A 55,057-nucleotide genomic window follows, 5' to 3' on the forward strand; every position below is an offset into this window, starting at 1 on the left:
CGCCCCCGCCGCATCGGTGCGCAGCACCCGCTGCAACAACTCGTTCACCGTGCGGCAGCCATATCGCCCGCAGAACGCCGGCTCACCCGACCCCGCCGGACGCTCATCGACCGACGCGACCGTCTCCACGACCACCGCCCCCACCCGCCGCTGCACCTCACCCGCGACCCGCAAAACCTGCATCTTCTCGTCGTCACCGAGCCCCGCGATCACGTCCGAGCGCAGCACCGCATCCAGGTCAGCGACGACCTGGCCGAGCAGTTCCGCGGGGTTGTTCATACCCCCCAGTCAACCCAGGGCCACCGACATTCGAACCCCGATAACCCCAGATCAGAGCAGTATTCTGGAACACGCGAAACGTCGACAATCCCTCCACAAAAACGACGTCAGGGCCCTTGTCCACACTCGCGGCGGCACGGTGCGCCGCGACGCTCACGGATACCCCGCACCAGGGCTGAGTGTGAGTATCCACGTCGACATCACACCTACCGATGTCGACGGAGACCGAGCATCCGTCGACGAAACGGAGCCGAGCATCCGCTCTTCGATTTGACGCTCACAGGTTCGCCAACTAAATTACAGATCGGTAACGGTGGCATCCGGGGGGATCGACCGCCGCGTACATCTGCCCTCCGGAAGGACTCCGTCACGAATTCCCTGCCACCCGAGCGCGCTCACGACGCCCCGGACACCCCCGAAGAAGCGCCTGCCGCACCCCGCCCACTGCTGCGGCGCGATCGGCGGAACTCCGCCCCCACGACTCCTGAAGCTCCCCGTACGGCGGACGCACCTTCAGACGCACAGCCTCCCCGCACAGCCGACGCATCCACCGAGACGCAGTCCCCCGTCGCCGCGAGCACCCCCACAGACGCGCAGCCTCCCGTCGCCGCGAACACCGCCGCCACGGACGCCCCCCGCCCGTCGCACTCGAAGGCCACCGGCAAGCCCCGCCGCGCCCGGAACCCGCGAGGGCGTCTCGCGCGAAAGCCCGCAGCATCTCCGGTCCGTCCCCGCCGCGCGAAGCGTCCGTGGGCGAAGGCCAAGGCGCTCGGTGCCACGTTCGCAATCGGCGTGATGGTCACCGGCGCCGCACTGCCCGCGCTCGCCACCGGCAGCGAAGGGGCCGTCGCCGGCGCCACCACCAGCCTCACCACGGCGGCCGCAGCCGACGCCGCGCAGTCCTACACACCCACGTCGGCATCCTCCTCCTCAGACGAGATCCGTGCCGAGATCGCTCCGCGCGGGACGTTCTCGGCGACGACGCCCGAAGAGATCGAAGAGACGCGCTCGCGTGCCGTCGCGGCCGCACTCGCTGCCGGCATGCCGCTCGGAAGCGCGGTCGACATCCCCATCGCCGATCGCATCGTCATGCCGATGGCTGACGGCACCTACTCGTTCACCGATGGCTTCGGCGCTTCCCGCCCGGGCCGGTCGCACCTCGGCCAGGACTTCGCTGCCGGCGTCGGCACGCCGATCAACGCCGCCATGAAGGGCTGCGTCTCGCGCTCCACCGAGAGCTACCAGGGCTACGGCGTGACGATCCAGATCGAGAGCATCGTCGACGGACAGGCCGTCAGCACGGTCTACTCGCACATGAACTACGGAACCCGTGCGGTCGAGGTCGGCGACTGCGTCGACGAGGGGCAGTACATCGGCGACGTCGGATCGACCGGCTACGTGTTCGGCTCCTGCCTGCACTTCGAGGTCCACATCAACACGGTCGCCGTCGACCCGATGCCCTGGCTCCAGACGCACGTGAGCTGACCCGGTCCACGCGACTCGGCAGCGGCCACTCAGTCGAGCGCGCTCATCACGTGCTTGATGCGGGTGTAGTCCTCGAACCCGTACTGCGAGAGGTCCTTGCCGTACCCGGAGTGCTTGAACCCGCCGTGGGGCATGTCCGACACGAACGGGATGTGCGTGTTGATCCACACGCAGCCGAAGTCGAGGTCGCGCGAGAAGCGCATCGCCCGCGTGTGATCGGTCGTCCACACCGAGGCCGCGAGCGCATAGGGCACGTCGTTCGCCCACTGGAGCGCCTCGTCGTCGCCGGAGAACGCCTGCACGGTGAGCACCGGGCCGAAGATCTCACCCTGTACGACCTCGTCGTCCTGCCGCACACTCGACACGATCGTGGCCTCCCAGAAGTAGCCCCGGTCTCCCTGGCGGCGTCCGCCGGTCTCGATGGTCGCGTGTGCAGGAAGCCGGTCGATGAAACCCTGCACCTGAGCGAGCTGTGCCGCGCTGCTCAGCGGCCCGTACAGCACCCCCTCCTCGTGCGGTCCTCCGGTGCGCGCGTGCGTCTTCGCCCTCGCCACCAGCGCGGCGACGAGCTCATCGTGCCGCGACTCGTGCACGAGCACGCGTGTGGCCGCCGTGCAGTCCTGTCCGCCGTTGAAGAAGGCCCCGGTGATGATCCCGTCGACCGCCTTCTCGAGCACGGCATCCGCGAACACGATCGCGGGTGCCTTGCCACCGAGTTCCAGGTGCACGCGCTTCACGTCGTTCGCCGCCGAGCGCGCCACCGCCATGCCCGCCCGTACCGAACCGGTGATCGCCACCATCTGCGGGGTCGGATGCTCGACGAGCGCGACCCCCGTGTCGCGATCGCCGAGCACGACATTCAGAGTGCCGGCAGGGGTGTGCAGCGCGACGATCTCGGCGAGCAGAAGCGTGGTCAACGGCGTCGACTCCGCGGGCTTGAGCACGACCGTGTTCCCGGCGGCGAGCGCAGGCGCGATCTTCCAGACGGCCATGTTCAGCGGATAGTTCCACGGCGTCACCTGACCGATCACGCCGACCGGCTCCCGGCGCACGAACGACGTGTGCCCGGCGAGGTACTCCCCCGCCGCCCGACCTTCGAGACTGCGGGCAGCGCCCGCGAAGAATCGCAGCTGATCGACCGACTGCATGATCTCGTCGGCGACGAGGCTCGCACGCGGCTTGCCGGTGTCCTGCGATTCCAGGTCGGCGAACTCCTCGGCCCGCGACTCCATCTCATCGGCGATGCGGAACAGCGCCAGCTGTCGATCGGCGGGCGTCGTGTCACGCCAGAACGGGAAGGCCGCGGATGCCGCGGCATAGGCGTCGTCGACGTCGGCACCGTCGGAGATCGGCAGTTCACCGTAGGCGGCTTCGGTGACAGGATCGAGGAGCGGCATCCGTTCCGTCCCGGACGCGGGCACGTAGCGACCGCCGATGAAGTTCTGCAACGGCGCGGAGTTCTTCAGAAGGCTGCGGGACATGCCGTCATGGTAGCGCGCGACCTGCGGAATCGGAAGATATCGGCCGCACGCAGCGACTGAATCAGTTGCAGGATCGAGCCATGACTGTCAATATCGACAGATGAGCCCCAAGCCTGCCCAGCCTGCACTGGACGACATCTCGAAGCGCATCGTCGAACTCCTGCAGGAGGACGGCCGCCGCCCCTACGCCGAGATCGCGCGCGAGGTCGGGCTCAGCGAAGCCGCCGCCCGTCAGCGTGTGCAGCGGATGACCGAGGCCGGCATCATCCAGATCGTCGCGGTCACCGATCCGATGCAGCTCGGCTTCCACCGCATGTCGATGATCGGCATCCGCGTCTCCGGCGACCCCCGCGCGATCGCTGAAGAGCTCACCACGATCCCCGAGCTGGCCTACGTCGTCGTCACTCTCGGGACGTTCGACATCCTCGTCGAGGCCGTGTGCGAGGACGACGAGCACCTGATCACCCTCATCGCCACCCGCATCCGCACCATCCCGGGCATCGTCCACACCGAGAGCCTGCTCTACGCGGGCCTCTACAAAGACCTCTACAACTGGGGTACGCGCTGAGGCGCACCCCCGACGCATCGGAGTGATCATGGGAACCACCGTCTTCGAACGCCGGCAGCCGCCGCAGGGGGTCGTCGACGCCTCCCTGCGCGACACCGCTCTGCGCGTCTTCTGGCTCGACGATGTCGATCGACCGACGCATCCGCGCCTGAACGGCACGGTCCGCGCCGACCTCGCCATCGTCGGCGGCGGCTACGCCGGGCTGTGGACCGCCGTGCGCGCCAAGGAGCGCGACCCCGAGCGCCGCATCGTCCTCGTGGAGGCATCGCGGATCGCGTGGGCGGCATCCGGTCGCAACGGCGGCTTCTGCGAGTCGAGCCTCACCCACGGTCATGAGAACGGCGTGACCCGGTGGCCCGAGGAGATCGACCGGCTCGAGGAGCTGGGCCACGAGAACCTCGACGGCATCGAGCAGACCGTCGCGCGCTACGGCATGGACACGGAGTTCGAGCGCACCGGTCAGCTGGCCGTCGCGGTCGAGCCGCACCAGGTCGAGTGGCTCCGCGACGAACCGGGCTTCCTCGACCGCGAAGCCGTGCAGGCGGAGGTGCACTCCGAGACGTTCCTCGCCGGAGCCTGGGACCGCGAGGGCTCGGCGATGGTGAATCCGGCCAAGTTGGGCGTCGAGCTGGCACGCGTGGCCGCAGACCTCGGCGTCGAGATCTACGAGCACAGCATCGTGCGCGCCATCGAGGGCGATGGCTCGGGCCCGATCGCGCTGGTCACGCCGAACGGCCGGGTGGTCGCGGATGCCGTGGCCCTCGGCACGAACGTGTTCCCCTCGCTCCTCAAACGCAACCGCCTGATGACCGTGCCGGTCTACGACTACGTGCTGATGACCGAGCCGCTCTCCGCCGAACAGCTCGCGTCGATCGGCTGGTCGAACCGGCAGGGCCTCGCCGACAGCGCGAACCAGTTCCACTACTACCGGCTCACGGGTGACAACCGCATCCTGTTCGGCGGCTACGACGCGGTCTATCACTACGGTGGCAAGGTGCGCCCCGAGTACGAGGACCGCATCGAGAGTCACCGTAAGCTCGCCTCGCACTTCTTCACGACCTTCCCGCAGCTGGAGGGTGTGCGCTTCACCCACCGCTGGGCCGGAGCGATCGACTCGTCGAGCCGCTTCTGCGCGTTCTTCGGCACCGCCCGCAAGGGCCGCGTCACCTATGCGACCGGCTTCACCGGACTGGGTGTGGGGGCTGCCCGCTTCGCCGCCGACGTCATGCTCGACAAGCTGTCGGAGGATTCGACCGAACGCACCGAGCTGCGGATGGTGCGCGAGAAGCCGATTCCGTTCCCGCCGGAGCCCGCCGCCTCGATCGGCGTGAACCTGGTGCGCGCAGCCATGAACCGGGCTGACCACAACGAGGGCAAGCGCAACCTGTTCCTCAAGACGCTCGACGCCGTCGGCATGGGCTTCGACTCGTGAATGCTCTCGCGGCGGGGAGCGGGGTGGATGCCCGTGGTCTCGCACTCGCGCACGAGCCGTTGCCCGCGGGCGAGGTGCTCGCCGGCGCCCCGACGACCGCCGTGCACGAGTTGGCGAGTCTCGGCGGGGTCGAGGTCGGCGTGTGGGAGATGACCCCTGGCACTGCGACCGACACCGAGGCCGACGAGGTGTTCGTCGTGCTGAGCGGCCGCGCCACGATCTCGTTCGGCTCGTCGGGGCTGCCCGACCTCGAGATCGGCCCCGGCTCGGTCGTGCGCCTCGCTGAGGGCATGCGCACGACCTGGACCGTGACCGAGACGCTCCGCAAGGTGTACGTGGCCTGACGGCAGGTCGGCTCAGATCGTCAGGACGACTCGCCCAGCAGCGGGCGCACGGAGGCGTAGGCATCGCGGACGTCGCGGGTGGGAGTGTCGTAGACCCGGACGATGCCCGCACTCCCCTGATGACGCGGCCAGCCGGGGTCGCCGTCGACGAGGAACGCGACCGCCGCCCCGTGCACCTCATCGGCCAGCTGCTGCGGCGGGTTCGGGCCGGCGAGCGGCTCGATCGCGGGCCCGTCGAGGCAGTCGAAGAAGAACGGCACGTCGAGGCAGTGCTCCGCAAAACCGAAGCGCCCCGACGGCCACGAGAACCGGTACACCCAGGTCGGCGCGGCCCCGCGATCGGCGACGACCTTCAGCAGCGCTGAGCGGAACATCCGGTCGGTCAGCAGCCGTCCGGCGATGCGGGCATTGCCGAGGCCCGTGATGTCGGCGTTGGCGGCGAGGTACTCGCGGCGCGCGGCCTTCGGCAGCCCGAGCTTTCCCAGCAGGAGCGACCGGGGCACCCAACGGAGCTTCTTCGCCGCATCCGAGAACACCATGGTGAACTCGTCGTCGGTCGCGCCGAGCACGAGCGGCTTGTCGGCGCCGATGCCCGCGGCGAGCGCCTCGCGCGTCGACCGCGGCAGCAGATCGCCGTCGATGCTCGGCCCGAGCGGCAGCCCCTCCTCGATCATGCTGCCGACCGACGACGGCCCGAGCTCGGTCGCCTTCTTCTGCAGCTCGAGCACACGCTCCTCGTCCAGCGACGAGAACCCGGCGACGGTCGGCTCGACCCCGCAGGCGGCAGCGAGTCCGCGGCCGAACGTCTCGGCGCGGGCGGAGGAGACATCGGCGAGCGCACCCGAGATCGAGTAGACACCGTGGAACAGGTGCTGCGCCAGCTCCATGCCGAGCAGGGTCAGCACGGCACCGCCACCCGCGGACTGACCGGCGATCGTCACGCGCGACGGGTCTCCGCCGAACGCGGCGATGTTCTGCTGCACCCATTCCAGCGCGAGCAGCCAGTCGCGCACGCCACGGTTCGACGGAGCATCCTCGATCCAGCCGAAACCGTCGAAGCCGAGGCGGTACGAGATCGACACGGTCACGACGCCGTCGCGGTTGAAGTTGCGGCCGTCGTACCAGACGCTCGCGGGCGAGCCGGCGAAGTACCCGCCCCCGTGGATCCAGACGAGCACCGGCATCCCGGTTCCCTGCTCGGCGCGGGTCGGACTCGACGTGAACACGTTGACGTTGAGTGTCGACTCGCCCTCGACGCTCGGCTCGGGGATGAGCGTGACGCCGGGATCGCCGCGCTGCGCGGTGGCGGCGAACTCGAGCGCGTCGCGCACACCCTCCCACGGTGCCTTCGGCACGGGCGCCTGGAAGCGCAGCTCGCCGATCGGAGCCTCCGCGAAGGGGATGCCCAGGAATGCCGCCGACCGCGGATTACCGCGCCCCCCGGTGGTCGGACGCCAGCGGCCGCGCACCCGTCCTGCGGCGGTCGTCACCTCGACGAACTCGGGGGTCGTCTCGAAGTCGGTATCGGTCATCACAGCATTCTCCTGGTCGCAGGCGGCGAGCGGCGGCACCGCGAACGCCCTCAGCCGAGGATCGATGTGACCTCAGCGTGCGGCATCCGCGTCGTCATGACCCCGATCGCCTCGGGGTTGTCATCGACCAGCACGGCGTCACGACCGAGCGCCGAGGCCACGGCCCCGGTCGTGCCGCTGCCGGCGAAGAGGTCGAGCACCCGGTCGCCGGGGCGACTCGAGGCGGTCACGATGCGGCGGAGGATCCCCTCCGGCTTCTGCGTGGGATAGCCGGTCTTCTCGCGTCCGGTCGTCGGGACGATCGTGTGCCACCAGACGTCGGTCGGCAGCTTGCCGCGCGCGGCCTTCTCGGCGGTGACCAGTCCCGGCGCCATATACGGCTCGCGGTCGACCTCTTCGGAGTTGAAGACGTACTCCCGCGGATTCTTCACGTAGACGAGGATCGTGTCGTGCTTGGTGGGCCAGCGGCTGCGCGACTTCGCCCCGTAGTCGTACGCCCAGATGAGCTCGTTGAGGAAGCAGTCCCGACCGAACACGGCGTCCAGCATGACCTTGGCGTAGTGCGCCTCGCGGTAGTCGAGGTGCAGGTACAGCGTGCCGTCGTCGGCGAGCAGCCGCCAGGCCTCCTCGAGCCGGGGCATCAGGAAGGAGCCGTAGTCGTCGAAGCGGTCGTCATAGGCGCGCAGCATCCCGCGCACCCGCTCGTAGGCATGCCCGTGGAACCCGTGCCGCACCTCGAGCGCCGGCTCGGTCTCGGTCGCCGACGGTTCAGAACTCAGGAAGACCGGTGCCGCATCGCTCGATTCGACGGGCTCCGCGCCCGAATCTGCGGATTCTTCCTGAGTTGTGAACGTCCGGCGCGCGGTGACCACCTGTCGCCCCTGCGTCCTGCCGGTGTTGAACGGCGGGTCGAGGTACACGAGCGTGAAGGAACCCGACGGCAGGGTCGCCGCGACGGCGAGGTTGTCGCCCTCGATGATGGTGACCGCGCCCGCGGTCACGGCACCCGATGCAGCCACGCCTCGGTGGCGAACTTCGACTCGACGAGAGCCTCCGCGTCGGCATACTCGTCGGCCGTGATCGACCCCGTCTCGGCGTCGGTCAGCGAGCGGAAGGTGTCCTTGAAACGCTCGATGATCTCGGCGCGCTCGAGTCCGGTCTGGCTACGCAGCGGGTCGACGCGCTTGGCGGCGGACGTGGTGCCCTTGTCGCTGAGCTTCTCGCGGCCGATGCGCAGCACCTCGGTCATGACCTGGCCGTCGATGTCGTACGACAGGGTCGCGTGGTGCAGCACTCCCCCGTTCGCGAGGCGCTTCTGCGCGGCACCGCCGATCTTGCCGGTCGGGCTCGCGATATCGTTGAGCGGCTGGTAGACCGCGTCGATGCCGAGCGACCGCAGCGCCTGCAGCACCCAGTCGTCGAGGAAGGCGTAGGAGTCGGCGAAGGTCATGCCCGCGACGAGCGATGCCGGCACATACAGCGAGTACGTGATGATCTGCCCCGCGGCCATGAGCATCGCCCCACCGCCGGAGATGCGGCGGACCACGTCGAACCCGTGCCGTGCGGCGCCTTCGGGGTCGACCTCGTTGCGGTACGACTGGAACGACCCGATCACGACGGCCGACTCGTTCCACTCCCAGATGCGCAGGGTGGGACGCCGGCGCCCCTCGCCCACCCGGGCGGTGAGCACCTCGTCGAGGGCGAGGTTCATGCGCGGCGAGACCGCCTGGTCGTGCACGATCTCCCAGTCGAAGTCGCGCCACCCCGGGGCCGTCACGAGCGCACGGCGCACGGCGGTCCCGACGGCTTCGGGCGAGAAGCCGAGCAGCTGAGCGCCATCCGGAAGGGCACTGCGGACGGCCGCGGCGATCGCCGTCGAGTCCGTCTCGGCGGGCAGCCCGTTGACCGCGGCGTTGATGTCGTCCAGCGCCGAGTCCGGCTCGAGGAAGAAGTCGCCGGCGAGGCGGAAGCGGGCGATCCGGTCGTCCTCGATCTCGAGGTCGACGACGACGAGCTTTCCACCTGGGACCTTGTATTCACCGTGCACGGTTCCAGCTTAAGGCGCGAGAGCCCCGATCCGGCGGCTCAGCCGTGGCGGAGCAACCACCGGATGGATCAGCCCCCGAGCACCACCACGCGCTCCCCGGCGCGGATCGGCGTCGAGTACCGGTTGCCGGCGGGCGGCAGCGGGCAGACGTACTGGTCCGAGAACGCGCACGGCGGCAGGTAGGCGCGGTTGAAGTCGATCACGGCCGTGCCGTCGGCGGCGGGCTCGTCGACCGGCAGGAACCGGAAGCGGTACGTCTCCAGACCGTTGGTGCCGTCGGCGAAGACCGCGCTCAACGCCCCCTGTCCGTTCCTGGTGACGGTCAGCGTCTGGGCTGCCCCCGCCAGCTCGAACCGCAACCGCCCGGCGACCGGCGTCTCCCGGGCCTCACCGTCGACCGACGTGATCAGGATCTGCTCGTCGGGCGTCGCCTCGAACACCGCGGGGAGTCGCCAACGCTCGTCGGGCGCGTAGGCGTCGATCGCGGTGAACCACTCGCGCTGCGGTCGCGCCGGATTCAGCACCCGCAGCGCCAGCGCACCGTGGCGATCGAACACCCGTAGCTCACGCCGGCCGAGGCGGACGCTCTCCGAACCGCGCAGCACCACGGTCGATCCCGTCTGACCCAGCTCGCTCCCCCGGATGCCGCCGTCGCCGGTCAGCGCCCAGAGCCCGGGGATGCCGTCGACCGCCGCCGCCTCCGTGATGAGCCAGTTCGTCGACTCGAGCGCCGACGGACCGTACTCCGACCCTGCGTAGCGCTCGCGCGACGCGTGCCAGTCCTGCCAGTCCTTCACGAAGCTCATCGGTGCGGTCCCTCCCGTGCGAGGGCACCGCACAGCGGCGCGCTCCTCGCTCCTGCGCGGAATACTGACCCGAATCTACGGTCGTCACCGAGCCCGGAGAACGGGTCCGTCACACGCCTTCACCGGGCGTAACGCCGCGTCACACCGCGCGGAAGCGGGAATGCGATGGACGGTTCTCAGCGCGCGGGGATGTGCGCGTCGAGCCAGGCGAGCACGTCGGCGCGCACCTCTTCCTGCTGCAGCTCGGCGAAGATCTCGTGCCGCGCATCCGGGTACACCAGGGTCGTGATGTCGGTGAGCCCGGAACGGCTGCGGTACTCGTCGGCGAGCTTGTGCACGCTGCGGGGTCCGCCCACCGGGTCGTCGCGACCGACGAGGAGCAGCATCGGGATGTCGCGGCCCAGGTCCTTGGCCGGACGCCCGTAGAGCCGCGCGGCCTCGATCGGACCGAAGAGCTTGAGCAGCGGGACGTCGGTCGTGAGCGGATCGTCGGCGAACGCGGCCCATACGGCGGGATCGCGGCTGAGCCATTCGAGCCCGGTGGCGTCTTCGTCCTTCGCCCACCGCGCGTTCAGGGGTGCCGCGTTGAGGAACCCGGGCGTGCGCAGCGCGGAGCCCGAGAGGATCACCGCATCCCACGCCTCCGGGTGGTGGTTCACGAGCATCTGCGCCAGGAACGAACCCCACGAGTGGCCCAGCAGAACCAGCGGCAGGTCGGGGTTCTCGTCGCGGATGATCCCGGTCAGCTGCCAGACGGCATCCTCGGCCGCGCGGAGTCCGCCGATGCCGAGTCGCCCCAGCTTCTCGGGTCCGCCGTGTTGACGGATGCCGGTGCGGCCATGGCCCCGGTGATCGTCGGCGTAGACGTGGAAACCGGCCCCCGTGAGGGCGCCGATCAGGGCGCCGTATCGTCCGGCATGCTCGCCGACGCCGTGCAGGAGCTGCACGACTCCGCGCGGAGTACCCGCAGCCGGATGCACGTCGTAGACGATGGCCACGCCATGGGCGTCGGTGAACTCACGCGTATCCGTCACGCTGCGAGCCTAGCGACCGCGGGCCGAGAGCGCCTACCGTGCGACGGCATCCCGGATCGCGAAAGCGATGTCGCGGTCGGTGACCTCGTAGCCGCCGACGCCGTCGGAGGCGGACCCCATCCGCACGCCGCCCTCCTCGATCACCGAGCGCTTCGCGGAGAAGTGGATCGCGTCCACCCCCGCCGCGGCGAGCACCGGCGCACTGGCGACGTCGACGCCGCTGCCGGCCATGATCTCGATCTCGCCCTCGGCCGCGGCGACGAGTGCGCGCAGGGTGTCGATGCCGTCGATCGCGGCGGACGCGCCACCCGAGGTCAGCACGCGGCGCAGACCGAGCTCGCGGGCGCTGCGCAGCGTCGCCACGGGGTCGGCCGTCACGTCGATGGCGCGGTGCAGGGTGACGGGTGCTCCGCCCGCGGCATCGCGCAGCCGCGCCATGGCGAACAGGTCGAGGCGACCCTCCGCGTCGAGCGCGCCGATGACGACGCCGGTGGCACCCGCAGCGATCGCTCGGCGCACGTCGCGCTCGGTGATCGCCAGCTCGTCGTCGGTGTAGTGGAAGCCGCCGCCGCGCGGCCGGACGAGCACGTGCACCTCCGGTCCGTCCGCTCCGGCGGCCTCGACCGCCAGCTCGAGCGTCGCGGGAGACGGGGTCAGTCCACCGAGGGCGAGGGCCGTGGCGAGCTCGACGCGGTCGGCGCCGATCTCGGCGGCGATGCGCACTCCGGCGGGGTCCTGCACGGCGATTTCCAAGGCGAGTGTTCGGGTCACTCCTCCATTGTGCCCGGCGCCGCGACAGTGTCAGAAAAATTAGATAGGCTATCTAAGTAATGTCTGCGTCCGATGAATCCCTCGCCCTCACCGCCACAGACCTGCGCATGGCCACGTTCCGCCTGGCCCGTCGCCTCCGCTGCGCCCGGGCCGCCGACTCGATGAGCGATGCTCAGCTGGCGGTGCTCGCCGACCTGCGCATGAACGGCCGCCGCACGATCTCGACCCTCGCCGTGCGCGAGCGCGTGACCGCACCGTCGATGACCAGCACCATCAACGGTCTCGAGGAGCAGGGCTTCGTGGTGCGCACTCCCGATGAAGAAGACCGCCGCCGCGTGCAGGTCGACATCACCGACGCCGGCGTCGAGCTCGTCGTCGAGACGATCCGCCGCCGCGACGAGCTGCTGGCCGACATGCTGCGCGAGGTCGAGTACACCGAGGCCGAGCTCACCACGCTCCGAGAAGCCAGTGCGCTGATGCGACGGGTGGTGGAGCGATGAGCGCCATGTTCCGTTCCTTCGCGAACATCAACTACCGCATCTGGTTCGCCGGCGCCCTGGTCTCGAACGTCGGCGGCTGGATGCAGGCCACCGCCCAGGACTGGGTCGTGCTCACCGAGCTGACCGACAACGACGCCACCGCGATGGGCGTCACCATGGCGCTGCAGTTCGGTCCGCCGCTCGTGCTGGTGAGCCTCACCGGATGGGTGGCCGACCGCTTCGATCGACGGCACATCCTGTTCGCCACCCAGTCGGCACTGCTGGGGTTGGCCATCGCGGTCGGCGTGCTGCTGCTCAACGATGTGATGACCCTGCCGATGATGTTCGCCTTCGCCCTCGGTTTCGGTGTCGTGAACGCGTTCGACGCTCCGGCCCGGCAGGCGTTCGTCTCCGACATGGTGTCGACGGGCGACACCTCGAACGCGGTCGCCCTGAACTCGGCATCCTTCAACCTCGCCCGCATGGTCGGCCCGGCGGTCGGCGGTCTGCTGATCGTGGCGATCGGCTCCGGCTGGGTCTTCATCGTGAACGCCGCGACCTTCCTCGCGATGATCCTCGCGCTGTCGATGCTGCGCACCGGCCTGCTCGCGCCACGGCTGAAGAACCGCAACCGCGGCGGACTCGCGGCCGGGTTCCGCTACGTGTGGGGGCGCAGCGATCTGCGGGTCGTGTTCGTCACGGTGTTCCTGATCGGCGCGTTCGGCATGAACTTCCCGATCTTCGCCTCGACCATGGCGCTGGAGTTCGGCGCGGGCGCCGACGGCTACGGCGTGCTCAGCTCGGTGCTCGCGATCGGCTCGCTGATCGGCGCGCTGCTCGCGGCTCGCCGTGATCGCGCGCGGGTGCGCGTGGTGATCCTCGCCGCCGGTGGATTCGGCATCGCCGCGTTCGTGTCATCCGCCATGCCGACGTATGCCTCGTATGCCGTCACCCTGACCTTCACCGGCTTCATGATCGTGACGCTGCTCACCACCGCCAACGGCTACGTGCAGATCACGACCGAGCCGGCGCTGCGCGGGCGCGTGCTCGCCCTGTACATGGCCGTCATCATGGGCTCGACCCCCGTGGGTGCTCCCATCGCCGGGTGGGTCGCCGACTCCTTCGGTCCGCGCGCGGCCATCATGCTCGGCGGTACGGCCGGATTCGTCGCCTGCGCGATCGGGGTGATCTGGGTGGCGACCTCGGGCCGCCTGCGCCGCGCCGAGAACCGCCGCTTCCTGCTCACCCTCGACGAGACCCGCCCGCTGAGTGTGGTCGAGCGGCCCGACCCGATCGAGTTCAGCGACGAAGCAGCCGTCACCACGCCCATCCGCACGGCGAAGAGGAACGACCTCGAGGGCTGAGCCTCTTTCCTCGGTTTGTCAACGCCCTCTACGGAGTGCACCTGGCGTACGTACCGTCGGTACATGGACGACAACACGGAACGCACACCCCACCCGCAGGACCCGGCCGAGGGCGCTCCCGGCGTCGGCGTCCCCGATGAGGATGCCGGTCAGGGCGACGGCACCGGCGGCGCGATCCAGGGCGACAGCTCGCGCGGCGAATCGACCGGCGGCGCCATCCAGGGCGATGCCGGCCAGGGCCACCGCTCTGCCCTCGGGGGCGACGAGGGGACCGAAGACCAACTCGACGCCGACAACGCCGCCGAGGAAGACACGTTGAAGACGCTCGACCCGGATTCCCCACCGGCCTGAGCGCTCCGAGAGGGCAGCGTCACCGCAGCCGTCTCCCCCAGAGACGGCCTCCCCCCTGCGGTGGCGCTGCCCGTCACACCGGCCTGACGCCGAGTACTACGCGCCGAGGACGAGCTTGAGCTGCTCCACCGCCCAGTCGAGCTCGGTCGCGCGGATCACGAGCGGCGGCGCGATGCGCACCGTCTGACCGTGCGTGTCCTTGACGAGCACACCCCGATCGAGCAGCTTCTCGGCGATCTCGCGGCCGGTTCCCCTGGCGGGATCGATGTCGACGCCCGCCCAGAGTCCCGCGATGCGCACCGCGGTCACGCCGTGTCCGATCAGCGGCTGCAGCGCCTGCCCCAGGTGCGCACCGAGTGCCCGCGCGCGCTCCTGGAACTCACCGGTCTGCAGCATCTCGACCACGCGCAGACCCACGGCCGCGGCCAGCGGGTTGCCACCGAAGGTCGAACCGTGCTCGCCCGGACGGATCACACCGAGCACATCGGTGTTCCCGACCACGGCTGAGACGGGGAGGATGCCGCCGCCGAGAGCCTTGCCCAGCAGATACAGGTCCGGCACGACGCCCTCGCGGTCGCAGGCGAACGTCTCGCCCACACGGCCGAGCCCGGCCTGGATCTCGTCGGCGATGAACAGCACGTTCTTCTCGTCGCAGATCTCGCGGATGCGGCGCAGGTATCCCTCCGGCGGGATCACGACGCCGGCCTCACCCTGGATGGGCTCGACGAGCACGGCGGCCGTGTCGTCGGTGATGGCTGCGGCGATGGCCTCCGCATCGCCGTAGGGGACGACGTCGAAGCCGGGCGTGTACGGACCGAAGTCATCACGAGCCTGCTCGTCGTCACTGAAGCTGACGATCGTGGTCGTGCGACCGTGGAAGTTGCCGGCCGCGACGATGATGCGCGCCTTGCCCGCAGCGATCCCCTTGACCCGGTAGCCCCAGGCGCGGGCGACCTTGATGCCGGTCTCGACCGCCTCGGCGCCGGTGTTCATCGGCAGCACCAGGTCTTTGCCGGCAAGCTCTGCGAGCGCCGCAGCGAACGGCTCGAGCCGGTCGCTCTGGAACGCGCGGCTGACGAGCGTGACCCGGCCGAGCTGCTCGGTGAGCGCGGCCACGAGCGCCGGATGCCGGTGCCCGAAGTTCACGGCCGAGTACGCGGCGAGCAGGTCGAGGTAGCGCTTGCCCTCGACATCCGTCACCCAGGCGCCCTCACCGCGGGCGATGTTCACCGGCAGCGGGTGGTAGTTGTGCGCGACGTGCGGCTCGGCGACGACCTCGGTGGCCTCGCCCTCGTTCGCGATGTCGACCGCGGTCACTTGGCACCCCGCAGCTCGAGCGTGCAGCACTTGATGCCGCCGCCGCCGAGCAGCAGCTCGGAGAGGTCGACGGTGATCGGGTTGTAGCCGCGCTCGCGCAGCTGCTTCTCGAAGCCCTTGGCGCGCGGCGAGATGATCACGTTGTAGCCGTCGCTCGCCGAGTTGAGGCCGAACACCGAACCGTCTTCGTCCGACACGAGGATCGCGTCGGGGAAGCGCCTCTCCAGCTCGGCGCGGCTGGCGTCGTCGAAAGCACCGGGAAGGTAGGCGATGTTCGCGCGCTCGGGGCCGCCGTTCTCGGCGCCCTGCACCGGGTCGAGCACGGCGATGGCGGTGTCGAGGTGGTAGAAACGCGGGTCGACGAGGTTCAGCGAGACGACCTCGCGGCCGAAGACCTCGCCGACCTCGCGGTGGCTGTCTCCGGTGGAGCGGAAGCCGGTGCCGGCCAGGATCACGTCGCCGACGAGCAGGAAGTCACCCTCGCCCTCGTTGACCTCCTTCGGCATCACGGTGTCGTAGCCTGCGGCGCGGAACCAGTCGGCGAAGGCCGGGGACTCGCCCTGGCGCTCGACGAAACGGAACTCGGGCACGTACGCGCGACCGTCGATCAGGAATCCGCCGTTGGCCGTGTAGACCATGTCGGGGTAGCCGGCGAGCGGTTCGATGAGCTCGACGGTGTGGCCGAGCTCGAGGTACAGGTCGTGCAGCTTCTGCCACTGCGCCACGGCGTTGGCGGTGTCGGTGGGCCGCGACGGCTCCATCCACGGGTTGATGGAGTAGTTCACGGTGAAGTGCTCCGGCTTGCACATCAGGTAGTGACGGCGGTGCGCGGTGCGGGCGGGTGCTGTGGTGACGGCGGCTTCAGGCGTCGACATGGATGCTCCTCGAATGGACGGGCGCGGCGGACGCTGTCCTGGGGCCCGACGGTCCTTCGACCCGCTGCTCGTTCAGAGCCGGCGACGGGGAAGATGCGACTCGGGCACGCCGGAGTCCATTGTGTCACCCGCCCCCTGTGCGCCGCCAGAGCAGCGCTCCATTCGAGAGGCTCAGACCCCCGAGCCGCGGACGACGACCTTCCCCACGGTGTGCCCGGCCTCGAGGTGGGCGAGGGCGGCGGATGCTTCCGCGAACGGATACTCGCGCTCGATCACGGGCACGATGCGGCCGTCGGCGACGAGTTCGAGGAGCTTGGCCAGGACCTCGGGTCGCGGCGTCGCGGCGAGGGGACGGATGCTCCGCGAGCCGATTGACAGGACCGCGGCGCGCAGCATCCGCGAGATGGGACCCAGCACGTGGCCGCCATCGCCCGTGACCAGCACGATCCGGCCGCCGTGCCCGACGAGGCGCTGCAGCTCGCGCAGCGGCATCCCTCCGGCGATGTCGACGATCGCGTCGAAGCGGCCCGCCGGGATCTCGCTCAGCGGCGACACGCGATGGTCGAACGTGCGCACGGCGCCGAGGCGCTCGACCAGCGGTGCATTGCGGGCGCTGCACGTGGCCCAGACTTCGGCGCCACGGAGGGCGGCGAGCTGCACCGCGAACGTGCCGACGCCACCGGATGCGCCGATGATCAGCACCCGAGGCGCCTCACCCCCGCGCAAGCCGACGCCCGCCAGGTCCAGGGCCTGCCACGCGGTGCCGCCGGCGATGGGGAGGGAGGATGCGGCCTCGGGCGTGATGTCGGGCGGGATCGGCACGAGTCGGGAGGCGGGAACGCGCACGTACTCGGCGAGTCCTCCGCCTCCGACCAGCTCGCCCACGACCTCCTCGCCGATCTCGGCGCTCACCACGTCGGGCCCGACCGCGACGACGGTGCCGGCGACTTCCATCCCGCGCACCGGATGCTTCGGACGGGTGAGGCCGAAGACCGGGCGCACGAGGAGTGGATCGCCCAGCAGCAGCCGCACGTCACCCGCGTTCAGGGAAGTGGCCCGGACCTTAAGGAGCACTTCGCCGCGGTGCGGCGCCGGCACCGGGATCTGCTCGAGGTTCACCCCGGATGACGGGCCGTAGGTCTCGCGTCGCCAGGCGTTCATCGTCTCGGTCATGATGATGCTCCTCCGGATGCGGGTGGGGCGGGGTAGGCGAACAGGTCGTCGATCCCGACCCCGAACGCCCGCGCGATCTGGAACGCCAGCTCCAGCGTGGGCGAGTACTTCTGCTGCTCGATGGCGATGAGCGTCTGCCGCGTCACGCCGACGGTGCGGGCGAGTTCGGCCTGGGTGAGCCCGGCCTGCTCGCGATGCGCGCGGATGCTGTTGGAGACGAGGGTCGGCTTCACCATCAGACGAGCCCCCGCCGGTAGGCGATCACGCGGGCGATGCCCCCGACGAGCGCGGACACCGCGAAGCCGAGGTACATGGTGTTCGCGATCCAGAACACATCGGCGCCGACCGCGCACAGTGCGATGACCCCGAGCCCGGCGATCACGACGAAGGCCTGCTCGACCCGGCCGCCCATGCGGCCGATGTCACGGTCGCGGATGTCGGAGCGGCCGGCGCCATCCGGGTCCCTCATCCCGGCGAGGATGCCCCAGACGATGCTGATCACGATCGTCGCGACGATGCCTCCGCCGATCGTCCACAGCATGAGCGGGAACCAGTCGACGGCGGTGAGTGGCCCTCCCCCGGCTTGCTGCAGCACCAGCACGACGTAGACGACCAGCGCGATCGGGCTGACGATGAGTCCCGCCCAGGCGTTGCGTTCCTCGTAGACCATGATGCCTCCGATGTAAAAGATTCTTGACACTCACGCTACGCCGCCGATGCGGCCGTGTCAAGAATTCTTTACACACCCATCTCGCCCCGTCGTCCGGTCGCGCATCGCGAGGCCGATCCGATGACGCATGATGATCGGGTGAGGAAATCGATCGCACTGCTGTGGCTTCTCGCGGGCATCGTGGCGAGCGGAACACTCGCCGCTTCCGTGGCTGTCACGATTGCGACTGTCAATATGCCCGGCCATTCGCCGAGCCTCAAGGACGCAGCCAACGTCACAGCCCTCGTCTTCTGCCTCGTCTCGCTCTGCGGCGGCGCCATTGCAACGCTGTCCGCGCGCTCCAGCCGAACGAAACGACGCGTAACGAGCTGGGCGACGTTCGGCACGGCCCTCGTCGGAGCGCTGGTCACAGCAGCACTACTGATCCTCGCCACCACCTGAGGCGCATTCCGACCGCACGGCCACGCGGTCGCATCCCGCCTCGGAGCGAATCGGGCTGACGCCGCCCTGAGCGCCGCCCGAAAGGGCGATGGTCCGATACATCGGAATGCGATCTCATTGGGCCATCCCAAGCGAGTAGTCCGTCGATAAGGTCGCCCTAAATGCCATACAGACCGGAGGAAGAATGCGTAATTCAATGAAGCCGCTGCTTGCAACTGTGCTGCTAGTTTGCGCGTCTATCGGAGGTGCGTCGAGCGCATATGCCACGGAAGAGCCAGGTCCAGGTTCGCTCACACCGGATGAGCTCCGCAGTCACTACACCGATGAGGAGCTGTTCTATACCCCTGAGATCACCGGTCAGCCAGCGGAGACGGGAAGCGGTGCCACTGAGTCGATCACTCTACGAGGAGCTTCTTATCTCGTCGCATGCACGGTGAAAGCAAACGCGCCTCACATATCTGTGGGCGCCGGTGGAGTCATCTACAAGACTCGCGTGAACTGCACGGGCGAGGGCGCGTACCCGTCAACTGTCTACATCCAGGTAAAAGCTGCGCTCTATCACATCCCCGCGGACAGCCCAACCGACACCGATGACGTCAACTGGCAGTCGAGATTCGAGTCCGCCGAGGGGCGGAGCATGGTGGTCAACGGCGCCACGGAGACGTTCTATGTGCCCTGGGAGGGCCTTGGCGGTAAACAGGGCAAGGGATTCTGGCAGGGCACCTCAATCGTGGACATCACAGACCCCGTGGGATTCAAGTCAGGGAACGACACCTCCGCGGTCTATTTCCTCGACACCACCGCGGGTTGACGACTGGGGCCAGCCGCTCGATCGGCTGGCCCCAGCGATCAATCCTCAGCATCCGCGATCAGCCACACCAGCCCCAAGCGTCCCTGATCGTCTACCGCCCGCATCGCGATAGAGATGGCAGACGTGCGGTCAGCACGAGACGCGGCCCACTGCTCTGCAGCATCCAGAGTCGTTTCATCAAGGTCAAAGGTCTCTCGGCGCCCCTCGGTGTCCTGGATGAAAACCCTGAGATCCAGCGCCGATTTCTCCCACTGTGTATCGCGTTCGTCGACCTCACGTGGAGCGTGATCCATTTCGCCTCCCTGGCTCTACCCGTGCTCGGCGCTTTCTTGTGGCTCACGCCGCACACGTCAACGCTCGAGCACGACAAGGGTAAGGCACCGCACGTGACCGCGCCGGCAGCCCATGCTCAAAGGTTTCATACGACGGTGCTCGGGTGTTCGGCGGGCACCCGTACGCCGGCGAAGTCCTCAGATCACGTCGCTGCTCCAGGGGTCGAGGTTGCCGTAGCGGTGCGCGGTGATCGAGATCGACTGCTCGTGCACGAACGGCAGCAGCTCGATCCGGGCGGCCGCTGTGACCTCGCCGTCGTACACCGCGAGGTCGGGATCACCCCCCGATGCCGTCGCCAGGGCCGTGTGCAGCGCGGCGACCGCGGCACGACCGCCGACCAGACGCACCCGGTCGCTCACCGGCAGCGCGACGACGCCCTCCACGACATCCTCCTCGCGGAGCATCCGCTGCATCCACTCCTCGTCGGTCTCGAGGAAGACCGAGGCATCGAGGTCACCGAGCGCGCGGCGCACATCGCCGGGCAGGCCGACCGGCGTCGAGAGCACGAAGGCCGCACCCGAGCGCACGCCCGCGATCACGACGCGCAGCAGATCCTGCAGGGCCGCATCCTCCGTCGCCCGGATCTCGACCGGCACCGGTCGGTACCGGAACAGGTTCCGCTCCACACCGAGGTGCGACACGTCGCGCACCTGCCCGAACTCGCGGTCCCACGCCAGGGCATCCGAGAGCGCCGAGCGCCGCAGCCACTCGAACTTCTCGTACTCCAGCGACGACTGCGCCGACTCGATGAGCGCCGTGATGCGGGAGTCGAGCCCGCGCAGATGCAGGGTGCTGGATGCCGGTCCGCCCGGCTGCGAGCGCCAGGATCCGAGGCCGATCAGGTAGTTCGGGCCACCCGCCTTGGCGCCGGGTCCGACGGCCGACCGCTTCCAGCCGCCGAACGGCTGCCGCTGCACGATCGCCCCGGTGATGCCGCGATTCACGTAGAGGTTGCCCGCCTGCACGCGGTCGAGCCAGAAGGCGAGGTCGCCCGGATCCTGCGTGTGCAGCCCGGCGGTGAGCCCATAGGCGACGGCGTTCTGCAGCTCGACGGCCTTCTCGAGGGTCGGTGCGTGCATGATGCCGAGCACCGGCCCGAAGAATTCCTCGGTGTGGAAGCGCGACCCCGACTGCACGCCGACGCGGATGCCGGGCCGCCACAGCCGCCCGCTGCCGTCGTCGCCGGCCGCGAGCGCGGGCTCGATCAGCCACTGCTCCTCGCCCTCGAGCTCGCTCAGCGCCCAGGCGAGCTTGCCCTGCGGCGGCTCGATCACCGGGCCGACCTCGGCGAGCGGATCGGTGGGCGGGCCCACGTGCAGCGAGCGCACGGCATCTGCGAGCTGCCGCTTGAACCGCGGTGAGCGCCCGACGGGGCCGACGAGGATCGCGAGGGAGGCGGCCGAGCACTTCTGCCCCGCGTGCCCGAACGCGCTCTTCACCAGGTCGGCGACGGCCAGGTCGAGGTCGGCCGAGGGGGTGATGATCATCGCGTTCTTGCCGCTGGTCTCGGCGAGCAGCGGCAGGTCGGGACGCCAGGAGCGAAACAGCGCGGCGGTGTCCCACGCGCCGGTGAGGATCACGCGGTCGACCGCGTCGTGGGTGATGAGCTCGCGACCGAGCTTTCCCTCTTCGATGTCGACGAGCGCGAGCAGATCGCGCGGGATGCCCGCCTGCCACAGCGTCTCCGCGATCACTGCGGCGCAGCGGCGGGCCTGCGGTGCCGGTTTGAAGACGACACCCGAACCCGCGGCGAGCGCGGCGAGCACTCCGCCGGCGGGGATCGCGAGCGGGAAGTTCCACGGCGGCGCGACGACGGTGACGGATGCCGGGACGAACACGGCGCCGGCGATCGCGTCGAGCTCGCGCGCGGTGGCCGCGTAGTACCGGGCGAAGTCGACGGCCTCGCTCACTTCGATGTCGGCCTCGGCGAAGATCTTGCCGGTCTCGGAGGCGGCGACCTCGATCAGGTCACCGCGTCGGGCTTCCAGGGCGGCGGCGGCGCGCAGCAGCACCTCGGCCCGCTCGGCGGCGGGACGCCCACCCCACGCCGGAGCCGCACCGCGGACCCCCTGCACGATCTGCTCCAGGGATTCCGCGTCGTCGATGCGAGCGGCCGCGATCGTGGCGTCACCGAGCTCGGATGCGCCGATACGCTCCCGCACCTCGCGCGCCCAGTCGCGGTTCACCGGCAGGGCGGGGTCGCTGTCGACGGTGTTCGAGAAGCCCGGGGCACCACCGGCATCCTGCTCCAACTCACGAGCGGAGTACACGGCGGTCTCGAGGAAGGCCTCGCGACCGCCGCCGTCTTCGGAGCCGCGCGAGATGCCGAGTACGGCCTGGGTGAGGTCGGTCTCCGGCAGCGGTGACACGGGCGAGGGGCGCAGCGCTTCGTGCACGGGCGCGCTCCGATCCTGCGTGCGACGCGGTCCGGTCCACAGAGTGGGATCGTCCGACCGGTCGAGTGCGTCGAGGAACCTGTCCTGCTCCCGCACGAACAGGGCCTCGTCCTCGCCGAGTCGGAATGCGGCGGAGAGGAAGTTGTCCGGCGACGCGTTCTCTTCGAGCCGGCGCACCAGGTAGCTGATCGCGACGTCGAACTCGGCGGGTGCCACCACGGGCACGTACAGCAGCACGGGCCCGACCTCGCGCGAGACGGCCTGCACCTGCCCCTGCGCCATGCCGAGCAGCATCTCGAACTCGACGGCCTCGCGCACATCCCGCTCGCCGGCGAGCAGCCACGCGTAGGCGATACCGAACAGGTTGTGCCCGGCGACGCCGACCTTCACCGCGGCGGCGTGCTCGGGGCGCAGGGCCCAGTCCAGGCACCGCAGGTAGTTCGCGTCGGTGTCGAGCTTGGTGTCGTAGGTCGCGGGGGTCCAGCCGTGCATCCGCGCCTCGACCTGCTCCATCGCGAGGTTGGCGCCCTTGACGAGGCGCACCTTGATGCGGGCACCGCCGTGCGCGACGCGGTCCTGCGACCAGGCGGTCAGCTCCTGCAGGGCGGGCAGGGCGTCGGGCAGGTACGCCTGCAGCACGATCCCGGCTTCGAGCCCCGCGAGCCGAGGGTCTTCGAGGATGCGCGTGAACACCGCGATCGTTAGGTCGAGGTCGCGGTACTCCTCCATGTCGAGGTTGATGAACGTGCCGTCCGCCGCCGCCGTGAGGTACAGCGGGAGCAACCGCTGTACCACCTCGTCGACGATCTCGTCGAACGCCCACATCGACAGGTGGCTGACGATGGCCGAGACCTTGACCGAGACGTAGTCGACATCGGGCCGTCGGATCAGCTCGTGGATGCCGTCGAGGCGGCGCTTCGCCTCGGCCTCGCCCAGCACGGCTTCGCCCAGCAGGTTGAGGTTCAGGCGCGAGCCCGTGGCCGTGATGCGCTCGATGGCGGCTTCGAGCTTGGCGGGCCGCGCATCGACGATGAGATGCCCGACCATGTCGCGCAGCACCTTCCGCGCGATCGGCACGACCGGCGACGGCAGGATCGGCGCGACTCCCCCGCCGAGACGCACGACCGAGCGCAGGTACCAGGGCAGGAACTCGGGCACGATCGGCGCGATGCGGTGCAGCTGCGAGGCTGCGGCGCTCAGGCTCTCGGGGCGCATGACACCGTCGACGAAGCCGAGCGTGAACGGCAACCCGTTCGCGTCCTGCAGCACTCCGGCGAGACGGGCGGCAGCGGGGTCGGGTTCGATCGCGGCGGCCTCGATCGCCCACCGCCGAGCAAGCTCGACGGCACGGTCTGCGAGGGGTGCGGATGCCACGGCATCCGCCGGAGAAGACGACGACTCTGCCATGTGTCCACCCTAGGTCTGCATACCCTCGCAGGCCGGGAGCCCGCACCCCTCTCGACAGCTCACAGCGCGGCGATGATGTCCTCCACCCGCTGCTTCGCGTCGCCGAACAGCATCTGCGCGTTGTCGCGGAAGAACAGCGGGTTCTGCACGCCCGCGTAACCGGCGGCCATCGAGCGCTTGAACACGATGACGTTCTCGGCCTCCCACACCTTCAGCACGGGCATCCCGGCAATGGGACTCGACGGGTCTTCCGCGGCCGCGGGGTTCACGGTGTCGTTCGCGCCGATCACGAGCACCACCGAGGTCGAGGCGAGGTCGTCGTTGATCTCGTCCATGCTGAGGACGATGTCGTACGGCACCTTGGCCTCGGCCAGCAGCACGTTCATGTGGCCGGGAAGGCGACCCGCGACCGGATGGATGCCGAACCGCACGGCGACTCCCCGCTCGCGGAGCCGACGGACCAGGTCGGCCACCGGGTACTGCGCCTGCGCGACCGCCATACCGTAGCCGGGCGTGATCACGACGCTGCTCGCCGCGGCGAGCATCTCGGCCGCGCTCTCGGCGGTGATCTCGCGGTGCTCGCCGTACTCGGCGTCGTCGGCGGTCGGTGCCGCGATCCCGAAGCCGCCGGCGATCACGGAGAGGAACGAGCGGTTCATGGCCTTGCACATGACATAGGAGAGGTAGGCACCCGACGATCCGACCAGCGCACCCGTGACGATCAGCAGGTCGTTGTTGAGGAGGAAGCCGGCCGCGGCCGCCGCCCATCCGGAATAGCTGTTGAGCATCGAGACGACGACCGGCATGTCACCGCCGCCGATCGAGGCGACGAGGTGCCAGCCCAGGGCGAACGCGAGCACGGTGACCGCGATCAGGAGCCACAGCTGCTGGTCGTTCACGAACCACACGGTGAGGGCGACGAACGCGACGAGGGCCCCGATGTTCAGCCCGTTCTTGCCCGGGAGCATGAGCGGCTTCGACGACATCTTCGCCGACAGCTTGAGGTAGGCGACGATCGATCCGGTGAAGGTCACCCCGCCGATGAAGACGCCGATGAAGACCTCGGCGTTGTGGATGCCGAACAGCTCCGGGGCGATCTCCGGATGCGCGAGGTAGCCGTTCCAGCCCACGAGCACGGCCGCGAGGCCGACGAAGCTGTGCAGGAGCGCGATGAGCTCGGGCATCCCGGTCATCTCCACGACCCGTGCGCGCCACAGGCCGATGGCCGCACCGATGAGTACCGCGGCGACGAGCAGCCCGAGGCCGAGGAAGGCCCCGGTGCTCCAGGCATCAGCGACGGTGAGGGCGACGGTCGCGACCAGCGCGATCGTCATGCCGGCGATGCCGTAGACCACGCCGGCGCGGGCGGACTCGTGACGGCTGAGGCCGGCGAGGCTGAGGATGAACAGCAGGGCGGCGACGATGTAGGCCGCTCCGGCGAGCGCGTCGATGGTCACTTCTGGGAGCCCTTCGCGGAGTTCCCGAGTGTGAACATCGCGAGCATCCGACGCGTGACCGCGAACCCTCCGAAGATGTTGATCGACGCCAGCAGCACCGCGATCGCGGCGAGCACCTGCACGACCGGCAGCGGCGAGGTGATCTGCAGCATCGCCCCGACCACGATCACGCCCGAGATCGCGTTGGTCACCGACATCAGCGGGGTGTGCAGCGCGTGGTGCACCTTGCCGATGACGTAGAAGCCGATCACGACCGACAGCACGAGCACCGTGAAGTGCTGCGGCAGCGGAGCGGGGGCGAACGCGTTCACGGCGAACAGCGCCGCGATGCCCACCACGATCAGTGTGACCTTGCGCGCCGTGGACATCTTCTTCGGCGGCGCGACCTCGACCGGCGTCGCGGCAGCCTTCGCCGCGGGGGCGGCCGCGACCTGCACGGCGGGCGGTGGCCAGGTGACCTCGCCGTCGTGCACGACCGTGACCGAGCGCTGCACCACGTCGTCGAAGTCGATCACCAGCCGGCCGTCTTTGGCGGGGGTCAGCAGGGCGACGAGGTTGGCGAGGTTCGTGCCGTAGAGCTGCGAGGCCTGGGCGGCCAGACGTGAGGCCAGGTCGGTGTAGCCCAGAATGATCACCCCGCTGTCGGTGACGACGCGCTCGCCCGCGACCGAGCCCTCGACGTTGCCGCCCTGGCCCGCCGCCATGTCGACGATCACGCTGCCCGGCTTCATCTGCGCGACATCGGATGCCGTGATGAGGCGAGGCGCCGCGCGACCGGGAATCAGCGCCGTCGTGATGATGATGTCGACGTCGGCGGCCTGCTCGGTGTAGATCTCGGCTGCTCGCCGGTCGTAGTCCGCACTCGTCGCCTTCGCGTAGCCGTCGGTGGAGGCGGCGACCGCGACGTCGACCGGCAGATACGTGCCGCCGATCGAGGTGACCTGGTCGGCGACCTCGGGGCGCGGATCGGTGGCGCGCACGATCGCACCGAGGCTCGACGCGGCACCGATGGCCGCGAGCCCGGCGACGCCGGCCCCGGCGACCAGCACCTTCGCCGGCGGCACCTTGCCTGCGGCGGTCACCTGTCCCGTGAAGAAGCGACCGAACTCGTGGGCGGCCTCGACGACGGCCCGATATCCGGCGATGTTCGCCATCGAGCTGAGCACGTCCATCGACTGCGCGCGCGAGATGCGGGGTACGGCGTCGAGCGCGACGGCCGTGATCCCCCGCTGCGCGAGAGACTCCACCAGGTCGGGGCGGAGGGCCGGCGAGAGCAGCGCGATGAGGGTCGCGCCGTCGGCCAGGAGGGCGATCTCCTCGGGGCCGGGTGCGGTGATGGCGAGCACGATCTCGCTGCCCCATGCCTCGGCGCGCTCGACGAGTGCGGCCCCCGCCGCCTCATACTCCGCGTCGGGGTATGAGGCTGCAGCGCCCGCTCCGCGTTCCACTCTGACCGTGTGGCCCAGCTTCCTCAGCGACGCGATCGTCGCCGGGGTGGCCGAGACCCGCGCTTCGCCCGCAGGCTCCCGCACGATGCCGATGACTGCCACTGCATCCTCCTCCGCCCGTCTGCATCGACGGGGCCGCTCCGGGGCGTCTCTGCCCCTGACTTTCGCTCAGAGTACTGAGCGCGGCTCCGGATGCGCCCCTCCTTCGCCCGCATGACGCGGAAAGAAGTCTCGTTCTTGCGGAAAGCGGAGGAGCGTTCACCCGCGCGCGGTCCTAAGCTGTTGCCGTGACCACGACGCCGCCGGAGAGCCCCGCCCAGGGGCAGGATCCGGCCGTCACCGCGGCGAACGCGAGCGCGCGGGCGAAGGTCCTCGGCTGGGCACGGCGCAGCATCGACCTGATCCCGACGTCCTGGCTCATCACCGGCGCCGGCGCCGTGCTGCTCGCGACCACCGCCGTCTTCGGCGGACTCGAGGCCGCGGCCGTCGATCCCACCCCGGTCGTCGAGGTCGGCGAGACCTTCGCAGGCTCGGATCTGGAGATGACCGTGCTCGGGGTCGAGCTGCGCGACGAGCTGAGCGCGGAGAGCGGCCGAACCCTGGTCTTCCCGGACGAGGAGAAGGGCGAGCGAATCCTGGTCGTCACGGTCGACGTCACCAACACGTTCGCCAAGCCGCGAGCTTCGACGGCGAACCCCCCGCAATCCCCGGTCCTCGACGGCATCCGCATCGAGGGTCTCGACGAAAAGGGCGACGTCTTCCGTACCGACGACGGCGAGCGCGCGCCCCGGTTGCAGCCTGACGTCCCCGCCCGCATGCTGCTCACCTGGACCGTCGGGCCGGACGACTTCCACGACGGCGACGAGATCACTGTCACCCTCCCCGAGTCGGACCACTACGTCGGGCAGAGCGTGATGCGCGGCGACTACTGGGTGGACGTCCGCGTCGGAGCGACGCTGACGGCGGCCATCGACGAGGTGCCGCTCCCGTGAAGAAGCACATCCTGATCTGGGTCGCCACTGTGGCGTTGCTCGTCTGCGCGTGGGGTGTCTCGAAGGCGACGCTTCCCGATGACGCCCCGAACGCCTCGTTCTCCACGGTCGCGCAGATCGGCGAAGAGGCCTCGACGCGCAACCTCGTCGCGACCGTGACCGACGTGCACCTCGCGGACCGGGTCACGGATGCGAAGGGCTGGTCGGCCGACGGCACCTGGCTCGTCGTCGACCTCGAGGCCGCCACCGGCGTGACGCAGGATCAGAGCGGCTCACGGCTCGCGGAACTCACGATCGGCGACCGTACGTTCAGCGCGACGGATCGCGGCACCAGCTTCGTCGATCAGCGCCTGGTCACCGGCGTCCCGCGCTCCGGGAGCCTCGCGTTCGAGCTCCCCGACGACGTGACCGGCGACCGCGCGACGCTCCGACTGGGCATGCCGGGGTCCGGCCTCGGAGAGGTGCTGCGCGACACCGTGATCGAGCTGTCGATCGACCTCTCCGCGCTGCCCGTCGAGGCCGAGGTGCTCCTGGACGAGAACGGCTGGGCCCGATGACCATCCCACTCCCTCCGGTACCGCCCGCGCCTCGGGAAGACGCGGAGGCCGCCGCTGCCCCGGCGAAGCCGCCCTCCTGGTGGCGTCGCAACACTCTGGCTCTGGTCGCACTCATCGTGCTGCTGCCGGCGACCGCCATCGCGGTCGGATGGCAGGAGTGGTACCAGTTCTTCGGATTCGGGGCCCGTGCGGTCACACCTGTGGTGGTCGCCGAGGACGAGACGACCGATCTCGCCGGCGCAACCTGGGGGCCGGTGCGCGGTGGGGAGATCGAGGATCTGTCAAACCTCGACGTCCCCGACGACACGCGCCTGATCGCGGTCGGGGTGCCCGTGGACGCCGGCACCGAGGGGGTCGCGTGCGAGACGCCGACGCTCGTGGAGCAGTCCACGGGACGCGAATGGAGTCCCGTGCGCGCGGAGATCGGCCTGGACTCGAGCGCGGAGGAACCGGAGCTCTGCCTCGGTTCGCAGACCGGTTCGTACGAGCTGATCGTGCCGTTCGTGGTGCCCGAGGATGTCGACGGCCCCTTCTGGGTCGACGTGCGCCCCTACGACGCCGGCGGGTCCTTCGTGAGGTTCGAGTTCGAGCCCTGACCCTCGACGCTGTCCCTGACGGGGGCGGTGACCATCGCGGCGGCGACGGCATCCACCGACGAGGGCAGGAGTCCGGCGGCATCGGCGACGGCGCGCATCTCTCCCTCCGCCTCCGAGACGCCCACCGCGTCGGTGCGGTCCTGCTGCCGCTTGCGCAGCCGCGCCAGAGTGGCGTCGTACGCCCCGCTGATCACCGCGATGCGCACCGGCTCCATGAGCAGCAGCGGCACGAGCGAGACGAGCGGCGCGGCGATCGCCCAGAACACGAACTCCTGCGGGCCGACCAGGCGGGTGATCCCGAAGCCGAGGTACGACTCGAGCGCCTTCACGATCACGTAGAGCAGCGCGTAGGAGCCGACGAGGAGGGGACCTGCGCGCCACATGAGCAGCAGCGCTCGTCCGATCGGGCGGAAGCGGGCACCGAGCTCTTCGCCGAGATCCTTGAGCCGGCGCACGAGCGGATTCGGGATCACGGCCGCGTGTTCGCGCACGCGGGCGATCAGCTCGCTCTCCACACGCAGCTTCTCGGCGACGATCGCCTGGCCGAACACCACACCGGCGATGGTCAGCCACGCGAGCGGAGCGAGCAGGACCGGGCCCGCCTCGGAGAGCAGCCAGCCGATCCCCTCCCAGAGCCAGCGCAGCGGGGCGACGGCATCCAGGATCTGCTCTCTGACCGTCTCGAAGAAGGCCATGGCCGCGCGGCTGTCGACCCACGCCTTGATCGTGTCGAAGATGTCACCGAGCACCATCACCGAGAAGAAGACCCAGACGACCTCGAAGTAGACCGCGACCGGCGACAGCCACTTCGCGAGCTTCGCCGACCACTTCGACCACGCCCAGCGGCCGGCGAACGCGAGCACGATGATCGAGATGGTCCACACGTTGATCGGCAGGTTCAGCACGGTGTCGACCGAGCTCACCGGACCTTCACCGTTGGCAGCCGCCGTCCAGATGACGCCGTTGCGCACCTCGAGAGCGCGCAGCGAATACGCTCGCACATCCTCGCCCAGCAGCCCCTGTGCCCAGTAGACCGCGAAGAAGGGGAGGATGCCGGCGAGCAGCGCCGAGAGGAAGGTGCGGCGGCGGTCCGCAGCGGCTTCGGGCAGCGGCGCGACCTCCTGCAGGTTGCGCAGCCCGTCACGCAGGACCAGGAACATCGCGACCAGGCTGATCAACCGCGCGAGGATCCCGATCGGAAGGACGAGGAACCCGAGGGTGGCGGAGTACGCGCCGATGAATCCGGCGACCTCGGTGATCACGTAGTGCACCAGGACGCCGGCCAGATACCACGCCATGAGCGCGGGCCAGTGTCGCCACAGCACGCGCCCGGTGGTCTTCAGGATCGCCAGCACACGGTCAATATATCGTTGCCGCGGACGGGCGCTGCCGACGGGGTCAGCCCCAGATGCTCGGCGCCTTCACCCGCACGGGCGGGAGGGCGGATGCCGCGGCCCAGTCGTGCACCCACGCGTCGATCTCCGGCACGCCCTCGGGCTTGCCGACCGCGGCGAACAGCTCTTCGTTGCTGACCGTGCCGCCGGTGCGACGCAGCATGCGCGCCCGCACGATCGCCCGGGCGTAGACCTCGCCGTCGACCACGGCGCGGTGCTCGAGGAACAGCGCCTTCTCATCGTGCCCGATGAACCGCGACTGCACCTCGAACCGCTGCCACAGCTGCAGCGACTTGCGGAACGTGATCGTCTCGCTGGAGACGACCGCGTACCAACCCTGAGCCTTCATGGCATCGAACAGTCCGGTGCGGATGAGCTGGTCCCAGCGTCCGAGGTCGAACAGCGACAGGTAGCGACCGTTGTTCATGTGCCGCAGGATGTCGAGGTCGGTCGGCAGAGTGGTGATGGTGATGCTGCCCACCGCCGTCGGGTCGAGAGTCTTCCCCCGCCGCACGCGGCGTCGGGCGCCGAGGATCACCAGGAGGGTCCGCCAGATCACGTTCACGAGGATTGATCGTAGCCAGGAGTGCACGATTCGCGAACATCGTTGTACGAACCCTCCAGGCCGGCACGTCGCGCGTCATCGAACATCCACTCGATTTCTCCTTCGCGGACGCCGCGCGTAGAGTCACGATCATGAGCGCCGAAGCCCAGTCTGAAGTCATCGTCCGTCCGGTCCGTGATGTGGATGCGGAAGCCCTCGGTCGCGTGCATGCCCAGTGCTGGCACGAGACCTACGACCACCTGATCAGCAAGGCTGCGCTCGAGAAGGTCTCGCCCCGGCGCATGGCCGAGCTGTGGACGCACTGGGCCTCGCAGGGTCCCGAGTTCAAGATGAACGCCGCGCTCGTCGACGGCGAGATCGTCGGGTTCGTCGGCTCCGGCCCCGCCCGCGACAAGGATGCTCCGGCGTTCCGCGAGCTGTACTTCATCTACCTGCTCGACGCGCTGCACGGCACCGGCATCGGCCAGAAGCTGTTCGACGCCGCGGTCGAGACCGACGAGCCCCTGTACCTGTGGGTCGCCGAGGACAACCCCCGCGCGCACCGCTTCTACACGCGCAACGGCTTCGCCCTCGACGGCGCGACGCACACCGAGCCGTTCCTCGGTGAGACGCTGACCGAGGTCCGCTTCGTCCGTCCCTGATCCAGTCTTCACCGGAGACGGGCCGCTTCCCTTCGGGGAGGCGGCCCGTTCTCGTGGGGCGGGCGGGCGGATCGGTCAGAGGCGCTCGATGATCGTCACGTTCGCGACGCCGCCGCCCTCGCACATGGCCTGCAGGCCGTAGCGCCCACCCGTGCGCTCCAGCTCATTGAGCAGCGTCGAGAGGATGCGTGTGCCGGTGGCACCGATCGGGTGTCCGAGTGCGATCCCGCCGCCGTTGACGTTGACCTTCTCGTGCGGCACCCCGGTCTCCTGCATCCAGGCGAGCACGACCGAGGCGAAGGCCTCGTTCACCTCGAACAGGTCGATGTCCTCCGGGCGCAGGCCCGTGCGCTCCAGAGCGTGCCGCGTCGCGGGGATGGGCGCGGTGAGCATGAGCACGGGGTCGTCGCCGCGCACGGAGAGATGATGGATGCGGGCGCGCGGGGTGAGCCCGTGCTCCTTCACCGCACGTGCGCTCGCGATCAGCACAGCACTGGACGCGTCGCTGATCTGCGAGGCGACCGCCGCCGTGATCCTGCCGTTCGGAGCGAGCGGCTGCAGCCCGGCCATCCGCTCGAGCGACGTGTCGCGGCGCACACCCTCGTCGTGATCCAGACCGTTCAGCGGCGCGATCTCGTTCGTGAAGCGCCCCTCGTCCTGTGCGTGTGCCGCACGCCGGTGGCTCTCCAGGGCGAACTGCTCCATTGCCTCGCGGGTGATGTCCCACTTCTCGGCGATCAGCTCGGCACCGCGGAACTGCGAGATCTCCTGGTCGCCGTAGCGCGCACGCCAACCGGGTGATTCCGCGTACGGGGTCGTGAAGCCGTACGCCTCCCCCACCGTCGCCGCCGCCGTGAGCGGGATCTGCGACATGTTCTGCAGTCCGCCCGCGATGACCAGATCGCTCGTGCCGCTCATCACGGCCTGCGCGGCGAAGTGCACGGCCTGCTGGCTCGACCCGCACTGTCGGTCGATCGTGACTCCGGGCACGTGCTCGGGAAAGCCGGCGACGAGCAGAGCGGTGCGGGCCACGTTTCCCGCCTGCCCGCCGATCGCGTCGATCGCCCCGAAGACGACGTCGTCGACGGCGCCGGGATCGATGCCCGTGCGCTCGACGAGTGCGGTGAGACTGTGCGCTCCGAGGTCGGCCGGATGGATGCCGGAAAGCGAGCCGCCGCGTCTGCCGACGGGCGAGCGCACCGCGTCGACGATAAATGCCTCTGCCATGTTCTTCCTTTCGTGGGGTGCGCCGCCGCCGTCTCGATACGTGAGCCGATCATCGCACGAACAAGTCATCGACTAGCCTTAAGTCTTGGGATCTATGGCCAAAAGTCGTAGATGGAGAATGGGGAGTTTCATGGGGCAGTCAAGCACGTCGACCGAAGTCACCCGGCGGGCGCTGATACGCGCCGCCGCATGGTCCGTACCGGTGGTCGCGGTGGCGGTGGCCACTCCGCTCGCCGCCGCATCGCGCCGGGCGGAGTTCGCCGTCGAGATGGCACCGGCGAGCGTCGACGGCGCGACGTTCGCCTGGCCGGGGGCGCTGATCGCGAACAACGGGACGACCCCGCTGACGCTGACCTGGTCGATCGAGGTGACACCGACGCTCGACTCGCTCAGCGGCCCGCTCACCGGCACCATCACCATCCTGCCGCAGAGCTCCGCGACCGTGGCGGCCGGCGTGACCGGATACTACGTGGCGGCCGCCTGGGAGACGAAGCTGCTCCTGACCCTGATCCATGACGGCGGCTCGCAGACTGACGAGATCAGCTTCCGGGCCCGGGAGATGTAGTCGGGCCCGCCGGGAGCAGCAGGCGGAATCGCTCGCAGATCACCGGCATGTCCGGCGCGTAGCCGCGCGGATTCTCGGAGTGCTGACGCCAGTACCGCTCATGCACCTCACGCCACTGTGCGAGGGTGCGATCGTCTTCTCCCTCGGCGTATGCGTGCGCCTCGTCGACCTCGTCGAAGGGCACGATGTCGATCGCGGTGGTCTCGATCACCGCCCGCGGCGCGCCCGATCCGTCGAGGATGATGCTCAGTTCGCCGACGACCGGCAGCGGGTCTCCGCTCTCGTCGTAGTCCCACAGCGACGAGGCGGTACCCACCTTGATCTCGGCGAGCACCAGCGCCAGAAGCTCATCGGCGTGCTCCGGAGTGGCGCCGAAAGCCCAGGCCTCCGGCGGCGTCTCCGGCAGCTCCGGCATCGCACTTCGCGCGTCGCGCCAGTAGTCCTGGATACGTGTGGTCTCGTCCACCGTGTCAGCGCCCCGAGACCTTGCCGAAGACCTTCGCGATCGGCGCGAGCACCAGCGGGCGGGCGGCCACCCAGGCGAGCGCGATCACCACGAGCGAGAGGATGAACACCCAGAACCCGGTCCAGGTGACCGCATCCTGCGACGCGAACATGTGGTTCAGGTTGCGCAGGAATCCGGTGAGCATCACGAGCGCGACGTGGGCGATGATGAACGCGACGAAGTACAGCATGATCGGGAAGTGCAGCGCGCGCGCCCACTCCACCGGGTACGCCTTGGACAGCTTCTCTGCCCGCTTCGGCCACAGCCCCGACATGCGGAACCCGGTGATCGCCGCCAGCGGCGCGGCGATGAACACGGTCACGAAGTACGCGAGCTGCTGCAGGCTGTTGTAGTTGTTCCAGCCCTTCTCGTGCGGCCAGTCGAACGAGACGTACTGCAGGGCCGCCGACAGCGCGTTCGGGAAGACCTCCCAGCTCGTCGGCACGATGCGCACCCAGTGCCCGGTGACGAACAGCAGCACGACGAAGATCAGGCCGTTCAGGAGCCACAGGATGTCGAGCGACTGGTGGAACCAGAGGTTCAGGCTGATCTTGCCCTTCGCGTTTCCGCGCGGCGTCCAGAACACGGTCGGCCGCTTCTCGGTGCGCACCTGCAGCCCCGAGCGGATGATCAGCACGATCAGGAACATGTTGAAGAAGTGCGCCCAGTTGACCCACGGCGCGAAGCCGGGCTCGACCGCGATCGCGGGCTCGTACTCGCCGGGGAACGCCGCGAGGAAGTCCTGCATGAACGGGAAGCTCAGGAGCGCACGCACGAAGGCGATGGCGGCACCAGCCAGCACCCCGAGTGCCGCGGCGCCGAACAGGACCGCGATCGCCTGGGGCCAGGTCGGACGCGGGCGACCCGACACCGGGGCCTCGGCGATGTGGCGCGGAGCGCGACCTCTCCAGACGGTACGAGTCCACGGCAGCGGGGTGTCGAGGTCGGCGAGGACCGGGACGACCAGGGCGGAACCGGGGGCCGGGGCGGCGGGCTCCGAGGCGGCGACGGGCTGGACGAGCGTGGCCGCATCCGCACCTTCGTCCACAACGGGTGCGACGGCAGCCGCCGCGACGCCGGATAGGGTCGGCACGGTGTCTGCGGGCGGCCACGGATCTCCGCCGACGACACGCGGCAGACCGCGACGGACGTGGCTGGCGGAAACCGCCTCCATGCCTGCAACCGGAGTCCCCTGCGGGCTGGGCGCAGGAGCAGCAGGAGCAGCAGCAGGGTCGGCGCCGGCAGCAGAAGTCGCGGTGGTCGTGGCCGCTGTGCTCGCGGTGGTCGTCGCCGCAGCGCTGGTCGGGGCCGGCGCGGGGACGACGCGCGCCACCGGCGAGGCAGCCGTGCCCGTTGCGGTCGCGGGAGCCCCATCGGTTGGAGGCCACGGCTCGCCACCCGGAACGCGCGGCAGCCCGCGACGGATACGCGATCCACCGCTCCCCGCGGCGTCGACAACCGGAGAAGCAGCTGCGACAGGGGCAGCTGCCCCCTCCGCATCGGCGACCGCATCGGTCGTCACCGTCGCGGCGACCGATTCGACGACGGCATCCGCGACCGGTGCGGCCGACGATTCCGCCACCGCATCCGACGATGCATCATCCGGCGCCACCGCATCCGACACCACCGCATCGGCGGGCGGCCACGGCTCCCCGCCCGGCACGCGCGGCAGACCGCGTCGCAGCATCCGCGTCACCATGACTACTTCTTCCGCGCCTCGAGGGCGGCGATCACCTTCGGGACCACCGCGAACACGTCGCCGACGATGCCGAAGTCGGCGACGTCGAAGATCGGCGCCTCCGGGTCCTTGTTGATCGCAACGATGTTCTTGGAGGTCTGCATGCCCGCGCGGTGCTGGATCGCGCCGGATATGCCGAGAGCGACATACAGCTGCGGCGATACCGAGACGCCGGTCTGGCCGACCTGGTGCGACTGCGGGATGTATCCCGCATCGACGGCGGCCCGGGAGGCACCGACAGCAGCGCCGAGCGCATCGGCGAGCTCTTCGACGAGCACGAACTTCTCCTTCGACGCGAGACCGCGCCCGCCGGAGACGACTCGTGTGGCTCCGCGCAGCTCGGGGCGGGAGGAAGCGACCTCGACCGCCTCGACCGGACCGGCCGTCGCGGCGACCACACCGGACGGGATGACGTCGAGCACCTCGACCGAGTGCGACGGCACGGCTTCGGCACGTGCATCCACCGCGCCCTGACGCACCGTGATCACCGGAGTACCGAAGGTGGCAGCCGAGTCGACGAGGTACGCCCCGCCGTAGACGGAGTGGTGGGCGACGACCCCCTCCTCGTCCCGGGAGACGCCCACGGCATCCACCGACAGCGCACTCTTCGTGCGCGCCGCGAAGCGTCCGGCGACATCGCGGCCGGAGATCGAGTTCGAGATCAGCACGGCATCGGGGCGCACCTGTGCGGCCGCGGCCTGCAGGGCGTCCACGATCGGCACGGTGAGCACGGACGGGTCGCCGTCGGCAGTGAGCACGACGGATGCTCCTGCCGCAGCGGCCTGATCCACCGCGGCCGGGCTGCCACCGACGATGAGCGCCACGGGCGAGCCGATCGTCGAGGCCGCACCGATGAGCGCCGCTGTGCTGCTCGCGACGTAGCCGGACGGGTCGACGTCGATGAGGACGAGGATCGGGTTCTCGGACGAAGTCATCTCACACCAGCCTGTTCTGCACGAGGTACTCGACGAGCTTGTCGGCCGCGTCGCCTTCATCGGTGATCTTCACGCCGGCGGCGCGCGGGGGCTTCTCGGACACGGCGGTCATGATCGTCCGCGGAGCGGCGGACGGATCTGCCGAGACGTCGAGGTCGGCGAGCGAGAGCACCTCGAGGGGCTTCTTCTTCGCCGCCATGATGCCCTTGAAGTTGGGGAAGCGTGCATCGGGGAGCGCCTCGGTGATCGAGATCACCGCGGGCAGCGGGGCCGAGACCGGCTGCCCACCGGCGTCGGCGGCGCGGGTGCCGGAGACGCCCTCGGCGGTGATCTCCACCGAGCTGAGCGCGGTGGCCTGAGCGAATCCGAGGTGCTCGGCGAGCATCGCCGGGATGACGCCTCCGGAGCCGTCGGTCGACAGGTTTCCCGTGATCACGAGATCGGGCGCACCGCGGCGGATGGCAGCGGCGAGCACTTCGGCGGTGAGACCGAGGTCGGCGCCGGCGAGCTGCTCGTCGGCGATGTGCACGGCCGACGCGGCGCCGATCGCGAGCGCGCGGCGCACCGAGGCGGTCGAGCCGCCGGGAGCCATCGACAGCGCGACGACCTCCGTGCCGTCGTTCTTGTCGGCGTAGCTGAGCGCGACCTCGAGAGCCCGCTCGGTGATCTCGTCGAGGACGACATCGCCGGCCGCCCGATCGGCGAGTCCGGTCTCGAGATTCAGCTTGCGATCGCCATAGGTGTCCGGCACCTCTTTGACCAGGACGAAGATCTTCATCGAATGCTCCTCACGACTGCTGCAATTCTAGACGGCGATACTGAGTTCCAAACCCCCTGCGACTGGGAGTCACGGCTGGCGACATCGGATGCATCGCGCGCCGTCGCCGCCCGATGCCCTCCCGCCAGTACCGTGGAGAAATGGTCCGACCCCGTCCGCTCCCCATCGATCCGCTCGCCGAAGCCAAGCGGCAGTGGGTCGCCCACGGATGGACGGATGCCGCCGACGGCATGGCGCTGGTCACGTCGGTCATGCGCGCTCAGCAGCTGTTGCTCGCCCGGGTCGATGCGGCGCTGAAGCCGTTCGCGCTCAGCTTCGCCCGGTTCGAGGTGCTGCGCCTGCTGGCGTTCAGCCGCGCCGGCCGCCTCCCCCTGTCGAGCGTGGTCGCCCGCCTCCAGGTGCATCCGACCACGGTGACCAGCACGGCGGAACGCCTGGTCCGCGACGGGCTCATCGCCAGGGAGCCGCATCCGCACGACGGACGCGCCGCACTCCTCGCACTCACGGATGCCGGTCGAGAGCTGGTCGAACGGGCCACCCAGGCGCTGAACTCCGAGGTCTTCGCCGACCCCGGCATGAGCCGCGACGACGCGGCCGAGCTCGTCGCGATCGTCGCCCGCCTGCGCAAGGACGCCGGAGACTTCGCCGATCCGCGTCCACAGCCCGACGCCCTCTGACATGGCGCGGTTCGCGCTCGAGACGGTCGTCGCGGCCCCGCCGGCCGAGGTGTTCGCCGCCTCGCTCGACCCCGGGCTCCACGTGAAGAGCATGGCCCGGTACGGCGAGACGATGATCGAAGCACCGTCAAGCGGGGTCTTCACCGAGGGCTCGACGGCGACGTGGCGGGCGCGCCACTTCGGCATCCCCTTCCGCCTGCGGTCGATCGTGTTCGACGTCGATCCCCCGCGCGGGTTCTCGGACCGCCAGATCGCCGGCCCCTTCCGGGATTTCCTGCACGAGCACCGGTTCGAGGAGCATCCGGCCGGCACGCTCATGCACGACACCGTCACGTTCCGCTCGCCGTTCGGCCCGCTCGGCCGCGTTGTCGATGCGATGTTCCTGCGCGCGTACATGCGCCGACTGATCGTGGAGCGCAACGCGATCCTGGCCGCCGAATTCGAGGCTCCCGGGCGTACTCTTTCGGCATGAGCGAACTGCGGCTGCACACCGTCCTCACCGGCCGCGGCCCCGCTGCGGCGATCCTGCTCACGGACGAGCAGGTCGCGTCGCTCGGTGCCGGCAAGGCCTTCCCCGTCGCCGTCACCATCGGCGGACGCACGGCGCGGCTTCGCGTGGCCCGCATGGGCAGCGAGAACATGATCGGCTTCAGCAAAGCCGTGCGCGCCGACCTGGGACTCGAGATCGGGCAGGAGGTCGATGCCGTGATCCGCGTGGATTCGGCCGAGCGCACGGTCGACGTTCCGCCCGAGCTCGCCACTGCTCTGGATGCCGACCCCGGGGTGCGCGCCGCTTTCGACGCCCTGTCCTACTCCGTCCGCAAGGAGCACGCGCGCTCCGTCACCGAAGCGAAGCAGGACGCGACGCGCGAGCGCCGCATCACGAAGATCGTCGACACCCTCCGCGACTGACCGCCCCTCGAGTCCCGCGCTCATCAGGTCAGCGGATCAGCGGTTCTGGAAATCGGGCGACCGCTTCTCCCGGAAGGCCGACATGCCCTCCTTCTGATCAGCGGTGTCGAAAAGCGTGGCGAACGCCTGCTTCTCGTGTGCGAGGCCTTCGGCCAGGGTCGTCTCCATCGCGGCATCCAGCGCGGCCTTCGCGGCGTACACCGAAGGCAGCGACTTCGAGGCGATCGTGTCGGACAGCTTCGTCGCCTCGGCGAGGAGATCGGATGCCAGCACGACGCGCGACACGAGCCCGGCGCGTTCCGCCTCTTCGGCGCCCATGAAGCGCCCGGAGAGAACCAGTTCGGCCGCCTTGTAATAGCCGACCGCGCGGATCAGGCGCTGCGTGCCGCCCATGCCGGGGATGACGCCGAGGTTGATCTCGGGCTGGCCGAACTTGGCGTTGTCGGCGGCCAGGATGATGTCGCACATCATCGCCAGCTCGCATCCGCCGCCGAGGGCGAAGCCGGAGACGGCCGCGATCACCGGCGTACGCACCGCAGCGAACTCGTGCCAGACGCCGAAGTGGTCGGTCTCGAGCATCTCCGCGGCGGACATGCCCTCCATCTCCTTGATGTCAGCACCGGCGGCGAAGGCCTTCTCGGAGCCCGTCAACACGATGGCGCCGACACCGTCGTCACCGTCGAAGGCGACGGCCGCGGCGGTGACCTCCTCCGCAAGCCGGCTGTTCAATGCGTTCAGCGCCTCGGGACGGTTCAGGGTGATCCACCCGACTCGTCCGCGCTGCTCGACCAGGATCGTCTCGTACTCGGTCATATCGCCCTCTCCGTCGAAGTACCGATCATCACACGACGCCGTCGCGGATGTCGGTGATGATGCCGGAGAAGTCCCGCCCCGCGCCATCCCCCGCGGCGAAGGCGGCATACAGCTCCTGCGCGAGCCGGCCCATGCGGGCATCCGTCGAGGTCTGCTCGATGGCCTGCAGCGCGAGGCCGAGGTCCTTGGCCATCAGCGCTCCCGCGAAGCCCGGCTGATAGTTGCGGTTGGCCGGGCTCGTCGGCACAGGCCCGGGAACAGGGCAGTTGGTCGTGATCGACCAGCACTGTCCGGATGCCTGCGAGACGACGTCGAACAGCGCCTGGTGCTCGAGCCCGAGCCGCTCCCCCAGCACGAAGGCCTCGGCGACGGCGATCTGCGAGACCGCGAGCACCATGTTGTTGCAGACCTTCGCCGCCTGGCCGAGGCCCGGACCACCGCAGTGCACGATGCGTTTGCCCATGATCTCGAGCAGCGGGAGCGCTGCCGCATAGTCCTCCTCCGCCCCGCCGACCATGAACGCGAGTGTGCCGTTCTCGGCCCCGACGACTCCGCCCGAGACCGGGGCGTCGACGTTGCGGTGTCCCGCGGCGAGCGCGAGCGCGTGAGCCGCGCGGGCCTCGTCGACCGCGATGGTCGACGACTCGATGAACAGCGTGTCCGGTCGCGCCGCCGCGAGCAGCTCCGTGCGATACGCCTCGATCACGTGCTTCCCCGCGGGGAACATCGTGATGACGACATCGGCGTCGGCCACGGCATCCGCCCCGCTCGCCGCCACGGGGATGCCGGCCGCCTGCGCCGCCTCGATGGCCGCGGGGACGAGATCGAAGCCGTGCACCTCATGGCCGGCGGCGACGAGGTTCTTCGCCATCGGCAGGCCCATGTGCCCCAGGCCGAGAAAAGCGACGACCGCTTTCGAAGACGACACGGTCATGATGCGCTCCGCATCTGGTCTCCGCCGCTGCGCTGGAGGGAGCTCGAGCCCGCGGGTCGCAGCATCTCGCGTCCGACGATCAGTCGCATGATCTCGTTCGTCCCCTCCAGGATCTGGTGCACCCGCAGGTCGCGGACGACTCGCTCGATCCCGTAGTCCTGCAGGTATCCGTATCCGCCGTGCAGCTGCAGCGCCCGGTTGGCGACGTCGAAGCCGGCGTCTGTGGCGAAGCGCTTGGCCATCGCGCAGCGCATGGTGGCGTCGGGTGCGTGCTCGTCGACGGCCTGGGCACCGTCGCGCACCATCAGCCGGGCGGCGTGCAGTTCGGTGCGCATGTCGGCGATCGCGAACAGGATCGACTGCTTCTCGGCGAGCGGCTCGCCGAACGCGACCCGCTCGTGCACGTACCGCACCGCCTTGTCGAGTGCCCACTCCGCGCCGCCGAGCGAGCAGGCGGCGATGTTGAGGCGTCCGCCGTTGAGCGCCGACATCGCGATCGCGAACCCGCGCCCCTCGTCGCCGAGCATCGCGGATGCCGGAACGCGGACCCCGTCGAAGATCACCTGTCGGGTCGGCTGCGCGTGCCAGCCCATCTTCTTCTCGAGCGGACCGAAGCTCAGGCCCTCGGCGTCGCCGGGAACCAGGAATGCGCTGATGCCCCGGGCGCCGGGCTCCCCCGTGCGGGCCATCACGACGTACACGGCAGCCTCGCCGGCACCGGAGATGAACTGCTTCATCCCGGTGAGCACATAGTCGTCGCCCTCGCGGACCGCACTGGTGGCGACGTTGGCGGCATCGGAACCGACGCCGGGCTCGGTGAGGCAGTAGCCGCCGAACTCCTGCATCGCGGTGAGCGGCGGCAGCCACGTCTCGCGCTGCGTGTCGTCTCCGTAGGTGTCGATCATCCACACGACCATGTTGTGGATCGAGATGTACGCGGCGACGGCCGGGTCGCCCTTGGCGAGTTCCTCGAAGATCGCGACGGTGTCGCTGCGGCTGAGGCCGGCGCCGCCGAAGTCCTCGCGCACATAGATGCCGCCGAGCCCCAGCTCTCCGCCGCGGTTCAGCGACTCGCGCGGGAAGATGTGCTTCTCGTCGCGCTCGGCGGCGAAGGGGGCGAGCTCGGCCTCGGCGAACTCGCGGACGGCGCTGAGGATCGCCTCGCGCTCCTCAGCGGTGGTGGTGACGGTGGTCATGGTCATCATGTGTCCTTGTGGGATCTCGTGACGGGACGTGGGGATCAGTGCATGGTGGGGATGACGAAGCTGGCTCCGTCACGGATGCCCGCCGCGGGCCAACGGCTCGTCACCGTCTTGGTCTTCGTATAGAAGCGGAACGCGTCGGTGCCGTGCTGGTTGAGGTCGCCGAAACCGCTGCGCTTCCATCCGCCGAACGTGTAGTACGCGATCGGCACCGGGATCGGGACGTTCACGCCGACCATCCCGACCTCGACGCGTGCGGCGAAGTCGCGGGCGGCATCGCCGTCGCGGGTGAAGATCGCGACACCGTTGCCGTACTCGTGCTCGGACGCCATCCGCAGCGCCTCCTCGTAGTCGGCGGCACGGGCGATCACCAGCACCGGGCCGAAGATCTCTTCGCGGTAGATCGCCATGTCGGTGGTGACGTGGTCGAACAGGGTCGGCCCGAGGTAGAAGCCCTCCTCGTGCCCTTCGACGACGAACCCGCGGCCGTCGGCGAGCAGCGTCGCACCCTCGTCGATGCCCTGCTGGATGTAGCCCTCGACCCGCTCGACGGCCGCCCGCGTGACCAGAGGTCCGTAGTCGACATCGGTCGCGAGAGAGGGTCCGATACGCAGTTGCGCCACGCGCTCGGTGAGCTTGGCGGCGAGCGCGTCAGCCGTCTCCTGCCCGACCGGGACCGCGACCGAGATCGCCATGCACCGCTCGCCCGCTGAGCCGTATCCGGAACCGATCAGCGCGTCGACGGCCTGGTCGAGATCGGCATCCGGCATCACGATCATGTGGTTCTTCGCGCCGCCGAAGCACTGAGCCCGCTTGCCGTGCGCCGTCGCGGTCGCGTAGATGTACTCGGCGATGGGCGTGGAGCCGACGAATCCGACGGCGCGGATGCGGTCGTCGGTGAGCAGTGTGTCGACGGCCTCCTTGTCGCCGTGCACGACGTTGAGCACTCCGGCCGGGAGGCCCGCCTCAAGGAACAGCTCGGCGATGCGCACCGGAACGGAGGGGTCGCGCTCACTCGGCTTGAGCACGACCGCGTTGCCCGCGGCGAGCGCGGGCCCGGCCTTCCAGAGCGGGATCATCGCGGGGAAGTTGAAGGGGGTGATCGCGGCGACGACCCCGAGCGGCTGTCGCATCGAGTAGACGTCGATGCCGGTACCGGCACCCGTGGAGTACTCGCCCTTGAGCAGATGCGGGGCTCCGGCGGAGAACTCGATGACCTCGAGTCCGCGCTGGATGTCGCCCTTCGCGTCGTCGACGGTCTTGCCGTGCTCACTCGCCAGCAGTTCGGCCAGCGAGGTCATCTCGCGCTGCACCAGGTCGAGGAAGCGCAGCAGCACGCGGGCCCTCTTCTGGGGGTTGGTCGCGGCCCAGGCGACCTGCGCCTCTTCGGCGTTCGCGATCACGCGGCGCACCTCATCGGCCGAGGCGAGCGGCACGCGGGCCTGCACGGCCCCGGTGCTCGGATCGAACACATCGGCGAAGCGACCGGAGTCGGGGGTGAGAAGCGATCCGCCCACGAAGTGCGGGATAGTACGAGTCATTGTGTGACGTCCCTTCGTGCCGTCGTTGGCACATTGGGGAGTTTACTCGGAGGGCCGGACATTTACTAGGACACCCTTGTATTTTCCGCCGATCCGAGAATGCCCCGGATCGTGGTTGTTCGCGCCCCGTTCACCGCCGCGTCATCTCGCCCGGGTACAACTGCAAGTGCGCGGACAGAGACTCAGACCGGATCGGGTGTCACGTCTACCGCGCGCACGGTGAGCACTCTCGCTCCCGTCGCGGCGCCCACGCCGCGAGACCCCCGCCGAATCGGGTCGGCGGGGGTCCTCTTCGTCCGGGCCGGAAGCGGCCTGCAGCCCTCCGCATCCGAATTAGAATCGACGGTGCGCTGCCACCCTTGGCGCATCCGCTTCGGCGTCCCGACCCCGGACGCCCGTTCCCCCGAGGACCGCACAATGTCCGAACCCCTCACCGTTTCCATCCGCCGCGAAGTCGACCCCGAGCGCATCGTCGAGGCGACCGCCTGGGTGCAGACGGGCGTGAACCTCGCGACGAAGTACCCGGGCTTCCTCGGCTCGGGCTGGGTGCGTGCCGGCGAGGATTCGCAGGTGTGGCACATGCTGTACCGCTTCGCGAGCGAGGACTCGCTCACCGCGTGGGAGCAGTCGGCCGAGCGGGCCTGGTGGCTCTCGATGGGCGAGGGCTTCGTGCGCAGCGAGCGCTCCAAGCGGCGCACCGGGATCGAGGGCTGGTTCGATGAGCCGACGACCGGAACCATCACCCTCCCGGCAGCCGACGGCACCACCGAGACGGTCACCGTCGCCCCCGCTCCGCCGCGATGGAAGCAGGCGACCTCGATCTGGCTGGGCTTCTTCCCGGTGAACCTCGCATTCACCTACGCGATGAGCCCCGTCCCCGGATGGAACGAGCTGCCGATCTGGCTGCGCGTGCTCGTCACGACCCTCGTGCTCACGCCGATCATGGCGTACTGGGTGCTCCCGTTCGTCACCCGTTCACTGCGGAGCTGGCTCACCCGCTGATGGCTGTTCCCGCGACGAAGGACGAGCTGCTCACCGCGATCCGGACGGAGTACGCGCGCCTGCGCGCCGACCTCGATCGGGTGCCGACGAAGTCCGCCCGCGAACTCGCGCTGCCCGGTCACGTCAAGGACACGATGATGAGTCCGGCTGACCTTCTCGCGTACCTGATCGGCTGGAACGAGCAGGTGCTCGCCTGGCACGAGCGTCGCGCCGCCGGGCTCCCCGACGAGCTGCCGGCCGCCGACTTCGGCTGGAATGACCTCGGCGCCTTGGCGCAGCGCTTCTACCGCGACCACGACGGCGCGTCCTGGTCAGAGCTGCGCGCACACCTCGACGACGCAGAGCAGCGGATCGAAGCCCTCGTCCTGAGTCGTTCGGACGAGGAGCTCTACGGCGCCCCGTGGTACCGCACCTGGACGATGGGGCGCATGATCTCGCTCAACACCTCATCGCCCTACCGGAACGCCCGCGGCCGCATCCGCCGCTGGCTCCGGACGCTCTGAGCGCGGGCTCAGCTCCCCTTTCCCGGCGAGACCCCCTCGATGAGCGCGCCGGCCGGGTTTCCGACCGCGAACACGATGAAGTACTGCGATGCCGAGGCCGGCGGGGTGTCGTAGAAGTTCTCGAGCACGAAGGGCGCGACGGCGCTGGCTATGCTCCTTGCTGAAGCGCACCGCGCGCTGACCGGATGGAGGGTGGAATCATGAAGAAATCGACCAAGTTGGCATCGTTCGCCGCAGGGCTCGCTGTCGTGGCGGGGGCCACGCTGGGGGCTGCTCCGGCGTACGCGGAGAACATGTGGGGATACTCCTCGCAGAACCGCACGGCCTGCATCTCGGCGACGGGAGCACAGATGGTAGCCATCGCGAAGGCCGGTTACCGGGTCACCAGCTATTCTCCGTGCGTCAAGAGCTTCAACCGCGGCACCTGGTACACGACGACCATCCGTTACTGACGGTCGACGAGACGAGAGAACGCACCCCCGGATGCTCCGGGGGTGCGTTCTCTCTTCTCAGGGTCAGCCGGCGATGTGCCGCTCGTCGGGGCCGTCGTAGTACGACAGCGGACGGATCAGCGCGTTCGATCCGGCCTGCTCGATCACGTGGGCCGTCCATCCGGTGACCCGCGCGGCCACGAACAGCGGCGTGAAGGTCAGGGTGTCGAAGCCGATCAGGTTGTACGCGGGACCCGACGGGTAGTCGAGGTTCGGGTAGATGCCCTTGCGGGCGACGAACTCCGACTCGAGGGTGTCGTAGAGGGCGGCGACCTCGGGGCGGTCGTAGTGCTCCACGAGCGTGTCGAGCGCCGCCTTCATGGTCGGCACCCGGGAGTCGCCCTTCTTGTAGACGCGGTGCCCGAAGCCCATGATCTTGCGCTTCTCGGCGAGGGCCTTGTCGAGCCAGGGCACGACGTTGTCGGCCGTGCCGATATCGTCGAAGATGTGCAGCACGGCCTCGTTGGCCCCGCCGTGGAGCGGCCCCTTGAGGGCGCCGATCGCCCCGACAACCGCCGAATAGATGTCGCTCAGGGTCGAGGTGATCACGCGCGCCGTGAACGTCGAGGCGTTGAAGGAGTGCTCCGCGTACAGGATCATCGAGCGGTTGAACGCGTCGACCACGACGTCGTCCGCCTCTTCGCCGAACGTCATCCAGAGGAAGTTCGCGGAGTAGTCGAGGTCATCGCGCGGCGCGATGATCTCCTCCCCGCGACGGCGACGCTGACCGTAGGCGACGATCGCCGGCAGGGCGGCGAACAGACGGATGCTGCGCTCGAGGTTCTGTTCGGGGCTGCCACCGGCGTCGAGCACCGAACCGCCCGCACCGGGGTCGGAGGCGCCGATCAGGCTGACCGCGGTGCGGACCTCGTCCATCGGGTGGGCGTCGAGCGGCACCAGGTCGATCGCGGCCTTGACGTTGTCGGCGAGTGCGCGGTTCTTGCGCTCCTCGAGCCGGAACGCCGCGAGCTCTTCCGGCGTCGGCAGCTCGCCGTTCCAGAGGAGGTAGGCGACGGCCTCGAACGGCTGCGTGTCGGCCAACTCCTGCACGGGGTAGCCGCGGTAGAGCAGGCTGTTCGTCTCGGGGTTGACCTTCGAGATCGCGGTCGTGTCGACGACGACCCCCGCGAGGCCTTTCTTGATGTCCGGCTCGGTCATGGTCACTCCTTCGTGATGGTGAAGTTGAAGACGCCCGAGTCGAAATGGTTGTACGACTCGTAGTCGATCAGGTCGTAGAGATCGGCGCGGTGCTGCATCTCGCCGAGCTTCGAGGTCAGGTGCCCCTCGTCGTTCAGCGTATCGAGAGCACGGCCTGCGGCCCCCATCGAGATGCGCAGCAGCGACACCGGCCAGATGACCAGGTTGACGCCGGCATCCCGCAGCTGGTCGGTGGAGAACAGCTCGCTCTTGCCGAACTCGGTCATGTTCGCCAGGATCGGCACGTCGAGCGCCTCGGCCATCGCCTCGAATTCGGCGAGCGTGCGCATCGCCTCGGGGAAGATCGCGTCGGCACCGGCATCCACCAGCGCCTTGGCACGGTCGATCGCCGCGTCCAACCCCTCGATCGCCCGGATGTCGGTGCGCGCCATGATGAGGAAGTTCGGGTCGCGTCGGGCGTCGGCGGCGGCGCGGATGCGCTTGATCGCGGTGTTCTCGTCGACCACGGCCTTGCCGTCGAGGTGGCCGCAGCGCTTCGGGTTGATCTGGTCCTCGATGTGCGTGCCGGCGAGGCCCGCGTCCTCAAGCTCCTGGATCGTCCTGGCCACGTTCATCGGCTCGCCGAAGCCGGTGTCGGCGTCGACGATCGCGGGGAGGTCGGTCATGCGGGCGATCTGCTTCGCCCGGCCGGCGACCTCGGTCAGCGTGGTGAGGCCGATGTCGGGCAGGCCCAGGTCGGCTGCGAGCACGGCGCCGGAGATGTAGACCCCGTCGAAGCCCTTCTGCTCGATCAGGCGGGCGCTCAGCGGGTTGAAGGCTCCCGGGAAGCGCAGCAGTTCGCCGGAGCGGAGCCGCTCCCGGAACAGCCGTCGCTTCTCGGCGGGCGTGACGGTGGAGTACAGCATCAGAAGAGTCCCGCAGGCGCCGGCGCTGCCTCGAGCAGGCCGGGCTTCGCGACGATCGACAGCTCGCCGACCTCGGCGGCTGTGAGCTCGGGCAGACGCTGCACGAGCGCAAGGAACCGCTCGATCTCGGCAGGCTCGAGCACGGGCTCGGCCAGCAGACGGAACTTCGCGATGTAGTTCTCGCGCGCGAACGGGCGGGCGCCCAGCGGATGCGCGTCGGCCACGGCGATCTCGTCGACCACGGTCGAACCGTCAGTGAGTCGGATCTCAACGCGACCGCCGAACGCCTTCTCGGCCGGGTCCTCGGAGTGGTAGCGGCGCGTCCATTCGGCATCCTCTGCCGTGGTGATCTTGTGCCACAGCGCGACCGTGTCGGCACGGCCCGCACGCTCGGGGGCATAGGAGTCGACGTGGTGCCAGCCGCCGTCCTGCAGCGCGACCGCGAAGATGTAGGGCACCGAGTGGTCGAGCGTCTCGCGCGATGCGGTCGGGTCGTACTTCTGCGGGTCGTTCGCGCCCGAGCCGATCACGTTGTGGGTGTGGTGGCTGGTGTGGATGACGATCGAGTCGATGTTCGCGGGATCACGCAGCGCCGGGTTCTCGAGGCCGAGCTTGCGGGCGAGGTCGATGAGCGCCTGGGCCTGATACTCGGCCGAGTGCTCCTTCGTGTACGAGTCGAGGATCGCGCGCTTGGGCTCGCCCGCGGCCGGCAGCGGCACGTCGTACGCGGCTTCCTTGCCGTCGAGCATCCAGGCGATCACACCGTCTTCGCCTTCGTAGATGGGCGCGGGGCTGGTCTGCCCCCGCATCGCCCGGTCGACCGCCTCGACGGCCATCTTGCCCGCGAAGGCCGGGGCGTGCGCCTTCCAGGTCGAGATCTCGCCCTTGCGGCTCTGACGCGTGGCGGTCGTGGTGTGCAGGCCCTGTCCGACGGCCTGGTAGATCGTCTCGACGTCGAGGCCGAGCAGGGTGCCGATGCCGGCCGCCGCCGACGGGCCGAGGTGGGCGACGTGGTCGATCTTGTGCTTGTGCAGGCAGATCGCGCGCACCAGGTCCATCTGGATCTCGTAGCCGGTCGCGATGCCGCGCACGAGTGCCCGGCCGTCCTTGCCGGTGTGCTGGGCGACCGCGAGGATCGGCGGGATGTTGTCGCCGGGGTGCGAGTACTCCGCCGCGAGGAAGGTGTCGTGGTAGTCGAGTTCGCGCACGGCCACGCCGTTCGCCCAGGCCGCCCACTCGGGGCTGGTGCGGTGGTCGAGCGCCGCACCGAACAGGTTCGCGCCGACGCCGCCGGTGGAGACGGGGTGGCTGAACGCCTGTGCGCGGGCGGCGTTGATCGGGGCCCGGGTGAGTGATGCCGCCGCCACCGAGGCGTTGTCGATGATGCGGTTGATGATCATGTCGACGACGTCCTGCTCGACCTCGACCTGGTCGGCGGCGACCTCGGCGATCTTCCAGGCGAGCTGGTCTTCCCGGGCAAGGTTCTCGTCGCTGCGGTGCACACGGACGTGGTGGGTGACGGTCATTTCTTATCCTTCACGGTTGCTGGAGTCGAGGGAGTCGAGGATGCCGGTGAGGGCGTTGTGCAGGTGCACGTGGGTGGCATGGGCGGCGAGGTCGCCGTCGCGGGCGGCGAGCGCCTCGGCGATCGTGCGGTGCTCGGCGGCGGATGCCGCGAGTCGGGTGGGCTTGTCGCGGGCCATCCGCCGCACCCGCACGAGGTGCGTGCGCACGGTGCGCAGGGCCGAGGCGATGTAGTCGTTGGCGACGGCCGCATCGAGGGCGGCGTCGAACCGGGCGATCAGGGCGTAGTACGCGTCGCGACCGGCGGGCGCGGTGAGATCGACGTGCGCGAACTCCTCGGCGAGTTCGGCGAACAGGCCGGCATCCCCGCGCACGGCGGCCAGACGGGCGGAGCTCTCCTCCAGCGCGCGGCGGATCTCGAAGAGCGAGCGGATGTCGTCGGCATCCAGGTCGGCGACCACGGTGACGCGCGGCGATTGCTGGACGACGAGCCCGTCACCGGCCAGTCGGCGCAGCGCCTCGCGCATCGGGGTGCGACTCACACCGAGACGTTCGGCCTGCTCGACCTCGCCGAGAACGAAGCCGGCGGGAAGAGCACCGGACTGGATGTCGTCGAGCAGGGCCGTGTACGCGCGATCACTCGCGGAGAGACGCTCGACAACAGGGGTCATGCCCTCAGTGTATACATAAAGGACCGCCACCGGCCCCTCAGTCTTACTGCGCGGGCTTCCCGTATACATTCCCGGAGGCGGGGACCGGCTCCACGAACTCTGCCGCGACGGGCTCGCCCAGCTTGACCACCACGACCCCCACGAGCACGAGCACCCCACCGAGCCCCTGCAGCAGATCGGGGAGCTGCCCGAGCAGCAGCCAGCCGAACAGGAGCGCGGCGACCACCTCGGCGAGCGCGACGAACGACGCGAGTCGCGACCCCAGCATCCGGGTCGACGCGATGCCGAGCAGGTACGCGAGCGCTGTCGCGACGACCCCCATCGCCAGCACGGGGACGAACCAGGGCACGCTGCCGAAACGGTAGGCGATGTCGTCGGTCGCCCACGCGATCGGCAGGACACCGATCGCCCCGGCGACGGTGAGCCCGAGCGCACCGAGCAGCAGTCCGCTTCCCGCGAGCGCGAGGGGCGGCAGGCCGGTGTCGACCTTCGCCGACAGCACGAAGTACGTCGCCGCCCCCACCATGGCTCCGAGCGCCCACAGGATGCCGGCCACGTTCACGTCGGCCCCCGTGAGGATGTCGAGCATGAGCACCAGGCCGACGAAAGCGACGGCCGCGCCGATGGCGCTCTTGCGACTCGGACGCTCACCCCGCCGGGCCCACAACCACAGCAGCACCGCGACCGGTGCGGTGTATTCGATGAGCAGCGCCAACCCCACATCCATGACGGCGACGGCCTGGAAGTAGAAGAGCTGGGTCGCGGTGACGGCGAGCAGTCCGTAGGCGAGGATCATGCCGGCGTTGCGGCGAAGGAGACCCCACCGTCCGCGCAGCGACAGGATCGTGGGGATGAGCAGCACGAGGGCCGCCACCCAGATGCGCGCGGTGACGGCGGCCCCCGGCGTCCACCCTGCGTCGATGAGCCCGCGCGCCCACGCGCCGGACATGCCGAACGACAGCGCGGCCGCGATCGCGAGCGGCAACCCCAGGCGCGCGCGGCGTGCGGACGCGACCGCCACGCTGTCATTGCTCACCCTGCCCATGATCGATGACGCTACTCGCGCGCGCTGTAAGATGTCAACGTGATCTTCACCGATGACACCCAAGAGGGTCTCCGCGCCGCCGTCTGGCTCGTGAACTCGGCAGAGGATCCGGACACGCTGGTCGACCTCGACGACGAACGCGCCTTCCTTCGCGAGTTCCCCTACACCGGACGACTCGACCGCGATGAAGACGAGCTCGTCTCCCTGCGCCGCCTGCGCCCGCGTCTGCGATCCATGCTGCTGGCGCCGCGCGACGAGATGGCCGAACTCGTCAACGCCGCACTCGCCGAGTCCCGCCTCACCCCGCGACTGCTCCGACACGACGGGGTCGATTGGCACCTCCACGCCGTGGCCGACGAGCATCCGCTGGCGGAGCGCGTGCTGATCGAGACCGCGATGGCGCTGATCGACGTCATCCGCGCTGAGGAGGGCTCGCGCCTCTCCGTGTGCGCGGACGACACCTGCCTGGCGATCGCCCTGGATCTCTCCCGCAACCGCTCGAAGCGCTACTGCTCGACGACCTGCGCGAACCGCAACGCCGTCGCCGCCTATCGGGCGCGCCGGGCCGTGGACTGACGCACGGACTCAGGCGCCGACGTGCGCGCCCCTCCAGGTGTAGGCCGCAATGGTGTCGGCCTTCATCTCCATGCCGTTGCCCGGTGCCGTCGGCGCCATGTAGGAGCCACCCCGGATGTCGGTCGGCACGACGAAGTGCTCGTGCAGGTGGTCGACGAACTCGATCATGCGGCCCTCACGGGTGCCGGTGACGGCGACGAAGTCGAACATCGACAGGTGCTGCACCGCTTCGCACAGACCCACCCCACCCGCGTGCGGGCACACCGGAACGCCGAACTTGGCGGCGAGCAGCAGGTTGGCGATGTTCTCGTTGACGCCGCCGACGCGCACGGCATCGATCTGCATGACGGAGATGGCATCCGCCTGCAGCAGTTGCTTGAAGATGACACGGTTCTGGGCGTGCTCGCCGGTGGCGACGCGGATCGGTGCCACACCTCGAGCGATCTCGGCGTGACCAAGGACGTCGTCGGGGCTGGTCGGCTCCTCGATCCACGCGGGGTGGAACTCGGCGAGCGCGTTCACCCACTCGATCGCCTCCGACACCTCCCAGCGCTGATTCGCGTCGATCGCGATCGGGAAGTCCGGTCCGCACACCTCGCGGGCTTTGCGGAAGCGGCGGATGTCGTCCTGCAGGTCGGCGCCGACCTTGAGCTTGATCTGCGTGAAGCCGTCGGCCATGGCCTCGCGGGCGAGCCGTTCGAGCTTCTCGTCGGAGTATCCGAGCCAGCCGGGACTCGTGGTGTAGCCCGGATACCCGGTGGCGAGCAGCTGCTGCTCCCGCTCGGCGCGGCCCGGTTCCGCGGCGCGCAGGATCTCGAGGGCGTCCTCGCGGGTGAGCGCGTTCGTGAGGTAGCGGAAGTCGACGAGGTCGACGAGCTGTTCCGGGGTCATCCGGGCGAGCAGCTGCCACAGGGGCAGTCCCGCGCGCTTGGCCTTGATGTCCCACAGGGCGTTGATGACCGCGCCGATGGCCATGTGCATGACGCCCTTCTCGGGGCCGAGCCAGCGCAGCTGCGAGTCGCCGATGATCTCGCGGAAGGTGCCGCCCATGTCGTCGAGCAGCGGCTCGAGCTCGCGGCCGACGAGGTGGTCCGCGAGCGCGTCGATCCCGGCGACCTGCACGTCGTTGCCGCGGCCGATCGTGAAGACGAACGCGTGCCCCTCGATGCCGTCGTGGGCGTCCGTGCGCACGATCACGTACGCGGCGGAGTAGTCGGGGTCGGGGTTCATCGCGTCCGAACCATCCAGGCTCAACGACGTGGGGAAGCGGATGTCGGTGGTGTCGAGGGCGACGATACGGGTCACGGGGGTCCTCTCCGTGCACGGCGGATCTCTTCCGTGCGGATACCTTGGAGTGTAAACATCCGATGTCTATACTGTCAACGAGACGGGCCGCAGCGTCGTGGCCTCCCCACCGATCAGGAGAATCATGAAGTTCGCGCGGCTCGGCACCCCCGGCACGGAGATCCCCGTCCTCGTAGAAGGGGGCCGCTACCTCGACCTCCGCCCCCTGACATCCGATGTGAACGGCGACTTCCTCGAGAGCGACTTCGTCGCCAGGGTCGCGGCCGCCCGCGATGCCGGGGAGCTTCCGGAACTCGCGGATACCGCGACGATGCGCATCGGCGCACCGATCGCCCGCCCCAGCGCCGTGATCTGCATCGGCATGAACTATGCGGCCCACGCCGCTGAGTCGGGTTCGGAGCCGCCCACCATCCCCATCCTCTTCCTCAAGACGCCCAACACTGTGGTCGGCCCGGACGACTCGGTGACGATCCCCCGCGGCAGCGAGAAGACCGACTGGGAGGTCGAGCTCGGCATCGTGATCGGCGCCCGCGCGGCCTACCTCGACTCCCCCGAGGAGTCGCTCGCCCATGTGGCCGGCTTCGTCGCCGCCAACGACGTCTCCGAGCGGGCGTTCCAGATCGAGGTGTCGGGCGGGCAGTGGTCCAAGGGCAAGATCGCCCCGGGATTCAACCCCACGGGACCGTGGCTCGTCACACCCGACGAGGTCGACCACCACGCGCTCGGACTGCGCAGCTTCGTGAACGGTGAGCCGCGGCAGGACTCGAACACGAGCGACATGATCTTCACGGTCGAGCACATCGTGCACCACCTGTCGCAGTACGTGACGCTCGAGCCGGGAGACCTGATCCTCACCGGCACCCCGCAGGGCGTCGCGCTCTCGGGCAAGTACCCCTACCTCGCACCCGGCGATGTGGTCGAGATCGAGATCGACGGCCTCGGCCGCCAGCGACAGGAGTTCGTGGCATGGGAGGCACAGAAGTGAGTGCACTGAACGGGCTGGTGGCGATCGTCACCGGCGGAGCATCCGGAATCGGCGCAGCGATCGCGCAGCGTCTGCACGCCGACGGGGCGACCATCGCGGTGCTCGACCGCGACACCGCCGGCGCCGACCCCGCCTTCGCGGCCTTCACCGCCGACGTCTCGGATCGCACGAGCGTCGACATGGCGGTCGCGGCGGTGGCCGAGCGGTTCGGGCGCGTCGACATCGTCGTGAACAATGCCGGGATCGGCGCGCAAGGTGACGTCGCCGCGAACGACGACGACGAGTGGGCACGGGTGCTCTCGATCAACGTGACCGGCATCGCCCGCGTGACCGCGGCCGCACTGCCCTGGCTGCGGAAGTCGCCTGCCGCGGCGGTCTGCAACACCGCATCCATCGCCTCCACCACCGGACTCCCGCAGCGGGCGCTGTACAGCGCGTCGAAGGGAGCCGTCTCGGCGCTGACCCGCGCGATGGCGGCCGACCACCTGCGCGAGGGCATCCGAGTGAACGCGGTCAACCCCGGCACGGCCGACACCCCGTGGGTCGGGCGCCTGCTGGATTCGGCCGTCGACCCCGCGGCCGAACGCGCCGCGCTCGAGGCCCGCCAGCCGCACGGGCGGCTCGTCGACCCCGATGAGGTGGCCGCCGCGGTCGCCTACCTCGTGAGCCCCGCCGCCGGTTCGACGACCGGCACGTCCATCGAGGTCGACGGCGGCATGGCACGGTTGCGGCTTCGCGCGGAGTGAGTTCCGCGCGACGTCAGCCGCGGTTGCCGCGGAACCAGCCCCGGATGCCGTGACGCGGAGGCTCCGCGGTCGGCGCCTGCGGCCGGGCATCCGTGCGATAGAACTGCTCGGCGGTGGTCCAGAAGATCGCGTCGAGGTCATGGCCCCGCGCATCCGCCCAGGCGATCACCGTGTCGGCCCAGCGCGTGCGGGCCGTGGCCTGGTAGGTCGGCGAGCCGTCCTCCGGTGCGTGCGGGTCGTCGTCCTCGGCCGGTCCGATGACCGAGACGGGCCAGTCGCTCCCCCACATCAGCCGCTCGATCCCGAACGCATCGGCCGCCACATCGAGGAACGGGATCAGCTGCGCCGCGTCCCAGTCCCCGCCGGCCTCGCCGGGCAGACCCGAGAGCTTGCAGAAGGTGTTCGGATGCCGCGCCAGCTCGGTCAGGTCGCGGGCCCATTCCGGGGTCGGCGCCAGCGGAGCCGCGGCCGTGCCCACGGCGGGCTTCCCCAGATGATCGAGTACGAGCCGCAGCTCTGGGATGGCTCCGGCGAGGCGGGCGACATCCGGCAGCTGCGCGGCGCGCACGCACGCGTCGAAGGTCAGACCGCGCGCGGCGACCTCGCGCGCGCCGGTCACGAAGGCCGCCGACACCGCCAGCCCGTCGGGCTCGCCCTGCAGGTTGTGCCGCACGCCGACGACGAGCGGCTCGGCCGCGAGACCTTCGAGGTGCGCGACCGTGTCGGTCCCCCGGTCGAGGCGGATGCCGGCGACGATGCCGACCACTCCGAGCGCGGGCGCGAGCCCTGCGACCCAGAGCACCTCATCGAGGAAGTCGTCGTCGACGGTCCCGGCCTGCACGAACACGCACTTCTCGGTCTCGGCGCGCTCCAGGCGGGCGTGCTCGAGTTCCAGGTCGGCGAACCGGTACGCCATCGGGCCTTCGAGCCACGTGTAGGTCAGTGCCTCCGGATCCCACAGGTGCAGATGTGCATCGAGAACTCGCATCCCCTCATCCTGCCGCAGACATCGGAGCAATCGCTAGGATGACGCCATGGCTGTGACGGATGACGCGATCGCGAAGATCAAGGCGATGATCGTGTCGGGCGAGCTGGCCCCCGGCGATCGTCTGCCTCCGGAGAAGGAACTCTCCGAGCGGCTCGGTCTCTCGCGCAGCTCGATGCGCGAGGCGGTCAAGGCGCTCGAGGTCATCCGCGTGCTCGACGTGCGGCGCGGCGACGGCACCTACGTGACGAGTCTCGAGCCGCACCTGCTGCTGGAGGCGATCTCGTT

59 protein-coding genes (1 of these 59 cut by a window edge) are annotated in these 55,057 nt (G+C 69.6%); 24 read left to right on the top strand and 35 right to left on the bottom strand.

Annotated elements, in window-relative coordinates; all coding sequences use genetic code 11:
- Window positions 1-279, bottom strand: a 279-nt coding sequence (locus BQ2383_RS06415; RefSeq protein WP_140403311.1) for a hypothetical protein, incomplete at its 3' end; no start/stop codon positions are given.
- A gap of 795 nt (window positions 280-1,074) precedes the next feature.
- On the opposite strand from BQ2383_RS06415, the gene BQ2383_RS06420 reads away from it, so the two are divergent.
- The gene (locus BQ2383_RS06420; protein WP_244175941.1) at window positions 1,075-1,764 is read left to right on the top strand and encodes a M23 family metallopeptidase; all 690 of its coding nucleotides are present in this window, start codon (window positions 1,075-1,077) and stop codon (window positions 1,762-1,764) included.
- A gap of 29 nt (window positions 1,765-1,793) precedes the next feature.
- Here BQ2383_RS06420 and BQ2383_RS06425 read toward each other — a convergent pair whose 3' ends face one another.
- On the bottom strand, window positions 1,794-3,245 hold the full coding sequence (locus tag BQ2383_RS06425) for a gamma-aminobutyraldehyde dehydrogenase (protein ID WP_091031336.1): 1,452 nt from the start codon (window positions 3,243-3,245) through the stop codon (window positions 1,794-1,796).
- A 100-nt stretch (window positions 3,246-3,345) separates the two neighbouring features.
- Between BQ2383_RS06425 and BQ2383_RS06430 the strand changes: the two genes are divergently transcribed.
- Genes BQ2383_RS06430 through BQ2383_RS06440 form a run of 3 tightly spaced genes read left to right on the top strand, consistent with a single transcriptional unit; the run spans window position 3,346 to window position 5,589 of the window.
- Window positions 3,346-3,813, top strand: coding sequence for an Lrp/AsnC family transcriptional regulator (locus BQ2383_RS06430; RefSeq protein WP_029262144.1), 468 nt, complete (start codon window positions 3,346-3,348; stop codon window positions 3,811-3,813).
- A gap of 28 nt (window positions 3,814-3,841) precedes the next feature.
- On the top strand, window positions 3,842-5,245 hold the full coding sequence (locus BQ2383_RS06435) for an NAD(P)/FAD-dependent oxidoreductase (protein ID WP_091031339.1): 1,404 nt from the start codon (window positions 3,842-3,844) through the stop codon (window positions 5,243-5,245).
- Complete coding sequence (locus tag BQ2383_RS06440; protein WP_091031342.1) at window positions 5,242-5,589, top strand: cupin domain-containing protein; 348 nt, start codon at window positions 5,242-5,244, stop codon at window positions 5,587-5,589. The genes BQ2383_RS06435 and BQ2383_RS06440 overlap by 4 nt, the downstream gene beginning before the upstream one ends.
- A 20-nt stretch (window positions 5,590-5,609) precedes the next feature.
- Here the strand turns inward: BQ2383_RS06440 and BQ2383_RS06445 are convergent, their stop codons facing one another.
- From BQ2383_RS06445 to BQ2383_RS06470, 6 genes are all read right to left on the bottom strand, one after another.
- Window positions 5,610-7,121, bottom strand: a complete 1,512-nt coding sequence (locus BQ2383_RS06445; RefSeq protein ID WP_091031345.1) for a carboxylesterase/lipase family protein — start codon at window positions 7,119-7,121, stop codon at window positions 5,610-5,612.
- Between the two features lie 50 nt (window positions 7,122-7,171).
- Window positions 7,172-8,140, bottom strand: coding sequence for a DNA-methyltransferase (locus BQ2383_RS06450; protein ID WP_244175924.1), 969 nt, complete (start codon window positions 8,138-8,140; stop codon window positions 7,172-7,174).
- Window positions 8,119-9,168 carry a lipoate--protein ligase family protein gene (locus tag BQ2383_RS06455; protein ID WP_091031347.1) on the bottom strand — a complete coding sequence of 350 codons (1,050 nt, stop codon included), beginning with the start codon at window positions 9,166-9,168 and terminating at the stop codon, window positions 8,119-8,121. Before BQ2383_RS06455 ends, BQ2383_RS06450 begins: the two co-directional genes overlap by 22 nt.
- A 68-nt stretch (window positions 9,169-9,236) precedes the next feature.
- Window positions 9,237-9,974, bottom strand: a complete 738-nt coding sequence (locus BQ2383_RS06460) for a DUF1684 domain-containing protein (RefSeq protein ID WP_091031350.1) — start codon at window positions 9,972-9,974, stop codon at window positions 9,237-9,239.
- Window positions 9,975-10,150: 176 nt separating this feature from the next.
- Window positions 10,151-11,008 carry an alpha/beta fold hydrolase gene (locus BQ2383_RS06465; protein ID WP_091031354.1) on the bottom strand — a complete coding sequence of 286 codons (858 nt, stop codon included), beginning with the start codon at window positions 11,006-11,008 and terminating at the stop codon, window positions 10,151-10,153.
- A 33-nt stretch (window positions 11,009-11,041) separates the two neighbouring features.
- Complete coding sequence (locus BQ2383_RS06470; protein ID WP_091031358.1) at window positions 11,042-11,779, bottom strand: copper homeostasis protein CutC; 738 nt, start codon at window positions 11,777-11,779, stop codon at window positions 11,042-11,044.
- Window positions 11,780-11,838: 59 nt separating this feature from the next.
- Here BQ2383_RS06470 and BQ2383_RS06475 point away from each other — a divergent pair, with 59 nt between their 5' ends.
- The 3 genes from BQ2383_RS06475 (at window position 11,839) to BQ2383_RS06485 (ending at window position 13,973) form a co-directional block, all read left to right on the top strand.
- On the top strand, window positions 11,839-12,279 hold the full coding sequence (locus tag BQ2383_RS06475; protein ID WP_091031361.1) for a MarR family winged helix-turn-helix transcriptional regulator: 441 nt from the start codon (window positions 11,839-11,841) through the stop codon (window positions 12,277-12,279).
- 5 nt (window positions 12,280-12,284) lie between these two features.
- Window positions 12,285-13,622, top strand: coding sequence for an MFS transporter (locus BQ2383_RS06480; RefSeq protein WP_091032247.1), 1,338 nt, complete (start codon window positions 12,285-12,287; stop codon window positions 13,620-13,622).
- A 63-nt stretch (window positions 13,623-13,685) separates the two neighbouring features.
- On the top strand, window positions 13,686-13,973 hold the full coding sequence (locus tag BQ2383_RS06485) for a hypothetical protein (RefSeq protein WP_029262133.1): 288 nt from the start codon (window positions 13,686-13,688) through the stop codon (window positions 13,971-13,973).
- 96 nt (window positions 13,974-14,069) lie between these two features.
- On the opposite strand, the gene rocD is transcribed toward BQ2383_RS06485, so the two are convergent.
- The 5 genes from rocD to BQ2383_RS06510 form a co-directional block, all read right to left on the bottom strand.
- Window positions 14,070-15,290 carry an ornithine--oxo-acid transaminase gene (rocD, locus tag BQ2383_RS06490; protein ID WP_244175925.1) on the bottom strand — a complete coding sequence of 407 codons (1,221 nt, stop codon included), beginning with the start codon at window positions 15,288-15,290 and terminating at the stop codon, window positions 14,070-14,072.
- Complete coding sequence (gene ddaH / locus BQ2383_RS06495; protein WP_091031365.1) at window positions 15,287-16,165, bottom strand: dimethylargininase; 879 nt, start codon at window positions 16,163-16,165, stop codon at window positions 15,287-15,289. Before ddaH ends, rocD begins: the two co-directional genes overlap by 4 nt.
- Before the next feature lie 171 nt (window positions 16,166-16,336).
- The gene (locus BQ2383_RS06500) at window positions 16,337-17,338 is read right to left on the bottom strand and encodes an NAD(P)-dependent alcohol dehydrogenase (RefSeq protein WP_091031369.1); all 1,002 of its coding nucleotides are present in this window, start codon (window positions 17,336-17,338) and stop codon (window positions 16,337-16,339) included.
- Complete coding sequence (locus BQ2383_RS06505; protein WP_091031373.1) at window positions 17,335-17,574, bottom strand: helix-turn-helix transcriptional regulator; 240 nt, start codon at window positions 17,572-17,574, stop codon at window positions 17,335-17,337. The genes BQ2383_RS06500 and BQ2383_RS06505 overlap by 4 nt, the downstream gene beginning before the upstream one ends.
- Window positions 17,574-18,008: a hypothetical protein gene (locus BQ2383_RS06510; protein WP_091031377.1), complete on the bottom strand. Its 435-nt coding sequence runs from the start codon at window positions 18,006-18,008 to the stop codon at window positions 17,574-17,576. The genes BQ2383_RS06505 and BQ2383_RS06510 overlap by 1 nt, the downstream gene beginning before the upstream one ends.
- Before the next feature lie 120 nt (window positions 18,009-18,128).
- Between BQ2383_RS06510 and BQ2383_RS06515 the strand changes: the two genes are divergently transcribed.
- Window positions 18,129-18,449, top strand: coding sequence for a hypothetical protein (locus BQ2383_RS06515; RefSeq protein ID WP_091031380.1), 321 nt, complete (start codon window positions 18,129-18,131; stop codon window positions 18,447-18,449).
- A gap of 196 nt (window positions 18,450-18,645) precedes the next feature.
- Window positions 18,646-19,260, top strand: coding sequence for a hypothetical protein (locus tag BQ2383_RS19175; protein ID WP_140403312.1), 615 nt, complete (start codon window positions 18,646-18,648; stop codon window positions 19,258-19,260).
- A gap of 38 nt (window positions 19,261-19,298) precedes the next feature.
- On the opposite strand, the gene BQ2383_RS06525 is transcribed toward BQ2383_RS19175, so the two are convergent.
- From BQ2383_RS06525 to BQ2383_RS06540, 4 genes are all read right to left on the bottom strand, one after another.
- A complete protein-coding gene (locus BQ2383_RS06525; protein ID WP_091031386.1) occupies window positions 19,299-19,553 on the bottom strand; it encodes a hypothetical protein in 255 nt (84 codons plus the stop codon).
- Window positions 19,554-19,730: 177 nt separating this feature from the next.
- Window positions 19,731-23,396 (bottom strand): proline dehydrogenase family protein, encoded by a 3,666-nt coding sequence (locus tag BQ2383_RS06530; RefSeq protein WP_091031389.1) that lies wholly within the window; start codon window positions 23,394-23,396, stop codon window positions 19,731-19,733.
- 59 nt (window positions 23,397-23,455) lie between these two features.
- The gene (gene pntB / locus BQ2383_RS06535) at window positions 23,456-24,853 is read right to left on the bottom strand and encodes a Re/Si-specific NAD(P)(+) transhydrogenase subunit beta (RefSeq protein WP_091031393.1); all 1,398 of its coding nucleotides are present in this window, start codon (window positions 24,851-24,853) and stop codon (window positions 23,456-23,458) included.
- Window positions 24,850-26,403, bottom strand: a complete 1,554-nt coding sequence (locus BQ2383_RS06540; protein WP_091031397.1) for a Re/Si-specific NAD(P)(+) transhydrogenase subunit alpha — start codon at window positions 26,401-26,403, stop codon at window positions 24,850-24,852. Before BQ2383_RS06540 ends, pntB begins: the two co-directional genes overlap by 4 nt.
- Window positions 26,404-26,588: 185 nt before the next feature.
- Between BQ2383_RS06540 and BQ2383_RS06545 the strand changes: the two genes are divergently transcribed.
- Genes BQ2383_RS06545 through BQ2383_RS06555 form a run of 3 tightly spaced genes read left to right on the top strand, consistent with a single transcriptional unit; the run spans window position 26,589 to window position 28,446 of the window.
- Window positions 26,589-27,293, top strand: a complete 705-nt coding sequence (locus BQ2383_RS06545) for a hypothetical protein (protein WP_091031400.1) — start codon at window positions 26,589-26,591, stop codon at window positions 27,291-27,293.
- On the top strand, window positions 27,290-27,850 hold the full coding sequence (locus tag BQ2383_RS06550; protein ID WP_091031403.1) for a hypothetical protein: 561 nt from the start codon (window positions 27,290-27,292) through the stop codon (window positions 27,848-27,850). Before BQ2383_RS06545 ends, BQ2383_RS06550 begins: the two co-directional genes overlap by 4 nt.
- Window positions 27,847-28,446: a hypothetical protein gene (locus BQ2383_RS06555; protein WP_091031409.1), complete on the top strand. Its 600-nt coding sequence runs from the start codon at window positions 27,847-27,849 to the stop codon at window positions 28,444-28,446. Before BQ2383_RS06550 ends, BQ2383_RS06555 begins: the two co-directional genes overlap by 4 nt.
- On the opposite strand, the gene BQ2383_RS06560 is transcribed toward BQ2383_RS06555, so the two are convergent.
- On the bottom strand, window positions 28,401-29,801 hold the full coding sequence (locus tag BQ2383_RS06560; RefSeq protein ID WP_091031412.1) for a hypothetical protein: 1,401 nt from the start codon (window positions 29,799-29,801) through the stop codon (window positions 28,401-28,403). The two genes, BQ2383_RS06555 and BQ2383_RS06560, sit on opposite strands and share 46 nt — an antisense overlap.
- 43 nt (window positions 29,802-29,844) lie before the next feature.
- Complete coding sequence (locus BQ2383_RS06565) at window positions 29,845-30,405, bottom strand: acyl-CoA thioesterase (RefSeq protein ID WP_029262119.1); 561 nt, start codon at window positions 30,403-30,405, stop codon at window positions 29,845-29,847.
- 131 nt (window positions 30,406-30,536) lie between these two features.
- Here BQ2383_RS06565 and BQ2383_RS06570 point away from each other — a divergent pair, with 131 nt between their 5' ends.
- Window positions 30,537-31,046, top strand: coding sequence for a GNAT family N-acetyltransferase (locus tag BQ2383_RS06570; RefSeq protein ID WP_091032251.1), 510 nt, complete (start codon window positions 30,537-30,539; stop codon window positions 31,044-31,046).
- Window positions 31,047-31,121: 75 nt separating this feature from the next.
- Here BQ2383_RS06570 and BQ2383_RS06575 read toward each other — a convergent pair whose 3' ends face one another.
- Window positions 31,122-32,273, bottom strand: a complete 1,152-nt coding sequence (locus BQ2383_RS06575; protein WP_091031415.1) for an acetyl-CoA C-acetyltransferase — start codon at window positions 32,271-32,273, stop codon at window positions 31,122-31,124.
- Window positions 32,274-32,403: 130 nt separating this feature from the next.
- Here BQ2383_RS06575 and BQ2383_RS06580 point away from each other — a divergent pair, with 130 nt between their 5' ends.
- Entirely contained in the window at window positions 32,404-32,838 is a 435-nt protein-coding gene (locus BQ2383_RS06580; RefSeq protein WP_091031419.1) for a hypothetical protein, read from the top strand.
- On the opposite strand, the gene BQ2383_RS06585 is transcribed toward BQ2383_RS06580, so the two are convergent.
- The 4 genes from BQ2383_RS06585 to BQ2383_RS06600 are packed head-to-tail and all read right to left on the bottom strand — an operon-like array spanning window position 32,813 to window position 36,794.
- Window positions 32,813-33,253, bottom strand: coding sequence for an ASCH domain-containing protein (locus BQ2383_RS06585; protein WP_091032255.1), 441 nt, complete (start codon window positions 33,251-33,253; stop codon window positions 32,813-32,815). The two genes, BQ2383_RS06580 and BQ2383_RS06585, sit on opposite strands and share 26 nt — an antisense overlap.
- Window positions 33,254-33,308: 55 nt before the next feature.
- Entirely contained in the window at window positions 33,309-35,042 is a 1,734-nt protein-coding gene (locus BQ2383_RS06590; RefSeq protein ID WP_091031422.1) for a cytochrome b/b6 domain-containing protein, read from the bottom strand.
- A 2-nt stretch (window positions 35,043-35,044) separates the two neighbouring features.
- Complete coding sequence (locus BQ2383_RS06595; protein ID WP_091031426.1) at window positions 35,045-36,016, bottom strand: electron transfer flavoprotein subunit alpha/FixB family protein; 972 nt, start codon at window positions 36,014-36,016, stop codon at window positions 35,045-35,047.
- Window position 36,017: 1 nt separating this feature from the next.
- Window positions 36,018-36,794, bottom strand: a complete 777-nt coding sequence (locus BQ2383_RS06600; protein ID WP_091031429.1) for an electron transfer flavoprotein subunit beta/FixA family protein — start codon at window positions 36,792-36,794, stop codon at window positions 36,018-36,020.
- A gap of 140 nt (window positions 36,795-36,934) precedes the next feature.
- On the opposite strand from BQ2383_RS06600, the gene BQ2383_RS06605 reads away from it, so the two are divergent.
- The 3 genes from BQ2383_RS06605 to BQ2383_RS06615 are packed head-to-tail and all read left to right on the top strand — an operon-like array spanning window position 36,935 to window position 38,383.
- Complete coding sequence (locus tag BQ2383_RS06605) at window positions 36,935-37,471, top strand: MarR family winged helix-turn-helix transcriptional regulator (protein WP_091031433.1); 537 nt, start codon at window positions 36,935-36,937, stop codon at window positions 37,469-37,471.
- Window position 37,472: 1 nt separating this feature from the next.
- Complete coding sequence (locus BQ2383_RS06610; RefSeq protein WP_036304261.1) at window positions 37,473-37,943, top strand: SRPBCC family protein; 471 nt, start codon at window positions 37,473-37,475, stop codon at window positions 37,941-37,943.
- Complete coding sequence (locus BQ2383_RS06615; protein ID WP_091031436.1) at window positions 37,940-38,383, top strand: YdeI/OmpD-associated family protein; 444 nt, start codon at window positions 37,940-37,942, stop codon at window positions 38,381-38,383. Before BQ2383_RS06610 ends, BQ2383_RS06615 begins: the two co-directional genes overlap by 4 nt.
- A gap of 36 nt (window positions 38,384-38,419) precedes the next feature.
- On the opposite strand, the gene BQ2383_RS06620 is transcribed toward BQ2383_RS06615, so the two are convergent.
- Genes BQ2383_RS06620 through BQ2383_RS06635 form a run of 4 tightly spaced genes read right to left on the bottom strand, consistent with a single transcriptional unit; the run spans window position 38,420 to window position 42,873 of the window.
- Window positions 38,420-39,196 (bottom strand): enoyl-CoA hydratase-related protein, encoded by a 777-nt coding sequence (locus BQ2383_RS06620; RefSeq protein WP_091031440.1) that lies wholly within the window; start codon window positions 39,194-39,196, stop codon window positions 38,420-38,422.
- Between the two features lie 28 nt (window positions 39,197-39,224).
- Entirely contained in the window at window positions 39,225-40,130 is a 906-nt protein-coding gene (gene mmsB / locus BQ2383_RS06625; RefSeq protein ID WP_091031444.1) for a 3-hydroxyisobutyrate dehydrogenase, read from the bottom strand.
- A complete protein-coding gene (locus tag BQ2383_RS06630; RefSeq protein ID WP_091032258.1) occupies window positions 40,127-41,332 on the bottom strand; it encodes an acyl-CoA dehydrogenase family protein in 1,206 nt (401 codons plus the stop codon). The genes mmsB and BQ2383_RS06630 overlap by 4 nt, the downstream gene beginning before the upstream one ends.
- A gap of 38 nt (window positions 41,333-41,370) precedes the next feature.
- Entirely contained in the window at window positions 41,371-42,873 is a 1,503-nt protein-coding gene (locus BQ2383_RS06635) for a CoA-acylating methylmalonate-semialdehyde dehydrogenase (RefSeq protein ID WP_091031448.1), read from the bottom strand.
- A gap of 417 nt (window positions 42,874-43,290) precedes the next feature.
- Here BQ2383_RS06635 and BQ2383_RS06640 point away from each other — a divergent pair, with 417 nt between their 5' ends.
- From BQ2383_RS06640 to BQ2383_RS06650, 3 genes are all read left to right on the top strand, one after another.
- Window positions 43,291-43,875, top strand: a complete 585-nt coding sequence (locus tag BQ2383_RS06640; protein WP_091031451.1) for an antibiotic biosynthesis monooxygenase — start codon at window positions 43,291-43,293, stop codon at window positions 43,873-43,875.
- The gene (locus tag BQ2383_RS06645; protein ID WP_091031455.1) at window positions 43,875-44,378 is read left to right on the top strand and encodes a ClbS/DfsB family four-helix bundle protein; all 504 of its coding nucleotides are present in this window, start codon (window positions 43,875-43,877) and stop codon (window positions 44,376-44,378) included. Before BQ2383_RS06640 ends, BQ2383_RS06645 begins: the two co-directional genes overlap by 1 nt.
- A 200-nt stretch (window positions 44,379-44,578) precedes the next feature.
- Window positions 44,579-44,830, top strand: coding sequence for a hypothetical protein (locus tag BQ2383_RS06650; protein WP_091031458.1), 252 nt, complete (start codon window positions 44,579-44,581; stop codon window positions 44,828-44,830).
- Between the two features lie 63 nt (window positions 44,831-44,893).
- Here BQ2383_RS06650 and BQ2383_RS06655 read toward each other — a convergent pair whose 3' ends face one another.
- Genes BQ2383_RS06655 through BQ2383_RS06675 form a run of 5 tightly spaced genes read right to left on the bottom strand, consistent with a single transcriptional unit; the run spans window position 44,894 to window position 50,163 of the window.
- Entirely contained in the window at window positions 44,894-46,027 is a 1,134-nt protein-coding gene (locus BQ2383_RS06655) for a bifunctional 2-methylcitrate synthase/citrate synthase (RefSeq protein ID WP_091031461.1), read from the bottom strand.
- Window positions 46,028-46,029: 2 nt separating this feature from the next.
- A complete protein-coding gene (gene prpB, locus BQ2383_RS06660) occupies window positions 46,030-46,932 on the bottom strand; it encodes a methylisocitrate lyase (RefSeq protein WP_091031465.1) in 903 nt (300 codons plus the stop codon).
- Window positions 46,932-48,458 (bottom strand): MmgE/PrpD family protein, encoded by a 1,527-nt coding sequence (locus tag BQ2383_RS06665; protein ID WP_091031468.1) that lies wholly within the window; start codon window positions 48,456-48,458, stop codon window positions 46,932-46,934. Before BQ2383_RS06665 ends, prpB begins: the two co-directional genes overlap by 1 nt.
- Window positions 48,459-48,461: 3 nt before the next feature.
- Window positions 48,462-49,127: a GntR family transcriptional regulator gene (locus BQ2383_RS06670; RefSeq protein WP_091031472.1), complete on the bottom strand. Its 666-nt coding sequence runs from the start codon at window positions 49,125-49,127 to the stop codon at window positions 48,462-48,464.
- A gap of 43 nt (window positions 49,128-49,170) precedes the next feature.
- Entirely contained in the window at window positions 49,171-50,163 is a 993-nt protein-coding gene (locus tag BQ2383_RS06675) for an EamA family transporter (protein ID WP_432206337.1), read from the bottom strand.
- Window positions 50,164-50,211: 48 nt separating this feature from the next.
- On the opposite strand from BQ2383_RS06675, the gene BQ2383_RS06680 reads away from it, so the two are divergent.
- On the top strand, window positions 50,212-50,748 hold the full coding sequence (locus tag BQ2383_RS06680) for a CGNR zinc finger domain-containing protein (RefSeq protein ID WP_091031481.1): 537 nt from the start codon (window positions 50,212-50,214) through the stop codon (window positions 50,746-50,748).
- Between the two features lie 9 nt (window positions 50,749-50,757).
- Here the strand turns inward: BQ2383_RS06680 and BQ2383_RS06685 are convergent, their stop codons facing one another.
- A complete protein-coding gene (locus BQ2383_RS06685) occupies window positions 50,758-52,053 on the bottom strand; it encodes an L-fuconate dehydratase (RefSeq protein WP_091031484.1) in 1,296 nt (431 codons plus the stop codon).
- A gap of 124 nt (window positions 52,054-52,177) precedes the next feature.
- On the opposite strand from BQ2383_RS06685, the gene BQ2383_RS06690 reads away from it, so the two are divergent.
- On the top strand, window positions 52,178-53,038 hold the full coding sequence (locus BQ2383_RS06690) for a fumarylacetoacetate hydrolase family protein (protein WP_091031488.1): 861 nt from the start codon (window positions 52,178-52,180) through the stop codon (window positions 53,036-53,038).
- Window positions 53,020-53,784 carry an SDR family NAD(P)-dependent oxidoreductase gene (locus BQ2383_RS06695; protein ID WP_091031491.1) on the top strand — a complete coding sequence of 255 codons (765 nt, stop codon included), beginning with the start codon at window positions 53,020-53,022 and terminating at the stop codon, window positions 53,782-53,784. Before BQ2383_RS06690 ends, BQ2383_RS06695 begins: the two co-directional genes overlap by 19 nt.
- A gap of 13 nt (window positions 53,785-53,797) precedes the next feature.
- On the opposite strand, the gene BQ2383_RS06700 is transcribed toward BQ2383_RS06695, so the two are convergent.
- Window positions 53,798-54,772 (bottom strand): amidohydrolase family protein, encoded by a 975-nt coding sequence (locus BQ2383_RS06700; RefSeq protein ID WP_091031494.1) that lies wholly within the window; start codon window positions 54,770-54,772, stop codon window positions 53,798-53,800.
- Between the two features lie 46 nt (window positions 54,773-54,818).
- Between BQ2383_RS06700 and BQ2383_RS06705 the strand changes: the two genes are divergently transcribed.
- On the top strand, window positions 54,819-55,057 hold the 5' end (the start) of the coding sequence (locus BQ2383_RS06705; RefSeq protein WP_091031498.1) for a FadR/GntR family transcriptional regulator. 439 nt of this gene lie beyond the right edge of the window; the window shows 239 of its 678 coding nt (coding positions 1-239); its start codon is at window positions 54,819-54,821; the stop codon falls past the right edge of the window.

It is taken from the genome of Microbacterium oxydans (assembly GCF_900095745.1).
Taxonomy (GTDB): domain Bacteria; phylum Actinomycetota; class Actinomycetes; order Actinomycetales; family Microbacteriaceae; genus Microbacterium; species Microbacterium oxydans_B.

Coding starts and splice junctions, on each gene's coding strand:
- mmsB (WP_091031444.1), bottom strand. CDS start 40,130: ATGACCGTGTCGTCTTCGAAAGCGGTCGTCGCTTTTCTCGGCCTGGGG.
- BQ2383_RS06480 (WP_091032247.1), top strand. CDS start 12,285: ATGTTCCGTTCCTTCGCGAACATCAACTACCGCATCTGGTTCGCCGGC.
- BQ2383_RS06570 (WP_091032251.1), top strand. CDS start 30,537: ATGAGCGCCGAAGCCCAGTCTGAAGTCATCGTCCGTCCGGTCCGTGAT.
- BQ2383_RS19175 (WP_140403312.1), top strand. CDS start 18,646: ATGAAGCCGCTGCTTGCAACTGTGCTGCTAGTTTGCGCGTCTATCGGA.
- BQ2383_RS06615 (WP_091031436.1), top strand. CDS start 37,940: ATGAGCGAACTGCGGCTGCACACCGTCCTCACCGGCCGCGGCCCCGCT.
- BQ2383_RS06420 (WP_244175941.1), top strand. CDS start 1,075: ATGGTCACCGGCGCCGCACTGCCCGCGCTCGCCACCGGCAGCGAAGGG.
- ddaH (WP_091031365.1), bottom strand. CDS start 16,165: ATGTCGACGCCTGAAGCCGCCGTCACCACAGCACCCGCCCGCACCGCG.
- BQ2383_RS06620 (WP_091031440.1), bottom strand. CDS start 39,196: ATGACCGAGTACGAGACGATCCTGGTCGAGCAGCGCGGACGAGTCGGG.
- BQ2383_RS06695 (WP_091031491.1), top strand. CDS start 53,020: ATGGGAGGCACAGAAGTGAGTGCACTGAACGGGCTGGTGGCGATCGTC.
- prpB (WP_091031465.1), bottom strand. CDS start 46,932: ATGCTGTACTCCACCGTCACGCCCGCCGAGAAGCGACGGCTGTTCCGG.
- BQ2383_RS06530 (WP_091031389.1), bottom strand. CDS start 23,396: ATGGCAGAGTCGTCGTCTTCTCCGGCGGATGCCGTGGCATCCGCACCC.
- BQ2383_RS06690 (WP_091031488.1), top strand. CDS start 52,178: ATGAAGTTCGCGCGGCTCGGCACCCCCGGCACGGAGATCCCCGTCCTC.
- BQ2383_RS06435 (WP_091031339.1), top strand. CDS start 3,842: ATGGGAACCACCGTCTTCGAACGCCGGCAGCCGCCGCAGGGGGTCGTC.
- BQ2383_RS06445 (WP_091031345.1), bottom strand. CDS start 7,121: ATGACCGATACCGACTTCGAGACGACCCCCGAGTTCGTCGAGGTGACG.
- BQ2383_RS06475 (WP_091031361.1), top strand. CDS start 11,839: ATGTCTGCGTCCGATGAATCCCTCGCCCTCACCGCCACAGACCTGCGC.
- BQ2383_RS06510 (WP_091031377.1), bottom strand. CDS start 18,008: ATGGTCTACGAGGAACGCAACGCCTGGGCGGGACTCATCGTCAGCCCG.
- BQ2383_RS06610 (WP_036304261.1), top strand. CDS start 37,473: ATGGCGCGGTTCGCGCTCGAGACGGTCGTCGCGGCCCCGCCGGCCGAG.
- BQ2383_RS06525 (WP_091031386.1), bottom strand. CDS start 19,553: ATGGATCACGCTCCACGTGAGGTCGACGAACGCGATACACAGTGGGAG.
- BQ2383_RS06460 (WP_091031350.1), bottom strand. CDS start 9,974: ATGAGCTTCGTGAAGGACTGGCAGGACTGGCACGCGTCGCGCGAGCGC.
- BQ2383_RS06650 (WP_091031458.1), top strand. CDS start 44,579: ATGAAGAAATCGACCAAGTTGGCATCGTTCGCCGCAGGGCTCGCTGTC.
- BQ2383_RS06575 (WP_091031415.1), bottom strand. CDS start 32,273: ATGGCAGAGGCATTTATCGTCGACGCGGTGCGCTCGCCCGTCGGCAGA.
- BQ2383_RS06640 (WP_091031451.1), top strand. CDS start 43,291: ATGTCCGAACCCCTCACCGTTTCCATCCGCCGCGAAGTCGACCCCGAG.
- BQ2383_RS06505 (WP_091031373.1), bottom strand. CDS start 17,574: ATGGTGAAGCCGACCCTCGTCTCCAACAGCATCCGCGCGCATCGCGAG.
- BQ2383_RS06665 (WP_091031468.1), bottom strand. CDS start 48,458: ATGACCGTCACCCACCACGTCCGTGTGCACCGCAGCGACGAGAACCTT.
- BQ2383_RS06655 (WP_091031461.1), bottom strand. CDS start 46,027: ATGACCGAGCCGGACATCAAGAAAGGCCTCGCGGGGGTCGTCGTCGAC.
- BQ2383_RS06500 (WP_091031369.1), bottom strand. CDS start 17,338: ATGACCGAGACGATGAACGCCTGGCGACGCGAGACCTACGGCCCGTCA.
- BQ2383_RS06485 (WP_029262133.1), top strand. CDS start 13,686: ATGGACGACAACACGGAACGCACACCCCACCCGCAGGACCCGGCCGAG.
- BQ2383_RS06645 (WP_091031455.1), top strand. CDS start 43,875: ATGGCTGTTCCCGCGACGAAGGACGAGCTGCTCACCGCGATCCGGACG.
- BQ2383_RS06635 (WP_091031448.1), bottom strand. CDS start 42,873: ATGACTCGTACTATCCCGCACTTCGTGGGCGGATCGCTTCTCACCCCC.
- BQ2383_RS06595 (WP_091031426.1), bottom strand. CDS start 36,016: ATGACTTCGTCCGAGAACCCGATCCTCGTCCTCATCGACGTCGACCCG.
- BQ2383_RS06555 (WP_091031409.1), top strand. CDS start 27,847: ATGACCATCCCACTCCCTCCGGTACCGCCCGCGCCTCGGGAAGACGCG.
- BQ2383_RS06430 (WP_029262144.1), top strand. CDS start 3,346: ATGAGCCCCAAGCCTGCCCAGCCTGCACTGGACGACATCTCGAAGCGC.
- BQ2383_RS06425 (WP_091031336.1), bottom strand. CDS start 3,245: ATGTCCCGCAGCCTTCTGAAGAACTCCGCGCCGTTGCAGAACTTCATC.
- BQ2383_RS06580 (WP_091031419.1), top strand. CDS start 32,404: ATGGGGCAGTCAAGCACGTCGACCGAAGTCACCCGGCGGGCGCTGATA.
- BQ2383_RS06605 (WP_091031433.1), top strand. CDS start 36,935: ATGGTCCGACCCCGTCCGCTCCCCATCGATCCGCTCGCCGAAGCCAAG.
- BQ2383_RS06600 (WP_091031429.1), bottom strand. CDS start 36,794: ATGAAGATCTTCGTCCTGGTCAAAGAGGTGCCGGACACCTATGGCGAT.
- BQ2383_RS06700 (WP_091031494.1), bottom strand. CDS start 54,772: ATGCGAGTTCTCGATGCACATCTGCACCTGTGGGATCCGGAGGCACTG.
- BQ2383_RS06585 (WP_091032255.1), bottom strand. CDS start 33,253: ATGCCGGAGCTGCCGGAGACGCCGCCGGAGGCCTGGGCTTTCGGCGCC.
- BQ2383_RS06515 (WP_091031380.1), top strand. CDS start 18,129: ATGACGCATGATGATCGGGTGAGGAAATCGATCGCACTGCTGTGGCTT.
- BQ2383_RS06630 (WP_091032258.1), bottom strand. CDS start 41,332: ATGACCATGACCACCGTCACCACCACCGCTGAGGAGCGCGAGGCGATC.
- BQ2383_RS06670 (WP_091031472.1), bottom strand. CDS start 49,127: ATGACCCCTGTTGTCGAGCGTCTCTCCGCGAGTGATCGCGCGTACACG.
- BQ2383_RS06590 (WP_091031422.1), bottom strand. CDS start 35,042: ATGGTGACGCGGATGCTGCGACGCGGTCTGCCGCGCGTGCCGGGCGGG.